The following is a 50,168-nucleotide window of genomic DNA, read 5'->3' as shown; positions in this document are numbered from 1 at the left end:
TTTCCTTTGCCACATAATACCCCCAAAATACCAATCAAAATCACGAGGCAAAATTCATACCTAAGTGAAGGGGCTATCATAGCCGAAAAGACACAAATCAAGATAAGAAGCAGCTTGGTCCGTGGGTCAAGCCAAAGTTCCTTCTGTTTTCCATTATACCTCATGCAGTGATTCCAGCCTTTTCAAATTGCTTTTTCAGCATTTTACCGCCTGCCCATGCGCTGAAGGCGGCAATCAGCAAAGTACCGAGAATAATTACAGCTAATAGCCAGGAAGGAGCGGCGGCATTCATGGCATCAATATAGGATTGTTCCGTGCCGTTTTTTAACATCGTACCGGTCCACCCCTTGGGGTCAATGAAATAAACCACATAGGTAAATACGGCTCCAAGGGAAATCAGCATATAAGAAATCATATTGATTGTCTTGTTCTTATATTGGCCTATACCGGCAACTAAATCAGCAACAAAACCCATTCCGATGTAGCCAAGGGATAATGCCCAGTGCATACCCGTTACAAACCAAATAATCCCCATAATAAGTCCGAGAATTGTAATGCTCCACCGCTTATGTACCTTTGTAACCAGAAGCAGATAAACAGGCCCGCACAAAAGTGCACTGCCCAGAGGCATATAAAATGTTAAAACTGGATTAACAGCGAAGAACACACCCCCGATCATAGAAAATACGAAGAAGATAGCAGTAAAAATACCAGTTGTCACTAAATCTTTGACAGATAACCCAGTTTGGGTTGTGCCATGTTGTTTACTCATCATAAATTTCTCCTTTTAATTGCGTAAAGATTGACCTTTTGTTCTCAATCTGTTATGTTATGAGTTAGATATAACTAACTACCTTTTATAAGATACACGTTTATTAGATGAATCACAATACCTGAAAGAGCTTTTTGTCTTTTCATGGCAATGATTCGTCTAATCGTGGTAAGGAGGTTCTATTTTGCATAACATAATCTCTGACTGTTACCAACCACTTTTAGAAAAGCAGGGGTTTAGCCAAATACAAGATAATGGAGGATGGAATTCCACGGGAGTATGCTGGAGACTTTCTTCTGAAATTGGAGAAGGGTTTTATTGGATTTATGCCCAAAAAGATCTTTTTGACATTAAAATACATGATTTCTATTTTCACGAAGATTCTTTCATGGAATTTGTATTGCCGGAGTGCTTAAGCATCACACAGTATGAATCTATATCCGGAGAAGAATTATCTCCATATAGAAAACTCTCCCCTGGCTGTATAAAGACTTTTATCGGTGGGCAAGAGCCATACCAAGTATTGATTCACAAAAAAATACCGATCCGGTCTATTGGAATTGAAATTATGCCCCCATATTATAATGATTATTTGAAAAAGCAATATCCGGGAGAATACACAAATCCCTTGTCCGCCTTTCGGCAGATAGATCAGATCATGAAATTCCCGGAAATGGCACGGGTGCTGTATCAGATTAAAAACTACCGTGGCAAAGGTATTGCAGCTCGTTTGTTTTATGAAGGCAAAGTAGCGGAAGCCGTATCTCTTGTTGTTGAACATCAGCAGTCAAAAGATACTGAAAAAAGGCAATTGTCTAATCAAGATATTACTCAATTAAAAATAGTGACAACTTATTTGAATGAGCACTATGCCTATGATGTACCGTTGGAACGTTTAGCTAAAATTGCTTGTATGGGAACTACGAAGTTAAAAATGACCTTTAAGCAAATGCATTATTGCACCATAACAGAATATATCCAACAACGGAGAATAAACCATGCAGAGCAATTACTCAGCAAGACAGATTTAACTATCGGTCAGGTAGCTCAGGCAGTAGGCTATTCCAGTGCAAGCAGATTTGCTGAATTATTCCGCAAAAGAACAGGCATATTGCCGTTGGAATATCGTAAAATAACACATGAATGAAGCTAAAAGCCCTACATAATCCCTATGAAATGGAACAAATACATCACAGCAATTTGAGCGAAAAATAAAAGAGGATATCTTCATATGATATGCTACCCCTTATATAGGACAATGAAATATAAAAGTCCTGTATAGGGTTAGCAACACCAATAGTCATGAAATAACTTGAAGATAGCCTCTTTATTTTTCATTACCTGCTAAACAAGGTAAATTCCTTAATAGAAAAATGAATATTATTACAACTAGCATTAATTTGTTTAAAAACAGATTGTCCTACCTGCTGCTATGTTTTTCTTTAAAAGCAATGATACAATCACGACATACGCATGCTTTCCCCTTTACTTCCTCTGGTACTTGCGCTAGTAGTTCTTTTGGAACCTTGATGGTAGTACACCAGCAGGTACCATGCTCTAAGCCTTTTTCATAACCACAGTTATTCTCTTTTCCACATAAAGGACATATTTTTTTATTAACGCTCATATATATACCTTTCCTCCGTTCTACTAATAACATGTTTATTACAAGGCATTAAATATTTATAACAAAATCATTCCTACCCTAGTAAAAGAAAGTACTATCGATAAATTCACATTCCGGATAGCTATATACTGTTATGCTGCCATCTGCCAAGAAATACAATTTGTCATTCCCATAGCAAAAACGGGCATCAAAAATTTCATAAGTATAACCTTTCACATCAGCAAGTGTGGTTAAACCGGAAGAAGGATCAATCTTTACAACTGTACCCGTTTTTCTGTTATCATACCGGTCATCCTCTATTATAATTGGAAATGCAAATATATTGTTTTTTGCATCTACCATAATGCTATGTGGATAATGGTCTGCCGGACTATAGGAGCCTTCAGAATAGTTTTTTACGAACACTTCTTTTGGGTTATATAAATCACTTACATCAAATAAGCTTAATTTAAACCCTAAATCAGTCACTTCACCAGTAGAAACTTTTTCTCCATCTTCGTCTATATCGAACTTCTCTTCTGTATTTCTGCCGAATCCAACTAGATACTGGGTACCAATCGGATGTAGATATTGGCTAAAACCGGGTATTTTTAGTTCTCCTGTCTTTAAAGGTTTCGCTGGATTCGAAAGGTCAAACACAAACAACGGGTCAACATTGCGGTATGTTACCATATATCCCACATCCCCTATAAATCGAACCGAATAAATTCTTTCACCCACTGCCAGACCTGATATAGAAGCAATTGGCTTCATGGTATTAACATCAATGGTTGTCACTCCATTACCATCTGTATAAGTTCCAGTAGCGACCCGTAAAATTCCGTTATATTCATCCATAGAATATTGATTTATCAAACTTCCATCTACCTTTGCATTACCAACAAATTTTATATCCCTGCCATCAATTGCAAATCGATAAATTTCAGTTGATAAAAAAAACTCTACTGCCTCACTGGTGGAAACATCTTGTTGACTTCTTGGCTGATCTATCTCTTTACTAATATACAGTGAGTTTGTATTCATATAAATATCCTCACCAGAACCCAGATATGCCTGAGGAACAACAACCTCATCTTTTGTAATATCCAAGGTGCCCATTAACAAATATTGGGCTTCTTGGCTGCCAGGAAAATACCATATATCAGCAGGCTGTATTATTTTGGCTGCCTTTGAACTTGCTGTATCTCTATACATTGGAAGTATTTCATAATCATTTACTTTTGAATCAAAAACAGGATAAAGACTCTTGTTTGTTACAAAATATAGATTGTCTCCAATGAGCCTGGACGAAATTTCATTTCCTTCGATTTCAACCAGACGTTTTAAATTAGGGCTTTTTCTATTACTTAAGTCATATACTGCGTACACAGTAAATGAATGCCTGGGATACTCAGAATCGAAATCATAATCCGCATAGGATTTGGAAGAATCTAATCTATTGTTAAAAACTTCATATTTACTGCCACACAAGACAAGAATATCACCTGAAATATACATATTATATAAGGCCCTATTATCATCACTTACCTTTGTTCTGCTAACTAAATCAGGCAGTTCTTGGGATATATCAAAGATATAGAGCTCCCCATCATATAAGTAATATATATAGTTACCATCAGTTTTTATAATATCTGCTTCGTCAACACCGGATACCTGAGTATTGGTTTCAGAATATCCCTTATCAAATCCAGCCTCATCACTGCTGCTGACTATATCATCTTGCCCCCCGGCTTTTCTCGAAGGGTTCCAGATATAGTTCATGGAATAAAGAATCGAAAGTAATTGATTATATGTGCCGACTTTTGCAATTTTTTCCTCCGCCTTTGTATCTGTAACCTCCATATCTTTATATGAAATACTTGATATTACTTCCCCATTGTTATAAACTTTAAAATTCCCCTGGGACATGCTCAACATGGAATTAACATCACATCCTGTCCCTACGAGTGAAGTTAATAAAATTAAAAATATAACTATAATTTTTTGCTTAACACCCTGATTTAGCTGAATCATACAAAATACATCTCCCGTCTTTTGATTTTCTATATACATAGTTTAGACGATAAATAATTTGAAATAGTTCCCAATTATGATGCATTATAGATACTATGGATATTTATTCTTATTTCTATTTGTTACTTTTTAAGAATGTCTCAATATTATTCAATACTTTTTCACTTAAACGATCAAAGGCTTGTTTTGTCCGGCCGGTAGATACCTGCATGCAATTAACATGAGGATTCGTCAGAAGCTCGCCGGTAGCATCCCCTAAGGCACCTGCAGTGTCACAGAAAAATTCATTTTCACCATGAGAAAGCCACTTGGTAAGTGCAGAAATATCATGTGATGGACCAATGGAGGTATTAAACATGATTTTATGATTACCAAACCATTCAAATTGTTCATCATGGAATAAGATAACGTTTTTGTTAAGACAGGTGCAGACTACATCTACGGTCTGAAGCAATTCTTTCAATGGCAGATATTTAACATCTCTTGCTTCTTCCTCCGGCTTTCGGGTACGGCTATAATAATATAAATCTGCACCAAGAGCCTGAAGTGCTGCCGCTATCATCTGTCCAGAAGTGCCAAGTCCTACGATTCCGACTTTTAAATCAGTAATCTCTATCGGAAGTTCCTTCCACTGCTTCTTTCCAAAACCATGCAAGTAACGGACAAGCTCACTGATTACATATTCAACAACTCCCTGATCGCCATAATCACGTATTCCATAAACTGTAATACCTTTAGCATTGGCGGCAAGAATGTCCACATTGGCGCTTTCCGGTGAATACAAGCTGCAACACATACCAATATATCGGATATTCGGACAGGTATCCAAAATTTCCTTATCAATGCTGCTTGTATAACTAAGCAGTACAGCATCGGCATCACCAATTCGGCGAATAATCTCTTTGTTATCCTCAGGTATATCTTCAAATAAGATTACTTCTTTTGCATAATCATGAAGTTTTTGTTCCGCAGACGGAATCAAGCTAACTGGTTCAATTGCGACTAATTTTTTAAACATCCTCTTATACCTCCTAAAATACAATTGGCGCTACTGCATTTTGCAGAACAGCTACCACACTCCAGGCTGCAACTTTGCTGGTTCGTGAATAGATATTAAGTTCTGTTCTTACTTCTTCGCCTTGTATTTCAATTTTGTATTCGTCTCCTTTAAAACCAGGTACTGCATCGATATTCATGATAGTATTTTCAGGTCCTGCGCTTGCAAGAGCCGTTGCTACTGCTACATTCACATGGGTAGGAAGAATAGAGATAGCTTCCTTAGTAGTGCCGGTAAATACTTGCTCCTGTTCTGTAATATCAAGCAGACCCTCTTTGTAAAGTGGGGTATAATAAAGTGATCCCGGTGCCTTTTGTGAACTGATTGAAGCAGTAATAGGGCTCATTAAAGCTGCGGTACGTAAAATATCAAAACCTCCTACCGCACCGCTGGCAATATATACACGACGGTTATTACGTGCTGCAGTAGTTTTTACCCGTTCATAAAATTCCTGATCTGCAAAAGCCCCAATCGATAAAACAACAAGATTTGAACCTCCCTTTAACACGATTTCACTATAATCCTTCACAGCCTTAACAGATGCTGCTTCCGCGATAAAATCCGGTTTTGTCTCCATAAGTTCATTTATATCGGAACACGCTTTGCATCCAAAATGCTCGGCAAATGCTTTCGTGCGGTCATAAGTCCTTCCTAATACAGCTACAAGCTCATATTCCGGCAGATATCCATCCTTTAATGCATTGGCAACTATTTCATTCAGATATCCACAGCCCATCAGCGCTAATTTTACTTTTTCCATTTTATGTACTCTCCTTCTAGTTAATAATCATTAAACGCTATTCTACCATAGAAATCCGCTTTGGTCTATCCTATATTATTTGCACTATTTACCGGTAAGATTCATTACATTTATCCTTTGAACTACTCCACTTTCTGTTCCTATCTCAATTTCAATTCTCTGGTAAACCTTGAATTCATACTGATATGTTGTGTAAGAGGAATATTCAAGCAGCATCTTAGGTTCACCATACGCTGCTTTTATATCATTCAAAGTGGACTTATTAAAAATAATACCTTTGGGCAAGGCAATAAAGGCACCTTTTCCATTCTCTCTATATCCTTTATCAATTTCAATACTTCCTATATAACATTCTGAAATCGGTTGTTCCTTATCATCCAAATTTACAATGCTTGTAGATATCTGAAGATCCCCCCGATTAAAATCCGAAAAAATATAGTGAGTTGCTTCTACTTTTTTACTTTCATCATCATCCTCCAATTCAAAACCATGTGCAATAAAGTCAGAATATTTCATTGGAAATGAATAGATTTCATCATCAATTTGTAGCTGAAAGCTGGATAAATCATCGGATAGATCATCAAGAACCTGAAAATCAGAATCTGAATTATCATTAGAAGGTTCTTCTTGTTCCTGTTTTTTTGAATCTTCGTCAATCAAATCTCCTTCTTCTTTATTGTCGGAATCATTTTCAGGCAGCTCCTCCTTTCCTTCAATATCTTCTCCCTTCGGAGTTTCTGCTACGGATGAATCAGTATTCTCTGGCTCTGCTGTAGCCGGTGTGTTATTCAATGGCTTTTTACTGCTTGAACATGCGGTACATGCCAATGCCATCGTTAATATAGTTATTAAAAATATTTTTTTCATGCTTATATCGTCCTTTCCTACACTTTAGTCTTCAAGGGATAAATAGATAACGCCAAGCCAATGCCCACCCATTAATCGATCTAATTTATCTTCTAATTTTGCACTTTCAATCACCGAAATTACAATGTCTTGGAATTCTTCATCGGATAAGTCATAATCTGTTCGAAGTGTAACAGTCCCAGACGCTAATATTTCTTTTGCTAGGCTGTCTGCAATTGTAGTTTTACTAAAATATTGGTTGCTTGCCCTGTAGTACTCAGCTTCTTCCATTACTGAAGTAAACTCTCCGTATTTTTGATTTAAAATATAACGATCATCTTCAACTAAAACCTTTGTTGCGGCTTTATCCGGAAGATTTAACAAAGCATTGAATAATTCCTCATTATCATTATTCGTGGAATCTACAGTCTTCCATTCATTATCTACTAATACCCGATTCCAGGCATGGGGCAGGTTACCATTTAAATTACCTGTAATAACAAGACAATTAAGTCCAGCTTGTTCTGCCAGTAGCTTAAATGCAGCTGCATAACTTGCACATACACCTGTTTTATTTATAAGAACGCCATATGGTGTAAAGGAATCGCGAAAAGATGAATCCACAATATAGTCGTTTTCCATGGCATTTTCCAATGCAGCATTGTCATATTCGGCAATGTCACATAAGTATTGATTGATTGCGTACTCTTTTTCAAGATCTGTCATCCCTGGAGTTATAATATCCTTCACAACACGCAATACTTCCTTTTTAATTTCTTCCTGCTTCTTTTCCTGCTCCGCCCGGTCTTGCTCATATTCAATATTCAATATTTTAGTGAAACGATTGTATTGAAAACTGCTTACACCAAGAATCAAAGGATTCTGATAGATTGCTTCATACAAAGAGTCCCATAACAAGTCAATATCCGCGGCTTCACTAAAGTCCCGCAGATCAATCCTTTCTTCATTTAAAAGCATATGTCTTGCAAGGTATTCCGATAAAGCACTGGAAGCAAATACAGGAAAGTTATCTCCTTTTATAACAATTTCAGCTTCCTTTGAAGAATTCTCAGGACTATCCTTTGGATCATTTTCTTCTACTACTGTAAATTCTGGTTTATTTGTTACACCTGCATTTCCTTTTGATGCTTCTGTTTGATCATATAATAATTTCAATTCTTTTGCCATAGTGGACTCATCAAAATTCTTTACTATGGAAATTAATTTTAAGTCCGTACCATCGATATAAGAATCCAGTGCTAGAAGGGTTCTGTCTTCTCCTTCCAACTTAAAAACAATATCAGATAATTGGGTAATTCTTGCATTTTCAATATCATAGGTAACTGTATATAGAACAGTGCTGCCATCACACATTTCTACAAGACGTCTATTTCCCAGTAAATTAATTTTATTTGCTATAGAGCTTACCCCTTCTTCTGAAAGGCTGAGCGCTCTGTATGGCAGCTGATTTCGAAAAGAATCAATGGAAATCATATTACTTGCATTGGATGCATTACCATCTTTATCTATGGCCATAACCGTTACATAATAGAGATCAATATCATCATCATTATTTAATCTATATTTAAAATTAATTAATTTGTGGACTCCCATTTCGATAATGTCCTTATCCACATATTCTAAATCTTTCACCTTTTTAAAGGATAGGAAATCAAACTGGGTATCCTCTTTTTTAACAAAACTAAGTATATATTCCACTGCTCCTGGAACCTCGTCCCAGTAATATCGTATGTTTCCATCTTTTATCTCATATTTAAGAAATGGAGATTTTAATTCTCTTTCAATTGTAAAAATAGTTATTTGCGGTTTATCCAGTTTCTCTCCTGTTTCTAAATCATAAAAATAAGCCAGATAATAGGTATTGGCGTAGCCCCAGCCTTCATTTTTAACAACGGTAAACATTTTAGTTACCGGTTGGTAAACAGGATTATTCGGAGGTGCTATATGAATTGTTTGTGTGTTATTATCATAGGATACTTCCGCTCCAACTGGTATTGTCAAATTAGAATCCAAATATACATTAGCATATTCAGTAAGTTCCGCATTCTCTGGTAAAGCAAATTGAACAGGCCAAGTAAGGACTTCGCTTTTTGACAGCCCATATAATGGTTCTGTATAAGTCTCAGAAGCAGTATAATTATTCTTTAATTCATTTACAGTAATTGTTTTATCTTCTTCCTTCTTGTCAGGTTCCGAATATTCCTCTAATTCTTTTGTAATTTCATTGTCCTTCGATTGACTGACACCCACATCCGGTGCTTTTTTACAACTTACAAATTGTAGTTGTATTATGAAAACAAAGCAAAATAACAAGGCTATTCTTTTTCTCATAAAACGTCTCCTCTTAAATATTAGTAAGATACTTATTTGATCTATGTTAAATACCTTCTATATAGGAATAGTATTAAAAAGATGAAAAGGTTGCATTTAGTTAAAAAAAGAATAAAGAACTTTTATAAACTCTTCCTGAGTAATATTTTCTGTTGATAAACAGTATCCCACATCTTCTAAAATAAACTGTGCCTGATAACGATTCAAATCCTCTCTATACACTATGGAAAGTTCGGTATTCTTTATTTCTGATTCTGCAGGCAAATCCTGGTATGATTTACCTGGCATTTTTCCTTTTCTAAGAAATAATTCAATTCTTTTATTTTTGTTAGCAGTATAGGCTGTATAGTATTCATCGGATTTAATAATGCCTTCTTTATTTTCATAAACACGAATTAATTCTTTCTCTAGTGCAAATCCCTCCGGAAGATAAGGTAGTTCTACTGTTTTTCCCAAATAGGACATGTACTCTTCTTTTGTCCATTCTTTTGTCAAAGAGTCAGGAATTCCGAGATTTTGATTGATTTTTATATTATCAAGTTCTTCCGGTAAATCGTTAAAATATAATATTCCATCGCTAACATTAACGATCTGTACCGTAGCATCTGGGGATAATTTTGTTAATATGAATCTATTGTTGGATTTGTTATGTATAGTATAAAAAATAGTAATAATAAGAATAAAAGAACAAGCGAAAGAAAGATATAAATAAGGCTTCTTTTTATTCTTTTTTGTCTGTTCTAATAACTTTTGTTGTTGTACCATCCTTTCTGAAGTTTTTTCAACTAATTCCTTGGGAACATCCATTTTCTTCATTGCGCATTTATATTTTTCTAACATGTATATCACTCTCCTCACTAAAACCATCTGATAGTTTCATTCTAAGAAGGTTTCTGCCTCTGGATAAGAGTGACTTAATCGTACCTTCTTTTTTCCCCAATACATCTGATATTTGTCTAATTGATAATTCCTCATAGTAAAATAAGTGAATAACAGTTCTATAATTTTTTTGCAATGACAGTACCGCCTGATAAACTTCCGATTCTTCAGGAGTAAGATATACCAGGTCCTCCGGTATTAACTCATAAGGCCTATTTTTTAAACTTAAGAAGTGCTTCTTACAGCAATTGATTGTAACTCTGATCAGCCACGCTTTTAAGTGTTCTTCTCCTGTAAATCTTTGTTGATATTTAACTAATTGCAAAAACACGTCTTGAAATATATCATCCGCGTCAAACTTATTCTTTGTGCGGCAATATGCTAATTTGTAAACCAAATCAGAGTATTTATTAATAGCCTCATCAATATTTAGTTGGATGCATTCTGCGTTATTCATGGTTCCCTTCCCTGCTTGTATAATTTCATAAATTACAGTATTCAGCTGCCTAATTAGGTTAATTTAGTGGAGATTTGAAGACTTATTTTAATGCATATTTCATAACTTTATTATATCAAACAAAAGATAATGCGTATACCTATTTTATCTAGAAATGGTAATAGGGGGAAAATCGGCTCAATCAAAGAGCGGGAATGTCAACAGTGCATATGCACCAACGTTGACATTCCCGCTCTTTTTGTTAAAATCAGAATAAATTATCGTAAGATAGCTTCATATTAAGCTCATTTTGTGTAGAAAATCTATAACTTTTCAGCGATCCTATAGGAAAACCTGGCTCGCTCATCTGTCAATTATAAATAATCCTTCATATAATCTCCATGAGCTTCAATTAACTCATCGCACATAGCAACGATATCGTCGATGGACAGCTCAGCACTGGTATGAGGGTCCAGCATCGCTGCCTGATAAATATTCTCACGATTCTTGGTATGTGCCGCTTCGATGGTCATCAGCTGGACATTGACATTTGTCATATTCATTGCCGCCAGCTGCACCGGCAATCTACCCACATGGCAGGGGTGGATTCCCCGAGCATCTACAAGACAGGGAACCTCCACGCAAGAATCCCCAGGAAGATTATCAATCAGCCCGGTATTTAATACATTACCACCGATTTTAATCGGCTGATTCGTTACAACCGCTTCCATGATATAGGAGGCATACTCATGAGACCGCTCATGGATGATCTTTCCATCCTGAAGAATGCTATTCTTTTCGTTCTCCCAGCCCTGAATCTGTTTAATGCATCTTCTTGGATACTCATCCAGCGGAATATTAAACCGGTCAATCAACTCCGGATATTTTGCCTTGATAAAGAAAGGATTGTATTCCGCGTTGTGCTCGCTGGATTCCGTGCAATAATAGCCAAGGTGCTTAATATATTCATAACGCACCATGTCATTATGCTTCCCGCCTGCATTCTTCCTCAGTGCACGTTCCTTGATCTCCGGATACAGATCCTTTCCATCCCTGTCCCTAATCTCCAGAAGCCATGACATATGATTAATCCCCGCAATCAACTCACTGCGGCCCTCCAGCTTATCTTCCATATCCAGTCCCTTCAGCAGAGTCTCGGAACATATCTGGACACTATGACATAAGCCGACGGTACGAATCTTTGTATATCTTTGCATATATCCGGTCAGTATTGCCATTGGATTCGTATAATTCAAGAACAGGGTGTCCGGACATACTTCCTCCATATCCCTTGCAAAATCCCTCATCACAGGGATTGTCCGAAGCCCACGCATAATTCCTCCGATTCCCAAAGTATCCGCAATGGTCTGCTTCAGGCCGTATTTCTTGGGAAGCTCAAAATCCACAATGGTACAGGGATCATAACCTCCCACCTGGATTGCATTAATGACGAAATCCGCATTCCGAAGCGCCTCTTTTCTCTGCTCTACTCCCAGATAGGTTTTAATCCGCGCTCTTGTTGAATTAACATTTTTGTTGATTGCCTTTAGTATGATTTCCGATTCCTCCAACCGCTTGGCATCAATATCATAAAGAGCAATTTCCGCCTTGCAAAGACTTGGCGTACACATGCAGTCTCCCAAAACATTCCTTGCAAATACTGTACTTCCAGCACCTAGAAAAGTTATCTTAACCATAATTTCTTCTCCTTATTATTTGTAATATGTTATTGTCTATTATATAATGTAACTATGCTGGAATCTATGTCATTTGTTTCGAAAAATTGTCGTTATGTTGATTTTGTATACAAAAATATGGTCAATTAAATCAACCGTTATCTGTAACCGCCATCGAGCAGAAGGAGGAAGCATCATGAAGTCACTACCAGTACAAGACAGTAATATTATCGCCGGAAGGCCTCTGGTACTATATCATTGCGGTCATGAACAATGCAAACCGTCCCATTCCTTTGGCCCTGCCATCCGCCCTCATTATTTGATTCATTTTGTTTTACATGGGCAAGGCACCTATCATGTGAATGGGTCAGTATATCATGTAGGAGAAGGGGAGGGCTTTTTAATTCATCCGGGAGTCACAACCCTGTACTGCGCGGATGACCAGAATCCCTGGGAATATTGCTGGATCGGCTTTGATGGGTATGATGTCCCCAACCTATTAAAATTAAGCGGCCTATCCCATACCAGTCTGATTCTAAAGGATTACAGCAGCGGCATGCTATGTAAGGATCTGTTTTCCTTAATCCAAGCTTTCACCGAGCGCCAGGGAAATGAGCTGCTCTATCTTGGCTTGCTTTACCGCTGCTTCTCCCATATTTGTCCTCCTGTCCAAGCACCTTCAGGGGTTGTCTATGAAAATTATATTACCAGGGCTATGGATTACATCCACAATAATTATACCTACGATATCCGCATTGCCGACATTGCAAAATTCCTTTGCATTGACCGCACCTATCTCTATAAATTATTTATCAATGCTACTTCCCTGTCACCGCAGAAATATCTAATCCAGTACCGCATCAAAATCGCCCGACAGCTGCTCCTGGAATCCGATCTTTCTGTATCCGAGATAGCATACTCCTGTGGTTTTAGAGATGCCTCTTCCTTCAACAAACATTTCAAGAATCACCTTCAGACTACGCCCTTGAAATACCGGAGCAGCATCCTGGCTAACTGGGAAACCATACAGTAATACATCCCAAAGGCATACCATTTTAATCAGGAAAGGATACCAACCCAGTCAACTCACGAACCGGTCGATTTATACCGGCTCAAACCAAATCTAAAAAACACATAACTAGGAATCAAAAATAGTAATGCCGTCACCGGCAAGAACATAAAGAACGGACTCTGTTCTTTACCTAGCAAATACAACAGAGGGTAATATTGAAACAAAGCCAGTGGAATCACAAATGTTAGAAATTTTAAAATGCCTTTTCCATACACAGAGAACGGGTATCTGCCAAACTGACGTGCACCATAGGTGAAAATATTCATAAACTCCAAACTCTCCACTGTAAAGAATGAACATGCCGCTTTAAACAGAAATAATCCAAAAAATAAAGCACTTCCACAAAGTATCATCATACAGAGTGTCAGAACCTTTTTCCAAGTCCACTCAATTCCACTGATCGGGATTGCATAGCATAGCACGATCACAGCCTGTATCAGTAAACCAATTCGCGTGAAATCCATATTAGGCATCAGTATTTGTAATATAATGTTTCTAGGCCTGACAAGAGCGCGATCAAACTCGCCATTACCAAGCATACGCGGGAAAACAGCCAGTCCGCCCCCAAACATCTCCCCAAGTGAAAACGCCGTCATTACAACCGCAAAGCATAAGAGCACTTGCTGGTAAGTGAATTCATCCACGGCGTTAACCCTTAAAAAAATAAAATTTAAGCCGAAGAACATCGTAAATGCCGTGATAAACTGTCCCAATACACTTAAAAAGAAGGATGCCTTATACTGCATCTGGCTTTTCAGGTTCAATGCTATAAAATTTAAGTACAACTTCATATTGATCTCCATTCTGCCAAAACATCACAATTTTTGGCCATCAGCACAATATTTTCAAATCAAATTGTTCCATTATTTACTTTATGAAGCAATCCTGATTTTTCACTATCCTCCCTGTACAACTACTTTTTTCAAGGCACGGCGCATGGTAAGCTGTCCTATAAGAAACAGCATCCCAAACCAAAATAATTGAAAAATGATTCCCTTAAAGGCATTCGCACCTGCAATATTTCCACTATATATAAGAAGCGGCATATTTTGCATCGCTGCAAACGGAAGTATTTGAACAATGGTAAGCACCGGTTCGGGAAAAAACGGTAAAGGTATGATGCCCCCGGACAAAAATATTGTCAAAGCAGATACTATAATTTTTATACCTCTTTGAGATAACAAATAGAATAACGAAATATACATAAGCATAGCAAACGCTACAACTACCATTAATGCAAGCACCGACGACAATAAAAAGAGGAAGAACCGTTCCACACCAAGGGACAGGGACATTCTGTACGGCTCTGGCACGATGAATGCCACAAGCAGCACCGGCAAACAATTGAGTACTGTAAACACAACCCGGTTAGCAGCTGACTGGCAAAACCAGCGGCCATATAAATCCATTGGACGGACGAGTTCATAGGCAATGGAACCACTTCCAATAGACGAGTAAATTTCGCCATCTAAAAATACAACAAGGAACAGTCCAAAAAATGCCTGCTGCATCCATATGTAGGAAACCGTCTGGGAGAACTCCATTGGAAAAATGGCACCACCGGTGCGATAAAGCATGGAATAGGCCAATATTTCCATAACCCCCCACGCAAGTCTTGTAATAATCGCTCCAAGTGTAACGGCACGATATTGCAGGCTATTAATAAAACGTATGCGGAACACTGACATGTACATTTTCATATGCGATACTCCTTATAAAGGGCGGCACCATCCCGTACCGGCTGTAATTTACCAGCAAGAATGCGCCACAGTAATTTTATTTATAATAAAAAAGCTGCTCATCATAAATGCTCAATCGTTCTTGTTTGTCTTGTTGGACTTTTATCAACTGTTTCTTTTTTACCTTCCTTTTTGATATCTGTATGATTATCCATATGCTACCACCCATTCCAATACTCTGCAACACAAAAAGACATCTTAAGTAATCGTTATTTTTATTTCATTGCACAGACCTTTCTAAAATGGCATCATTTACCTTATAGAAAAATAAGAAAAAAGGAAAGAGAGGAAGTATCAGTTGAATAGAAATAAAAAAGGTTAGAGCAGGGGAAGGAAAAATGGATACTTTGTAGATAATGACGGTTCCCAATAAAAACTATACTGAAATTTATAAGGTTTAAAGACAACACTAATTACAAAAGATTTAGGAACTTGAAGATAAAAAAATAAAAGTCAAAAAATAGTTAGAAGTTCTAAATCAATTTTGTAAAATAATATGTATTTGGAGAAGAAAATGAAAAAAATCGCAAAGGAAAATATAATAATTAGAACTTCCTTTAAACTACCATTTTCAGGTAGTGAAATATGGGGGCGAAGAATTAGATGGATTGAATATATACACAGATGTTATAATAGGGAAATTCCTGAAAGATATAGTGACTATAAGAAAGCCGTCCTCTCCAAGCTTAATAGCAATCCATCTCAATGAAACGTTAGTTGATATTTCTGAATGCCGTTCTTTCCCTTAAATCCTATAAGCCTTGATTTTACTAAGTTTAAATAATGGAGCATAGGGGACTTGAACCCCTGACATAGTTATTACATCATTTAGCTAAAACACGTACACTTCCGTTAAACACTGGTCTTGTACGTGTTTTTATTTTTCTTCGTGTATGGCTATTATACTTAAAAAAAGTGTAATTTTCATACTCATGCAACACGAAATGCAACACGAGTGTAACCATGTAAATATACCTACGCTCCATTGCATAATTTCTGAATCAATGGTATTATTTAGCTGATAAATATATTGCGATTATATATTATAGAAATAATTTTTAAGAGGAAGGAAGAATGTGAATTATGGATACTAAAATTGGTCAATCAACACTCAGGGAAATGTTGCCAGGATTTATTATATTGGCTGTTTTATTACTTTTCATAATATTCTGTATTAAAATGTTAATATCAACATCCAAAGCGCGAAAGGAAGGAAAGAGCAAATTACAAACTCTAAAGAACAAGGGAATGACATATTCTTTAACCGCTAGGCACACGAGCGGTCTTCCTATTGCAGAAAATACACAATGTACTATCTGCTCATATCCTGACAGGTATGAAATATCAGCAAATGGCGCTCAATTTAATTTGAGTAAAGCTAAAGTAAATGATGTCAGTCTAAATACAGATGTCGAGATTCAGAAGCGATATGTATCAAGTGCCGGTGGTGCAATTGGAGGAGCTGCATTGTTCGGACCATTAGGTGCAATGATAGGTGGAAGAGTAAAGGAAAAGAAAGATAAAATTGAGCACACTTACTTGATTTTCACTTATACAAAAGATAATACGATTGATTATATTGGTTTTGATACAACAGGAAACTATAATGCAGTTAAATTTGTTTCTGAATTTAGAAATATGAATTCTGGAAAAGAAAAAGTTGTTACAAATCTTTGATATGGTACTTCCTTTCTTGATAATGTTATTAGTTAAAATACCCCGGTCAGTTGACCGGGGTTTCATATTAAACCTTTGTCAAAGAACTAATAGTGCCCTGCCCTGCTGAATAACCGGTATTTTTACTCCAATCCCACCCTTTTGATTCTGCGTACATTAAGAGTGCTATCCTGGTCTTAGAATCATATTTTCCAGTCACAGGTATTGTATAATTGGGATTGGCCTTATTAAGATGCTCTTGTAGCCATTTTATAGCCTTAGCATCGGACGTCTGATTAATAGGTGCATCCGGAATATAATCTTCTGCTTCCGGCACGTACTCAACTCCTAAATACTTACAAATTCCACGGCAGGTTGCCTCTGCATCCGCTTTTTGAAAGCAGGGATCTAACATAGTTTTTGCTTCTTCCAGATTATCCATAAATCCGCTTTCGGTAAGGATTGCCGGCATGTTGGTATATCTCAAAACTGCTATGTTCATTTTTGATTGTGCTATATCTGTTTTAACTCCTCTGTTAGTACGCTTATGTTCCTTTACTAACTCTGCCTGCACTAATTCAGCCAATTTTTTAGAGTTAGCCGAAGCATATTGAGATATAATAGTTTCTATGCCGTTCTGCGTTCCCCATTTGCCATCTTTTGCATTGTAATGCTTAGATATAAATAAATCTGCCTTTGCGTTGTTTGCAGCTGTGTAGCGGTCATTTAGAGGGATGTCTTTAGTACCGGAACTAACATTAATAGTATCAAATCCGCACCTGGTTAAATCTTCAATTAAATATTCGGCAGTGGGTTTATTAAATTCCTTTTCGTGTATAACCTCCCCTTTTTTCTTATTAAACCACTGTTCTGGCATCGGAGGAGTTCTTTTTCCGGCGGTTTCCATTCCATGTCCGGAATCTACTGCTATAAGATATCTATCCATATTATTCACCTTCATTCTTTTTCTTCTCGCTCTGTGTGCCAAAATAAAATGCAATAATTGTAGTAAAAATCATCAGGAACTGTTCTCCAGTAATTTCTTTTGTTATAGCAAGATAAGAAAATACACCGGTTAGTATCAATGTTACTATAGATTTTACATTGATTAGTTTAGCTAGTTTATCTTTCATGTCATGCTCCTTTCTCTAAGTCAGCTATTCGGTGATTAGCTACTTTCATTTGTTCTTCTAACACAAACGTTCTTTCAATTACCGTATTATGCTTTTCCACTTTCTTTTCAAGCTGCTCTATGCGGTAATTAGTAAGCTTGCTAGATATTACAATGCCGCACAGGGAACCAATTCCGCTACCGAATAATGTAATTAGTGCTACAATAACGTTTTCACTCATGTAACTACCTCTCGTTGTAAATTTTCGTATTAAAAAAAGAGCCTAAGGCTCATAATCTTACTAATTATTTAATTCTGCATTTACTGCAGTAATGACTTCTTGCTGTTCTTCTGGTGTAAGTTTAGGATAGGTCGCAACGATATCTTCTGCTGTTCCTTCGCCTACTCCACACCGAATAATAACTGCACGTTTAAATATATTTAGTTTCCAAATAGGCATACATTACACCCCCATTATTTCCGCCATAGCGACTGTTAGGCTGTCAACTTGTTCTTTTAATATTTGTGTTTCTGATTTTGGTATATCTTCTAGTATAGCAATGTTAGGTGTAACGGTTACATCTACACCAGTAACTCGTTTTCCTTCCGGAACTTCTGCCCATAAGAAAGGAATTCCTACAGGTTCCCTTACATCACCGCTACCCTGAAATATAATATGTCCTGTTCCGTCATAAATAACTAATGTATCATCCATAATCATCGTTCCTTTCTATTCATAGGCATAAAATGTAACTTGGTTGCTAAAAATATCCGAAGCAATATAGGTATCTGGATATGTAATATGCCTTAACGCGGTAGATTCCACAAGACTTACTGTACAGTACCCTCCGTCATTCCCGAAATAACCTGATTTATTTGTAAATGTGAAACTACTACTATTATTAACAAATAAAATTATGCTAGGTGTAAAAGTTAGGTTTAATTGACTTAAAATAATATATGATTTATAGTAGGATACGTTGCCCGGGTTCTTGAATGTCGTACTTGTATTACTACTTGTTACTATACCGGTCGCATATCTTTTACCTGCAATAACAGAGCCTACAACTCCGAAGATGTTTTTCCCACTTAATATGTTAGAAGATATAAGATTTGGTTCATCTTTATACACGGACCCACCATTAAAGGCATTTCTACTGGGTGGTCTAAGATATAATGATGTTCCTTTTACAGCATACCCTTCTGCTAATACATCATTTCCAGAAAGTCTGTTGGTCATTGTTCCAGCATACTTGGAACCCTTTGAATAGCCTCTAAGTCCTTGTACCATCAGATTAGCATCTAATACACCGTCTGATGTATCAACAACATTTGAATTACCTGCCACTCCAAAAATGCTTACTCCGCCGCGTATATTTTCTGACCTCAGGTTTGGTTCATTCTGCCTTACACTACTACCATCAACACCATCATAATAACCGATTGGTGGTTTTAATATGACATATCCAGTATCAGCATAAAGATTATCAGCCATATGCGTGGCTCCTGATCTATTAATCATTGTACCTGCTACCTTAGCCCCTTTTACATAAGCGGTCATTCCTGCTAATATCTTCTCTGCTGTTGCTGTAGCATCATCCGTATTTACCCCGGTTTCTATTTGCCCTATTGCATCAGCTAATTGTTGAAAAGTAGCATCATTTGGTATGGTTACTTCCGGATCTACGCCAGTAATGGCTGCCTTGATAGCTTCTTTACCATTACTGGCTGACTGAAAAGCCTTGTCTGCTTTGTCCTGTGCTGTTTTGATTTCTGAGTCAATTATATCCATGTTGTCATTAATATCTTGTACATTATAGAAATCCTCAGAAGCTGGCTTTTTTAAGTTGAAGTTAATTGTTTCTTCCATTAACTCAACACCTCCTCTCTTAGTTGATTATGTGTATATTGACTCAAATGAGCGTGTGTGAACTGACTTAATGTGCTATGCTGGTTATACATAAGAATTAGTGATATTACAATATTGCACGGTACCACTCGATCAAGGAGATTTCCTACTTCCGCAAATTTTTTCTTGGCAGTTAAAGCCACTTTTACAATCAGCTCATATGTACTATTGTCTAAATGTAGTTTGTAACCGTTTTCCCCGCAAAGTAATGATAATTGTGATTCCAAGTTTTTATAGGTATATGGAAGCTGCTCATTTAACCGGGATAATATCCGAAATTTGCGGTCACTTAGAGTATCTGTGTCAAGCGCTTTTATGCCCAAGATACTTTCCCAACGTTTTACCCCATTTAAAGTCGATTCATTTACGAATTGATCATCCAGAACATTCTCAAGTTCTTCCCATAACTTTATAGCTTCCGGGTTCTCTGCTTTTGCAAAAGCTTTAAACTCTTTCACTTCCCTTAGTACTCCTGGAAGATACTCTATAAGATTTATTTCTCTATCCAACTACAGTCCCCCTTACCGGTATAGCATCAGTACTCAATACTAAGTTAGATGCTGCTTCATTAATTGTGGTGCCGGTTACGTCCAAAACACCTGTGATATTTAATAGCTTGGATTCCAGTTGCGAAATACGAACTATTAAACCATCACCATCCGCCCAAGCCTTGCACAATTCTAAGAAATAACTATCTATCATTGTTGTTATATAACTTTCGATATCTTCAAAGCTATATCCTTCCTGGTATGTTACGGAGAATGAAATATCTATGATTGTTTCTGTTACAGTTTCCACAGTAACCACATGTCCAATAGGTGCCAGGCCATCACCGGCTCCTTGATTTACTATCGGATCTATAATAGTCTGTACTGTATCAATTAATGTATCAGATGCCTTACCGAATTCCGAATTAATTATAACTAGCTTTACAGTTCCTCCACCATTCCAAATTGGATACACTTTAACACCACCTACACCAGATATTGCATTAACCTTTTCTATGTAATCAGCCTGGTTACCTCCGAAACTCTTAGTTGATAAGGTAGCATAATACCTGGCTCGAAAATCTTCCGTTTCTTCTTCATCTTCACCCGGTATCAAGATTTCCGTTAATTGTGCACTTTCTAAGCCGTCAATGTAATCGACCGGAATCAGCATGCCAAGATTCCCATTTGGTGTACCGCCGGCAGTTTCACATTTCAACTTCCATGCACCAGTAGAAATCTTTTCAGTTGCAGCATAATTGTAATCGCCGCAACTGAATCTATCTCCTGCAGACACATCAATATTAAACTCACCCTTAGCCACCGTATGGGTTGCCGGTGAAGGGATTAATCCTCTTTCAGCAGCACGCTTAATTAGATATTCTCTGGATGCTGTATCTGCAAAGGATTCATTCAAAATAACATCCATTTCAATATAGGCTTGCGTCAATTCCACGGCCACCGGTGCCAACGCATCGTAAATAATACTTCCTTCCCTTTTATCTAGAGTATCCGGTATTTTATCCAGCATTCGAGCAAGAATAGCTTCATATGTATTTGCCTCATACATTAGATGTTCACCTCCAATTCACTTTCAATATCTCCAAGATTGGTATGTACAGTAAAGGATGCCGTTATGCTGCCTTTTTCTTCTGTAAAGTAAAAATCATCTACGCCTAAAATCCTCTCATCCTGGTATAGGGCTTCTGCTATCCTTCCTTGCAGGGTTGGTAGCACGTAACTATTAGGCTCGCCATATAGATCCTCCAGTTGTATGCCATAATCAGGACCATAAATAAGATGTTCATCTTTTTCGGTATTAAGCCGGAGATAAATGGCCTGCTTAATAGCTTCCAATTCATCAATTTTACCCAATATTTTGTTATTAGATGTGTCCAATCGATAGGTCTTGCTTGGCTGTTCCGTAACTTCTACCTCTGTATATTCTAAGTCAGCCATCATCCACCACCTTGTCTATAATTATGTATTTTTGCCCGCCTTGCATCCTGACCATAACAACACCATCACCAACAGCCAAGTACTTTGCCTTATCTGTCACTACAAGAAAGCTTTTTGTAATGGTGCGCTTCTGCTCCAGATATATAGACAGTGGATTAATGCTACTTACTGTGCCGAACAGGACCACTGTAGGCTTACTGGCTTCTACTGCCTCAAGCGCTATACGCTTAAGCAACGGTATTAATCCCTCAGTTGCCAAAAATACCACCTCCAATCAGTTCAAGGTCCATAAAGTGGCTGTCTTTACTGTAATAATGAGTTGCTTTATTAACCAACATATAGTTTTTAAGGAGGATATCCCCTAAATTTATGTGCACATAAACACTTGATCCAGCTCTTACCCTGGTATCACCAAACAGATTTTTAAAGATGAGGCTTCTGGTTTTTGCATTATATAAAGTAAGTAGTGTATTTGCCATTGCTTTTGCTGCCGACCTGATGGCTTCTATTTTTGTCTTGGAATCAGCGCTAATTGTTTCGTAATACTGTAAGACACCCCACTTGTTTATATTCGCGCTGCTTTGGGCAATGAAAACCTCCCTCTTTTTGCTCTTTTCATTATCATAGGTCAGTTTAATTTTATTGTATGTATTTGTGTCAATACTTGAGTTATAATCAAAGTCCTCTCCGCTTTCGTCACATATCAGTAGATCTATTGTCATGTTCTGCATGCTTTTTAGGGTAAGCTTTCCATAATCATCATATAGAGTATAGATAGTGCCCCTAGCATCCGTGGTATGTCTAAGAGCGGTATTTATAATGTCAAACAGTGTTTGATTGTCTTCATCCCTGGACGGTATAACATAGCCAGTATCCTCAATTAACCCAGTCTGGAGACGAAAATCAGCAGCCAACATCTTTATAACATCGCTTGCCTTTTTATTCTCATACATATAGGTGTCTTTGTTTTTCAGGTAACGGAGCTGGTCATATGCAGTTACCTGTATGAGATTTTCTTTATTACGCTTCTTAGTAAACACAAAACCATAAAATACCTTCTCATCATCGTATTTAAATGAAACGGAATCACCTTCCGCAAATACAAGACCTTCGTCTTTTACAACCGTGAAGCTTAATATACCGGGAGAACCTTTTCTTTCAGTCGTCCACTTGACTTCATCGAGCACAGAAGGAAAATACCGCTTATTATCGTGATCTATAAACAGTTGCATATCATTTACCTCCTGAACCTTTTTACAGATGTTTTATTTCTATTATTTATAATCTTTTGCACTGCATCATCAAATGTTGAAGCACTCTTGTTGTTTTTTGCTTCTACCTTCCGTAATCTATCTAACGTCCCTTCGGTTAAGGGTATTTGCCTATCATATGAAGAAATTAGGAATGGGTTCTTCAGCAATGCATTGGCTTTAGCGGCTGACGGTGTAATCGTTTTAACTGTAGTTGTGCTCTTTGTGGGCGTGCTCTTTGCTGCTGTATTGTTTGTAGATGTACTCTTTGCTGCTGTAGAAGCCGGTGCGGTTGTAGCTTTTACGTCCTGAATTTTCAATACCTGTCCCGGACGTATACGATTTGGATTACTTATATTATTTAGTTTTGCAAGATTCCAACACTTGGCACCATCTCCTAATAATTTCTTGGCAATAGCCCATAGAGTGTCACCTTTCTTAACAGTGTAAGTATTGGGTATAGTTTTATTAGTTGCACCATTTACAACACTATTTTTTACAGTATTTGTTTTCGTATCAATCTCTTTAACTATGGTTCCGTATTTTATATATTCTTTCAGATCGATTGATACCTCTATATCCGGAGCGTTATCGACGGATTCTATTACCGTATAGTTTTCAAGGACGACACGCATATTTGTTTTCATAATGTTCTGTTTGGCTTTTGTACTTGGATCGTATTTGAAGCGGTTTACTATGAATTCAAAAGGTGTACCATTAACTTTAAGCTTTTCAAAATATGCCAAGTAGTATCCAGCAGGTTGGAATATACCGCTTTTGTACCTAGCAAACGGATAATTAGTATATAGAGGCAGGATAATATCGAATTTAAAAGTTGTTAATCCTGGTTCCTTAACTAAATTAACTTCTCCCTCATTCATAAGGTTTATAGTCTTGTTTTGATTGTTGATCACTGTCTGCATTTTAGAGGGTGATATCGGCAACAGCACCTTGCCCATATAAAAATCGTACATTAATTATACCCCCTCTGCCGAACGGCTCATAGCCTCTTCTACTTCATCTCTTAGATAGTCAACTATACCATCTATATCCCTTGTACCGTTAATACTGTTGTTGTTTGTCATTTCTACCTTAATTTCAGCTGTAGTAAACCTATTGATTGCTTCTCTTTCTGCCACATCGTGTAGATACTTGAGGTCTTCATCGCTAATCTTAACCCCTTTTGCAATTTTTCCTGTATTATCAGCCGTATCTGCTATATTATTAAACATGTCAACATTATTAAAAAGATTCTCGTCAGGGCCTTTATTTTTATTGCTCTCATCATCGAATAATTTAGCGCCCCATTCATATCCTTTTCCAAATGAATCCGTCATATCAAACCTGTGATCAATTCCAGGTGCGTTCCTATCAAGTGTTATTGCATTTTCATTTTTCCCCCACTCAAGAACACTGTCTTGCAATGAAGAAAGTCCTGCTGTCCAGTTTGTCCCAAAGATTGCATCAATAATCTTTGTTACCACTTTACCCAAGGATAAAAACCAAGAAATTATTTGACCAATTAAGTTAGCTACAGCACCACCAAAGCTGTTAAATCCGCCATTGGCTACGTTCAGAATCCACTCAACAATACCGATAAAAGGCTCAACAAACACAGTCCAAAGATTCTGTATGATGCTATTAATAACACCAATAAAAGTATTTCCAATAAGCGCTGCTAACCACAGAAACGAACCAGCTATAATACCTGTGGCGCTTATGGATGTGCCGGCAAATTTATTTATAACTGCTATAACTGAGTATAATATAGATATAAGGGTTATGATGATCAGGATTATCCATGTGAGTGGACAAGCTAATAAAGTCGTATTAAAACTTGCCTGTGCTACCGTAGCTTTTGCTATAGCTATCGTTTCAGTGTCATACGCCACTTTATTTGCTAATATTGCTTTTGCATGGTTGTATTCCGCTGCCACTGCAATTCCTTTTTGAAAATTGTGAATCGCCTGAACTATATTGTTAGCAACTAGTGCTATCTTGTAAGCTGTTAAAGCAGCAACAACTCCCCAAATAACCGGAGAAATAATAGACCAATTATCGACGATAAAGCCTCCTACCGTACTCATAACATTATAAACTTTCACGGCCATTTCTATAACAGATCCCATTGAATCTGCGATTGTGTTTAGTATCTCTTCCATCTTTTGACCGAACATGGTGACCATCTCCATAGAGCTCGGCAATCCTTGCTGTGCAAGTGCATTGTCCAGTTCGGTAATTACACTGGTCCAGCCTCTTGTAATCGCTGCCCGCATATTGGCAAATGTGGTTGCCCATGTATTACCAGCTTCCTTTGCCGCGCCGCTTGAAATACCTGAATCTAAAGCCTGGCTTACTGTATTAATAAAATTAGCAGCGGATATTGCACCGCTGCTTAAGTCTTTCTTAACACTACCCACCGATTTATTAACTGCTTTTGCGTATATTTCGGCAGCTCCTATCCCGGCATCAAATAACCTGTCTAACTGATCAGCCTCAACTTTACCCTTACTGTACATTTTACCGATTGCATCAACTACACTTTCGAGCTGTTGATTTGTACCTTCGCCGTAAAAGCTTACTGCATCTGCCCATATTCGTACTTGATTGGTTGAAGCACCGAGAGACATGCCTCTAGTGAGAAATCCTTGCGCGGATTTACTGGCTACATCAAGACCATAGGCAGTTCCTAATACATTGTCCTTGATGTTTGCTAATGCGGCACTTGCCATATTTGCATCACCTGTCATAACAGTAACTGTTTTTTGAAAGCGGTTCATTGTATCGATACGGTCAAACGCTCCATCCATGTTCATAACACCAAGCCTGCCTAACGTATTACGAATTAATCCAAGGACCTGATTTGCAACAATTATCGCTTTCTGCCAACCCTTAAAACCAGCCTCCGCTTTAGCAATATGCGAATGGCTATTTTGTATAGCTTTATTGAATTTTTCCTGCTGATTGTTAGCTTGCTGTATTCCGTTATCAATCTTGTCGAAGCCATTTTTCGCCGCATTAAATTGATTGTCACTGAAAGCACCTTGAAAATGCTTATTCATGTTATCAAATTGCTGTGTTGTCTTAGAAGCGTTATCTTGAATTTTCTGCAATGTAGCAGTTACTCCGTCATACATCTGTATAGATGTTCTTATGGACCCCATATCTCACCTACTTTCTTTTGGCTTTTCTTTCAGCTTCCCGGTCTGCTTTTATTTTCTTCTCGACCGCTGCGATGACAAAAGCTTTTTCTTCATCACTCATTCCCAAGTATTCGGCTGGTTTCCAATGTAATTTATGAATACAGTAATAAAGAATGCTTGCCTCTCCATCGGTCTCAATTAGTTTTTTGCTTCATCAACCAGTTCTTCCATATCAGTATTAAATCCGTTTATTTCCTGCACTTTCATGATAAGGTCAGCATATTCTCCGCTCAAGAGCATGACTTTTAACAGGTTGTCAGCTCCCATAACTCCATAGGAGTTCTGTAATACAGCATCATTCAGATTAGGGTATATAATGCATCTTGCAGTTATTTTACCAAGGTATTGGTTAGTATCTGTCTCAGATGTGAATCTCCCTTTCTGACCCGGCACCGGAATTCTTTTTGTACATGATTTGCGAATATCTTCATCTTCCTTTGAGGAGATGCAGCACAGTTCCCATTCCACCGGTTTTCCTTCCTTGTCCTGAAATCTCTTCGATGCTATATACTTTACATTTTCTTCTTTTATTGCATTTTCGGCAAAAAAGAAACTTAAATCACTCATGATATTTCCTCCATTTATTTAAAGTAAGGCTCACCATCAGTTTAGATAGTAAGCCTTTGATTTATTGTAACATTCCAGGTAATAAATTAAATCTAGTTGGCATTTCCCAATCTTCAAAGGTGAAATCCATTTCCTCGTCCAGATATTCGGCATCAGCATCAAACTTCGCTAAAATGCCACCATCAATATTACATCCTTTTAAGATAACTGTCTGACTTCCAATGGTTGACGTAGGATCTTCATTCGTAATCATGATATCAAAATAAACATCCTGGCCAGTCGACTTATAAAGATATAGTAATTCACGGAAAATACTTGTGTTGTAGTAGAAGGTTGCACTACCAGTGCCTTTCCAGCCGGTAGTCTTGTTGCCTTTTCCGGTTTTACCGAGAATAGGTATTTCAGCCTTTGTTTTTTCTACTTTGGCTTCTAAGTTGATCGCTTGCATAAAATTATACCGGTTTCCCTGAATAGTTACATAACACTCTCCAAGAGAACCACTAATAGCATCCTCTGCATTCATATATGCCATGTTCTATACGCCTCCTTTCCTTAGTTAACGGTAATTATCATGTAAAGTTTCTTCATAGCAGATACCGGTGTTATTGGACAATCAACAACAACGCTGTCCTTTGCATTTCCAGCAGCTACAATAATGTCAGCGGCATCATACTCTTCTATGGCTCCTAATGTAACTAATACATTGAGGTAGCTTATAATATCATTCCACAGTGACATTCTGCCGGCCTTGTTATTTTGGATGTTACCCAGGTATTTAACGCAGAACAAAGCTGCAATATCATTCCCGACTTGATCCAGTACTCTCATAACCTGATTACTGGAAAAATCGCTGCTTTTATCTTCAGTGAAGGTTGTTAAGGAGTTGATATCGTTCAATATACGAGCACTATCCCCAACCTTATGAAACATCAATTCGCCGGCTGTAATCCCGGCGGATAAAGCTAACTGGCTGTAATTTGTATCTATAGTAAATTCGCCGTCATACGCCTTGTTTGTAAGGTCTGCATTCACTGCACAGGAAGCTTCCCTGCCGGCCAGCCAATATACCAGGGAATGCGCCGGGAAGTCTTCCGTAACGTCGGTAACCGCATTCTTAAGATTTATTACACCCTCATGATTAGCTGCTGTTCGATAGACAAGCGTCTGGAACTTAACCCCGACATCTTCTCTCATGCGCTTTGTAAAAGCCACAAACAAGGAAATAACCGCTGCTGAATCAGACGGGCAAGCCAAGATATTAAAAGAATAGCTTTCTATCTTAGTTAAAAAACTCTGATAATCCATTCCGGTTACCGCATCCCCATTTGTTCCACCTATAAGAGGAGTTCCTGCCGTAACAGCAAGTGTGGCTGTTTTAATTGGCTCTACATAGTCATTAGAAACTAATTCGTCTGCCTTAGCTACTGTTTGTACATCTACTAAAACGGCATCCAGATATGTAGACACATCAAACTTATCCGCATCATCTGCATTTACGGCAATAACAGTTTTAAGGTCATTTCCGCGTACTCCTTTATGCTTTGCTTTCACAAAATCATTTTTCGCTTCTGTACCACCATTTAGCTTATAAAAATAGCAGGTCTGAGCATATTTAAATAAATCTCTTAACCCTTTAAGTTTTCCATTGGTATATGGATATCCAAAAAGTTTAAGTGAATTCTTTTGGAAGTCTTCCTGTGTCACCGTAAACACTTCGCCATCTGTTCCCCAGTCCAGTATTAGAGGAAATGCTACGAATCCTCTGTCGGATAAAGAAGCAGATGCACTAGCAGCACTTACAAAATTTATATAAGCACCAGGAAGGACCTTATTTTGTGATGTAAAAGTTCCACCACCTAACATTAAATCACCTTACCTTTCAGGAAATTATTAAGTATTTCCTCTACTTCTGCCATAGAATAAGACCTGTCATCCACCAGGAGGGCGTTGATCAGGTCTTTCTTTTCAGTGTATTTTTTACTTTTTAATAATTGTTGTTTTGTGAATGTAGCAGGTTTTTCGCTCTCACTCACAGCAGGTTTGACTTTTGCCATATTATCCTCCTATTCCATTATGAACAGATATGTTTTGCATTCTCTCAACCTCTTCTTTGGTTAAATATGCATAATAGTTATACTGAACAAAATAATGCAGCACTCCATCAACGATTTCATAACTCATTCTCGTGCCACGCTTTAAACTGTCTCCGGATGTTATATATTCCAGTCCGGCCAGCTTTGATGCTGCGTCATGCATTTCTGCATTCTTATCAGCAGTACCGGGGAAATAATGAACATCAAACGAGTGCTCCAGGTAGTAACGGTTATTAAGAACTTGCTTTTGGCTTGCCCTTAGGAGTTTTACATAAAAGCATGGCTCCTGAAAGTCTTGTTCTACTCCTTCGGTGTATGTAACAGCATTGTCATCAAACAGCGAATCAATCTTTATTGTAATGCCATTAATAATATCATTTACCATCTAGTGCCTCCTTAAGGAAAGCTTTTAGTCTCCTTTCAATAATTGCAGGACCTTGAGATTCCATTTCTTCTTCAGTAATCTTTACCATGAAGTTTCCGTCAACCCATCCTATCTTATCCTTTAAATAGATTCTGTGACCTGTATCAACCCAAGATGCATAGTTGACGGGGTTAGTAATTTCAATCTCATATATTTCTCCAACTTTTTTTACTTTTAATAAATCAATATGTTCTTTAATTTTATCTTTACCGTCCCCGGTTCCAGTGGCCGCCTCACTCTCTTTAGATGAAGTCCATCCTCGCCTTAAAGTCCCACCCTGTTTACCTGTATGGGGCGTAAATGACACCTCTTTTCCGTCCTTAGTGGTGAATTGAACAGGTTTGTCATAAGTTCCTACTGGGGTTTTACCAATTAGCTTGGACAAAGCTATTGCAGCCAATTCTTTTACCATCTGTTCATTAAATTGCTGCATGTCTTCTTCCTGAAGCTGTTTAAGCTGTTTTTCAAACTCCTTCAGGCCAGATACGTCAACCTTTAATCTAATAGCCATTAAGCCCACCCCCTAAACAATTCTAAAACTATCTCTTGATGAGTATTATATACAGCCGGCACTCCACTATTTTTATATTCCGTTGTTCTGCCTCGGCCAGATATTATCAGTTTTGAGCCAGGCTTAATATCAAGCTCCGGAGCAATGAAAACCTTTATAATCTGAGTAACAGCATTTGCCGCTTCCGTCTGATCTGCCTTCTTATTGCTGGAGTATGATAACCGGCACGGCTTATCCTTGTATGTAGTTGTTTCCTTGCTGACCATTTTCTTTGTATCAGGGTCTTTTTCCTGTTTGTATTCAATTACTGTACAAGTGGAATCATACATGCTTTCTATGGCTTTTCTGGCTTGCTTGATAGCTACACTAATCATCGAAATGTCACCTTTCTAAATCTTCTTAGCTGAGCTTTATAATCCTTTAACAAATGGTCTTTGAACTCAGACGTAGGACTTTTAAAACTGGTTGAAGTATCTCCTTCCGTTATAGAGGACACTATCCCCAGGGGCGTAGTTTCTTCCCCTGGAGCTTCATTCCTATATAGGTCTATAGCCATTCGGTATGCTGTAGTTTCAAGTGCTTTTGGTAGATCTGTTAGGTTGCAGTAATTTAATATGGTATCCTGTGTATCATCCATGGCAAATTGCAAAGGTATATCTTTTGATGTATCAGCGGCATCTAATCCCAACAGTTTTTTAAACTTGGAAAGTTCTAGCATTATATCAGCTCCTTAATAAAGGCGCCGATTACTCAGCGCCGTCAGTATTATTATCGTTACTAAAAACACTTGCGAGAAGGGCTAACAGATCCGCTTTGTTTGCCCTCTTATCATACTCGATGCCTTTTTCATCAAGCATGGCCATAATTTGCTTATTAGTAAGTTCTGTCGTCTCTGCTTTTTCTGCCGCTACTTTCTTTTCCTGTGCAACAACATGGTCATGCAGTCTTTTTACTCTATCCTCATATACACCCATGGTCAATCCTCCTTAATCTACTTTAAACATAAACTTAACAATTCTAATCTTCTTAGGATCGTATACACGATTCCAGTTAGCACCAGTAGCCAACTCTTTGAGATCAGGAAACTTCTTTTTAAGCCCGTCAGCTGGTTCAACCCATTTAACTCCACGTGGATGCAGGATAGAAATACGTCTATTTACAAGAATGTCTTCACCTGCAAGCGATAAACCATTTCTAACTAGTTCTGTTTCTTTAATGTCTTTATGTTTACCATTTCCCCATGCAATTGCTCCAGCTCCAAATAAATAAGCCTCTGACGCTCCTGTCTCTGTATCGAACGCCATGCTATCATCAACAATAACCCTTTTATTCATGAAATACGGAACCCTAGTACTTCCTTGTGATTCTTGTCTGTATTCAATAAGGTCATTCTTTGCAAGTCTGGTTTCTGTCATACTATGCATCATTACACCGGTTAATAAATCTTTTGCATCGCCCATTAATTGATTCGCATCCAAGAAAGACGTACCATTGATTAGCGCTGCATTTCCTGTTTTTCCAGTAATATCATACACTTTTTCTGTCATGTTAGATGCAGCAAATACACCATCTAGTGTAGTTAATAACACGCTTTGATACTGTCTATTCCAGTAAGCAGCAAACAAATTTGCTATTGCCCTCATAGGATCATCTCCTGACAATAAAGCTGCCAATGCGTTTGCACCATATGATTTTACAAAACCCAATTTACGGGCAATATCTTTGTCTGAACCAATGTTTCCCGGGCTAGACTCACCCTCGTCATCCATAACTTCTAAATCACCTTCAAGATCATTCCAGAATGGCATATTAGCTGTTAAATTTGGTCCGCTTGCAAGATCATCAAACTCTACACTATTTTCAGCAATTCCACTCTGAATTAATGCAGAAAGCTCCATAGTTCTATTAATAGTATAAGGTGTAAACACCCCAGGTTGAATAACATCTATTACTCTTGTAATATCAGGCATAATTTATATCTCTCCTTTTCTTATAGTTTGTATCCAGCCGCTGCAGCCAGTTCCTTGGCCTGGACCGGATTATCTCTTAATAGTTTCCCTTGCTCAGTTAGATTAAAAGTTTCCTTGGCAAAAGGATTCTTTCCGGTGTAGTTACCGCCACCGGCAGGATTGTACTCTGTTCCGTTTTTACCGGTTTGGAATAAGTGAGCCAGAGTCTTGTCTTCTTTCATTGGTTTAAGAACATCCTCAATTCCAATTGGCTTTCCTTCTTTGTCGAAGTTAAACTTCTCAAGCCCGCCCTGCTTATAAATCAAGTAATCCGGATCCACGACACCTGATTTGCTTAACTGTTCTTTCAAGGCATATGTCTTAGAAGTATTGGTAGCATCCTCCTGAAGCTTTTGAATTGTCTTCTCATGCTCCTTGATAGTGTTCTGCAGAGTCTCGTTCTCAGCATTATCCTCTTTCAGGTCTTTGATGGTATTATTGGCTGTCTTTAGCAGCTCATTTATATCATTGAATTCTGACTTGGGTACTGCGTGTTTGGGAAACTCTGCGTTGATTTCCTTTGTAAGAGATTCTGTATCAAGGACACCATCTTTTGTGTGTTTTGCGATTAAATCTAATAACCATTGCATAAATTATTCCTCCATAGATTTTTATTCCCGCTCTCCGGGTATTGGGATTCAGCCGTTATTCTCCGGCGGAGTAGTAGTTTTACGTCATTACGGACATAAAAATAAGACCGTAACCCTGGTCTTAAGGGAAATTACTGGATCACCTAACTTTTCTCGCTTTTTATAGGTTCTACGCATCAAGTTTAAATCACCTCCTCGTTTCATGAATAATAAAAGCACCTACCTAAGTAAGTGCCTGTATTTTAAAATAACTTTTTAATTAATGCCTTATATATCTTATCATCAACTTCTATAAGACTTCTTTTGCCGTCCTTAAACTGAATCGCCATCTGATAAGTTCCCTTACTTTTGGCCGATAAACCACCTGCTAATAACCCTACTGGGCCAAGCAAAGCACCTCCAACTAAACCTCTTGTCACCCCACTTGCAGCACTTTTTCGATGTTCATCAGTGATTAATTCATATGCTTCAATATTATTTTTATCTAATTGAACTGGATGCCATCCACTAGCAATATATAAACTTCCAAAGCTATTTGATACGAGAAATCCCTTGTAATCACCTGCTATTACCTTATTCGCCATGTTATGTACCTCCTTATGAGAGTATTATAATACATGCGGTATATATTGTAAACTATTTGTCTCATAAAAAAACACCTATCGTTATGATAGATGGTTAATTACATAGTTGCTATTAATTTGTTTGCTTCTTCTTCGGTTATTTCACTGTAAGAGTCATAAACCGGACTTTCTGGGAATTGATACTGAGACATAATTCCAGTTCTTACCCAGCCTCTTTCCTTATCATATTTAAAACTTTTTCTGCCTTCAGAACGAATAACAGTTCCCCTGCGTTCAAGGTCATTTAAAACATAGTATCTCACTTGTTTTTCACCCTTTCAATATTTTTAGGAAATGCTAATTTACTAGAAAGTTCAATCATCTGGTCTTCAATACCCAGATATTCTTCTGATTCATCATCTAATATTTTTCGTTGTTTCTCATAAAGTTTATGCAACTCTCCATTTTTTAATTTAAAGCTTTCTGGCGTATGGTATTGCATTTCAAAAACCTGGCCATTCGGAGCCTTGATAAAGGTATTTATACCATTATAAGAACTATCTGGCCCCCATGTATTCTTTATCCTAATTGTATTATAGCCTTCCTGCTCAAATTTATCAATTACTTTCAAGGTCTTATCTGACAAATTATCAGCACCGGCTCCTAAGGTGTATCGAATAATGTCTTTAATTTCATATTCGTTACCGTCTGGATTAAAATTCTTTCTGACTTTCTCAAGAAAAGATTCCTTTGTCTTAATTCTATACTCAATTCCCATTGTATCCATACCAGTAGTTTCTGCTACTTTCTTGACTTGAGCTGATATATCTGTCTCATTCAATACAGCTTTATCATAATATGTCATTCCTTTAACTTGTGCTTTTAAGATACCGTATTCTGTTTCATCAGTATATTTTATATCTTGGAACTTATCAAGAGATTTAGGAAGATTCTCTGCACCAAGTCTTTGTTTATACTTATCGAACTGCTTTTGATCAGCACCGGCATTCTTAAGTTTCTTTTCATTCAGTTCAGCTTGTTGATTTCCTTTTACATGCTTTTCATACCATTCTGGATAAGTCATTTTATCATCCACATACATAGTCTTGCCGGTAACAGGATCCCTCGCAGCTCTCTGCCCGGTTAAGATGTCATCTAAATCAGCAAAGTAAGGTGCTGTAGTTGACCTGCAATTTGGGTGAAATGGATTAGCTGTAACTCCTATCTTATAATCACTCATTTTAAATACTTTTCCGTCCATAGAGCGGCATACAGAGGAAGTTTTTAAATCAAGAGTAGCTACTACCTTATATTCTTCTACTCCTAAATCTTTAAAACAGTCTTGTCTTGATACTGAACTCATAGCTGCAGATTCCGTCATAACAAGCCGTCCTGCAACCTTTCGGCTAGTATCAAACTTATCCGATATGGTTTTAATTAATTTGTCTGGAGCGTCACCTCTGATAACACTTTGAGTAAGCTCCCTATGCAGTGTGTCAATCAGTTGCTCTTTGTTGGACCATATCCTGTCACTGAAAGTCTTATTATCCACCGTCCAGGGCTTTGACATTACCTTCTTGATCGTAGAAGTATCAAGCTTTTGAATATCCCATCCGGTATTAAATCCTTTTTGCGTCTCATAGGCCGTCTTATAATATCCTTCCGTATAAATCTCCTGAAGTAATTCCGGCACCTTGATTTCTTGCGTCTTGGCCAATACTTCAATCTGTTGTTGTATCTCCAACTGAATAGCCTGTAGTTTCGATATATGGGCCCTTGCAGAAGCATTCTCAAGTTCTTTCACCCATTGCTGATTTATAGCATTCTCTTTACCATACCGTATGTATTCTTCTAAAGTCCATTTTAATTCCTTCAATTCCTGATTCGACAGCATTTGCTTTGCTCGTGTCAGCGAAACCTCATTGTTATCTGCTAAACGCATATACCAGAGTGTTATCTTATCCTGTACGTTCCTTGAAGCCTTTGCGTATTGTTTAACTAGCTCGGCATAGTATTTATCACCTTTATTAAGCAAGGCCTCCTGAAGGATTTCAAAGCGTTTCTGCCAGTACTCATCATTTATCTTTGCCATCGTTATTCACATCCTGTTCCTGTCCAAATGTAGCCTTGTACTGATCTGCATCATTTAATGCCGCTTGTTGCTCTTTCTTGATCTGCTTCTCTTCCTGGTCAGCATCTTCTACCCATGGATGATTTTTTTGGATAGTCTTATCAGAAATAACCCCTTTACTTTGTCCAGCTATTGTGGCAAGCTCTAAATCGTTTGTAATAGCTGTTCTGGTCCACGTTTGAATGATTGACTTGCATTCCACATTCAAGTATTTGCAAATCGCTCTAATAAACTCACCAAAGGCAAGCTTAAACTCTGTTTCCATTAGGCCAGCCTTCAACTCCAAAAGAGAATACAAATATTTAAGAGCTACCCCTGAAGCATTGCCGAAAGCCTCCGGCTGTGGATCAACTCCCTGCCCTTGCTCAAAGATAGCTTTCCTAGTGATTTCAAGCAACTTTTCTCTAGCTTCTATCGGAATATCAATAGTGATGGTACTAAGCCCAGGCTTGCCTTCTTCATCATCCAGCTTTACTGTCTTATACTTTTTTAAATCCTGCAGGAATGGTGCAAGGTCAGTACCACTGTACCCCGATAGCACAAAGATAATCTCCTGGATATCTTCCAGGTCATTAACAAAGCCCGAAAATACTTTGTCGTATGTATCTATCAATTTCTTTATGTTAACAAGGTCACTGGTATTGATGTTGTTATTAAAGAATGGTATAAAAGGAACCTGCCCATAATCATGAGGGTAGGTATCTTCTACAGTTGATGTTCCATCGACATAGTTGTTAAACATTGCATAAGATTGCAAATCCTCTAAATTATCGGATGACTTTTTTCGATACGCCTGACATTCTACATCATTCCAATATTGATAAATGACATATGTTTCTCCGTCCGCATCATCCAATTGTTCATATACCCTAAGGATACCGCTAAGCTTTTTCTTAAGGTCCGAAGTCCATATCGGAATAATCTGCTTAGAATCTACCACTCCATACTCAAACTCTCCCTCTGAATTAACCCAGTAGTGCAGCCATGACACAGAACAGTTAGAAGAATTAATGCAAAGGTCTTTTGTAGTTTTGGCATATTCATCACCCAATACCTCTGTGATCCGTTTATTAACTTCCTCTTTACCGATATCAAACAAAGGCGGAGCAGTGAACATGTAAGCCGCTTTTTGATTCACTAACAGACCATGGAAGTTACGCGGTATTCGATTGTCAGCATTGCGAAGAGGGTTGTCCATGTCTTCCTTTTCTGCCTTGGGTTTATCTTTTAATATATCATTCTCATTCCGGTAATACCTTTCAGCTGTGGCTGCATTCACAATAAATTGTGCATGTCCATCCGCATATCTCTTAATAATCTTTTTTATTGTTTCTAAATCTATGTTTCTCACCTGCCTTTATTTTAAAATCGATACACCACTATGTTGTTTAAGATTAGATACCTCATAATCATCCAAGGCATACCAAATTGCCGATAGGGTATGAGGGTCAATATTGAATTCATCTTCGATTATTTCTCCATCCTTATCAACTTTGAATGTTAGATCCTGTAATTCATCAATAGTGTTAACACAGTTATCTAAGCAAATAATCTTTTTAAATCGTTTTACTTTCTTGGTATACATTGCTCTTGAACCCTGGAACTTCTTGCAGGCCTTCATTCTATAACCTTGCTGCTTGTAATACTTTATTGCTTTAGGTTCTGCACAATCAGCCTTTATGATTTCCTGTGTTTGTTTGAATTCAGCAATGTCCTTATCAATTTCTGTATCATCTTTTCCTTTAGAATAATATTCCCAATATATATAAAGAATTTTGTTATCGTGGTCAATTGCCAATCTTAACAGGGCATTATATGAGACAACAAAACCGAAATCCATACCATTCTTAAGTAATGGATTCTTTATCTTTTTAATTTCTTCCATCCCTTTTTCATATGGCATAGTCTCAAACTGTGGAAATACTAATAATCCATTTACACCAAATCTACCTTTTCTAGCTATCCGGTATAGATCAGGATCATGCTTTTCTAAATCATCCAACTGTTCAATATAATCTTTTGGCACAAAAAAATTATCATCAACAGTAGAGTGATGATAATATGTTTTATTTTTTATAATTATCCTTTTCCTATAGAGCTCTTCATCATCTAATATAAATACTTTTTCTTTCTTGTCTTGAAAGAAATATTTATAACACCAATTACCCTTGCTTACTGGATTGGTTGATAATATAATATGATTACTTAACGTTGGATGTCTTAATCGCCCTGTGATCTCTTTAAATCCTGCATACTTTACCTCTGAGCATTCCTCTATCCAAACTATTGATACACCATTTAGTGACTTTAACTTCGCTGGTTTATCCATACCTTTGAATATAATTTTGCTTCCATTCTGGAATCTTACTTGCATTGGCGATGTAGTAAAGGATATATAATCATCTACTTCCATTGCAGTAACAACCTCTTGAAGTAAGTCAAAGCACGAATCTCTTATTGTGTCATATACTTCTCTAACAACCAGTGCTTTACGTTTCTCTTCTAGCAGCTTTTTAATTAGTTTAACTGCCACGTGATAACTTTTAGATGATCCATAACCGCCAGTTAACAAATAAAACCTATGATTCCAGTCATCTACAAAATCAAAGAAATGGTCATTCAATGCAAAATTAACCTGTTTTGTATCATCCATTCTTTTCACTTGCCTTTGTAAATGTTATTTGAATTGGCTTATCTTTATCGTTACTAACCTTATCTTTAAGTATGGCAATTCGTGCTTTTTGCTCCTCTGTAGCAAGCTCCCAATTCCTATTAAGCAGTTCATCATACTGTTTAATCATGCCTTCTAAGGTCTTCATAGCCCTGGATTGGGCATTGAGGAATGTAGCATGTTTATCCCAGGCCTGCTGTACTTCCCATTTATTTTTCTCTGAAGTCTCGCCATATCCATGCTCTATCTTTTCTATTGTCTTATCTTCCTGATCCCTGACATACATAAGTTTCTGTGCACGAATTATTGCAGTGTACTGCAGCTGTATGTTATCCCATAACAGGTCCAGTGAATCCGCCGATTGAATAGCGCCCATGATTTCCCTGGTCTCTTCCGGAAGCCATTTAGCAAAAAAACCATGTTTCTCCGCCTTCTTGTTTCCAGGAGGCCCACCGTTCGCATTCTTATTACCTGGCTGACCGCCTTTGTTCCTTTTTGCAACGTTGCGCTTATCTGATTGCAACGTTGCGTTCCATTTATAGCGATTCTTCCACGAACGCACAGTTCCTTCTGGAATATCTAATTGACTTGCAATCTCAATTAGCTTCAATCCTTTTTGGTATAGCTCATGAGCCTTCTCGGCTCTTTTATCTGGTGCTCTAGCCAATCAGGCTCACCTCCATTCGTCGGTTTTGGGTATAGAAAAAGCCCATAACTTAAAGTCACAGGCTGTAATTATTTATAATATTATATTTATATATGTTTGTACAATTTTTTTTAAAATGGTATTCTAAATATTTAATTATTAAATAAACTAATAATCCAGCAATAATTTCCTGCAAAATACCAATAAAAGAATCATACATTTTTACTTAATCTCCTTTTACAATAGTATCTCTAATTATAACCAGATTATTTTTTTTCATACATTAATGAAAAGCACCCCAAGGGATGCTCTGTTTTATTTGCATGTGACGCTATAAAATTTCTTCTAGAATATCCGCTATTTCTTCACTGTAAATTTCTCTAATGAAATTATTAGCTTTATGATTTTTAATAATATCGTCCATTACCTCTTTTATTTCATTTAGTACATCATTTTTATTTGTAAAATTACTTGCCACAAAACTATCTGCCAAAAATTCATTAATGTTTTCAAACCACATGTTTTCATTTTCAGCGTACTTACTACTTGTATCTTTATTTAGGCTATTATATTTCATATACAGTTCATTTATTTTATTATATCGATCCATGCTATATTGAGATTCTATAGCATGTCCAAATTCATGCATAACAACAGCTTCTACAAACGATTCCAAGCCGGCTACTTTTATATATTTCATGGCGTTACCGCCTCCTGATATGTATATTAGCAACCGCCTTAGGTCATAGATCCCCGTCTGATGTTCTCTCATCTTTTTATGATTTAAGGTAATGCGTTTTTTTGACACGCTGTATTGCCCTATATAGGAGTATTCTTCACTTAAAAACGATATTCCACCTACTTCTTCAAAGGTTGGTACCGGACGAGTAAACCCATTAATTTCTGAATAATTTGGCAACTTCCCTCTAAGATTACGCCCTGCGATAATATCCTTATTATGCTCATACAATTTTATTGTATATAAATCCCCTATTTCATTTATAATAATTTCTGGGTACTTTTCCATGCAATTGGAGAACGTCTCTATTATAGCCTCTATTTGTTCGGTCGAAAAACCTTTCTCCGCATTTTCAGTAAACAGAATACTTGTCTTTCTGTTGTTTGAATAATTTTTTTCTATGCAATTAATTTCTTTTAATGTATCTTCCATTATTTTCTCCCCCTACTTATCACCTATATACTAATGCTACCACATGCATCAATATTTAACAATAATAAAAGGCACCCTGCCGAACCAACAGAATGCCTTTTGGGGAGTACAAATAATAATAAGGGGTTATTATGCTCTGGGGGAGCAAAGCGATTACTAAGCTTTGACACCTAATAACCGCCAGGAGGGTTCTCAATGACAACCTTCCATAATATGATTTTATCACATAATTTGATGTTTTTTATGCAAGTTGCTTTATTTGTAAATAAATTGGTAAATATTACTTTTTTCTTACGGTTGTAACATGCATGTTATTGGTAATTGCTGGATTCCATTTCATAATCCTTACAATTTCCTTAAATTGGATTTCAGGGCTTGTATTTCCTGATTTTGTATTGTATAATTATGGTATCAAAATAAGAAAGGGGTTTTCATTATGAAGAATCTAAAAACGATTATTGCAACACTGCTAATTTTCACAACTGTACTAAGCCCTATGGCTAGCGTAAATGCATCGGCTAAAGCGGCATCCGTTAAAACATCTACTACTCAAGTAGCACCACTGGGATTTGACTATTTAGATCTCGGGGAAAAAACTATTAGCAATGGCCAAATAGGTATGTGGAGCGGCACGAATGATGCGGGCTATTTAATACCTAAAGGTGCTAATATAATGTTCCAATGCAATGCCAATCAGTATTCTTATGTAGATATGATAATTTATAAAAAAGGCGCTGATGGACAGTTTTATGAATTTTTCAGTATGCCAGCTACAATTCCTAGTGGCGGTGGTGTTTCTACAGGTCCTGACATCTTGACTGAATCAGGTTACTTTGCATTTGGTATACGTAGTTACAATTTATCCCCTGCAACTTATACCGTTATAATTGGTATGGACTTCTAAGAATATAATAAATCATAATATGAAAGCACAAACTTTTTAAATTTAAATACATATTTAAAGGCTGTCTATTTATTAGGCAGCCTTTTATAATTAAATCTATTTATTAATTTGTATTATGTAATTTCTTATTTTTCTAGATATAACACTTTGATCAAGATGTACATTCTTTGAAATTTGTCTTTGTGTAAGTCCATCAACGAAACGGTATTCAAATATCTGTCGCAATTCACTATCTTGAATATCACTTATAAACTGCTCTATTCTCAATATCTCTTTCCTTGCATTTTCCATTCTATCAGAATAAACCTTTATAAGTTTATCTCTGTCGGCAATCTGTTTAGGATCATCCACCCATACTCCGAAATGAAACTCCGTGTAAGGGAATTCATTAGAAGAACCTCTTACTGTACTATGACCGGTATCAATTTCCTTATCATATTGTTTATCTATACGATTCTGTAAATCTTCCGCTTCTCTTTTTAATTTTCTATACTGGCTCAATTCTTTTTCCGTCACACTCTCACCTCCAACTGTTCATAAACTTTTCAATATTCCTTCATATCCAGGACACATATGAATTCTATACTAAGTTCATAACAACAAGGTTCCCCACCTTGCTAACATAAATTTTTCATAAGTGCCAGCAGAAACCTGCTGGCGCCTCCTCTTTATTAGGATTTTAATTTGTAATGTATAATTTTAATTTGGCTTATTAAAATATTTCGTATGTACGTTTGTCTATGTTGTCAGTTTCCCACTTTAAATCCCTTGGTACTCCAAATAAAATCTTTGTTTTCCCACACTTAGGGCAAGTCATTTCTACTTGTCTAGTAAGAGGTTCTTCACGGTAATGTACCAACCTCCATCTTGTAACCTTATATTCATGCCTACAAAACAGTCTCTTAAAAAACTTTTTCATGTATAGTCCTTTCCGCCTATTTGGCTAAATGATTTTAATTTAGCTTGCTTTTTGATTGTAATTATCTTTTGCTAATTTACACTTAACGCGAATCTTGATTCTTCTTAAAAGCTTTCTTGTCTTTTCTTTATCTTTAAACATATAAATCAACCTCTTTCTCTTTTAATTTTGTTCACTAATTTGTTCCTCTATATCGTCTATATCCATACAAGAATCATATAAAGACTCCAAACTTTTTTTACCCTTCCATGTGTGAGCCAGTTTTATTTCTGCATCTACAAATTTTTTCATTTGGCCTGGGTATCGCTTTATATTTTCGATTGCATGTGTATCCGACATAAACATACATCCCATGCAGCTACACCTCCCCAAGTATTCGTAACAAAAGTGTGGCTCAAGCTTTAACTCTTTTCCCTGTTCAAACATCTTTCCTTTTTCATAGTCTAAGCAAGGACGGTACCAATGGCACGTAAAATCTGCCACTCTTTTAGTTTTTAAAGTTGTGGAGTGATACTCTATTTCTGGTAACTTCGCTCTGCTCTTGCTTTCATCCCTTCGCTCTCCTGATACAAATAAGCATTTAGTACCGAGTATATTTCTATTGGCTCTAATCCACTTATCTGTTATTCCGGTCTTTAAGTATGCCGTGCACCATCGATTTTTCATGTCTGGCCACATAAGACGTTCTGTAAGTAAGAGTTCTAAAAAGCCTTTTGGGTGTTCTAATAATACTGGTTTAACACCTATGAATTTTGCTGTTTGGTAGAATATCTTTATATTTTCCGGATACTCAAATCCAGTATCACAGTAAAGAAGAAATATTTTATTTCTATCAAAGTTCTTTAATGCCCAATACAATGCTCCTGTACTGTCTATTCCATTGCTGTAACTTACAATTAAGCTCGTATAATCACTATGTAAGCCCTCTGGTACAATAATATTTGTTTTTGCCATTTTATTTTTAAGAAAGGGTACCCTTTTATCCGGCCGGAACTGTTCTCCTTTCTTAGCTAAATGATAATTCGTGTTAATCATTTTTAGTAGTTTCTTTCATGCACTCTTGCCAAATATCACATTCTGCAATACATTTTTTCGAATCGTTATAATATCCAAAGCAATAAGGCTTATCATCATCCTCCCAGTCTCCATCCATGATTATTTCATCCGGCGTCTCGAGTTTGCTCCTGATAATATTGCACTCCAGCTCTTCCCTGATAATATCGTTTAGCAACTTATGAAGAAAATCGAATCCTTCAAATTCCTCATCGATCTCAACGGTGTATGTTAATTTTTGCATATGTCTCCTCCATATAGCTTAATAATTCATCCATAGGGTTTCAATTCTTTTCAGTCCACCCTCTGCCTGTGTGTTTTTATGAACCTTTTTCCATCCATTCAGATATTCATCATAAAGAGGGTTGTCGTATCCTGAAAGAAGAATTTGTCCTGGATGATTTCTTAATAAGTCTAACAATTCTATGTGCTGCTTATCCGTCATTTCATGCTTATACAAGTAGTTTTTTCTGGTACTATGTAAGTAAGGTGGATCCGCATAGATGAATACGTCTTCCGTATCGTACCGGCGAATTAGTTCCAAGGCATCCAAGTTTTCAATCTGCACATGTTTTAATCTCTCCGCTGCAAACTTAAGCATTTGTGGAAAGCTATCCCATGCCTTAGTAGTATTAGGACTTGTACTTTGTTGTGAACTTCTGAAACCATTCTTATACCGGTTCGAGCAACCAAATCCCATCCAACAACGTACCGCAAATTTTCTGGCCTTTTCAATCTCATCATCGGAAGAATACCCAGTAAAAGCATTTTCATACTCACTTCGGCTATAAGGCGTTAATTCCAATCTCCTTATTAATTCTTCGGAATGATTCCTTATTACTTGAAAGTAATTTACAACATTATCATCAAGGTCATTTATGGTTTCTATCTTTGCCGGAATTTTATTAAAAAGCACTGCTCCACTTCCAAAGTAAGGCTCAAGATAAACTTTGTGCTCAGGTATGTATTTGCATATCCACGGAGCCAGCCTGTTCTTGGCTCCTGGATATTTTAAAACCGCATTCATGCATCATACTCCTTTCTTCTGAATCTCTTTTAAATGTTCAACCATTGCCGATTTATTTGTGCTTGATTCCACAAATGTAGGCATCCCTGGTATCCATTTATCTTTCACACCCAGCAAAAAGTATTCTTCATGGGCATGTTTAATATCTTCTGTGCGTTCATAGCCTTTGTATGCATGCTGTAAACTAACCCTAATTACAAAGCTTGTATCGTTACTAAAATCATAACGATAATACCGTTCCCCTGTCTGTGGTATATCAATCCATACTGGCCAAGTCTCATAATTATCTATCCATTCCTTACGCTGGTCATTGTTCTTAAGGACTGGAAGCTCCGGTTGTACCGGTTCCGGTTCTTCATTCACCGGAGGCTTACGCATTTCCTTATCAAGCAGAATAATTGCATCAAGTCGCATCTTAGCTTTTCTTCTTCCTGGTGCTATATCATTATTTTTGCGATACATTTCAACATATTCCATTAGCTTATCAAGTTCATCATCCACATCACGGTACGTATACTGTTCCGGATTAGTAAATTCTTTTTCATCTTCTTCATTTTCTGGAATAGTTTGCACCACATCGGCTTCCACGATTTCCAGTTCATCCTGATTGATTTCCGTATTGGTTTTAGGTTTCCATTTGTCACCTCTGACACAGTAATCTAGTTCAGAAGAATCATGATTACAACATCCATTTATATCCCATCCGCAAGTATCACATGGAAATGTATCAGTGCCTGGTTCAAGAACAATTTCTTCTGATTCATTTACGATTTCAGCTGTATCGTTTACAGATTTCGGTTCTTCGTCATCTTCCGGCTCCTCCGGGGAAAGAGTTGCTAATCGGGCTTTATGCCATTCATACTCTCCCTCGAAGCGTTCAATACTGGTTCGGAATGTTGGTTTCTCATCCTCATTTTCAATGGTTATGTATCCGGTTCCCATGTTGTAAGCATAATAATTAAATCCAAAAACATGACAACAGATACCATCTATATCTGCAATGACCATATCCATTTCAACCATTTCAGTTACTAGGGATTCTATAATTGTACTCCAGGTAGCTCCATAAGCTTTACCATTCAGCTCAAAAGTGGGGATGTCTGGTTTCTTTTCTTCAGGTCTTTGCGCCGAACTGTTACATTCAATTTTACATTCTCCATGCTTTATACAATTCCAACAACAGGAAGCACTACAGTTTTCTCCGTTCAAGGTTGTAATTTTAGCTGATTCCGGAAGAGTACAATCGTATTCCGCTCGATGTATACACTTACCGGATGATTTTGTTATATCCCGTTCTGATACATTCTTCTGTTGCGCGTCGCAACGACTTTGTTTTATTTTTCTGATTTCCTTTACAGTAGTATCAGGATTTATTTTTTCTATTTCTCCATCTGTCATAGTAAGCATTTCTTGAAGCTTACCACTACCATAATCTAAATATTTATCCATTAGTACTGGAGAATTTCCATCAACGCTGAAACGATCATTTATAGCCATGAATCTTGAAACAGTACTCTTTGACATCTGCAACCTGTCTAAAGCAAAAGCCCAAATACTATCGTAACCGCCTTTTAAGTACGTTTCATTATCTCTAATGTCTTTCAGATAAAATCCTATGGCTACAAAGTTTCTTGAGCAGCCATTCAAATTACTTTTTATAATATTTTCAGCATCAGTTAAGCCGATATTTCTATAACCGTCCCAAAATTTGTTTTTATTTACTTCTTCATCCACGTTTATCCCTCCCTTAACAAACACCTTTTATGTACGAAAACCTCCGATTTATGACTTGTCTTGCTGTAGTGGAAATCTTTATTATTAGCTTCCGATTCGCTAAAATACTTATCGCATATGATGCATTTATGGGCTTTCGCTTTATTAATAATCGATTCAGTATATAAACTATCTTTTTGGCCTATCTTCGCCTTAGGCAATGTTATTCACTCCTTCCCTATAATCTTTATTAATTACCTTGCAAATTTCCAGGAGGATTCTATCGCACAGTTCGAATGGAAATCTCTCCTGTAATTCATGACATTCTTTAACTAAATTCTGATAATCCTGCTCTGTTTTACTGTCTTTAAATTTTGTATACAGTAGATAAGTATGCTTGAATATTAATCTTACTTGTTCAGAAGTTGGATTATTTTCAATATTTCGTCCCATTGTTACACTAATCTCCTTATTTGTTACACTATTTTTATCTCTGTTACACCATGGGTGTAACCTCTGTATCCATTGATTTTACTAGCTTTTTTTAAGGTGTTACACCTGTTACACCATTTTTGAACCAAAAACAAATTATAAAAACTAATATTAAATATTTGTATTTTATATAGATTAAAATATTTTCTATTGTTTCAGGGTGTAACATGTGTAACGGTGTAACAACTATCTTATTCCTTGTCCATATATAAACGATTTTTTTAAGTTTTCCGGATTACGACAAACTCGCCTTATTGGCTTAATTTCATATTCCAACAAAGCTTTATAGATGCGGTCAGGAAGTAAAAATTCATAAGCTTCAGCAGCGATTTTTATATGTTTTTCTTTTACAATTTTATAATATTCAAAAGCTTCATACTCAGCTTCAAATACCTTTTCACTATATTTTCCTATATGACCTATGGATGCTTTGTACGTATTCGCTTTAGTTAATTGAACTCCTGGCAAAAGCCCGTTTCTACTTGTGCATGATGCAATTAAGCTATTTAAGCTTTTAGGTAAGAAACAACATGTTTCTGGTGAATAGATTTTTTCACCGATTGAAAATAAATCTTTATCAAGTTGTAATTTAAATTGTTTGGTTCCATACACGTTGTCAAAATACCATTGCTTAAACTTAATATAACTTTTCCATTCATCGCATACTTTTGCATATCCATTAGCACATCTATTGATCATTGAATTCCATGTTGCCTTTGCATCTTTTTCTGTATACATAACACCCTCCCTTAGTTAAAAGGTAATTCTTCTTGTTCATCTTCAGATATTTTCATAAACCCTTCTTTATCCACGTTATCATCTAATATCTTGAGATAAACACACCTGCTAAGTGAACCGTTTAATCTTTTAGGCTTTGTATTTTTACCGCCTTGTCCTTCAATAAGCCCCTGTTTTTTAGCCCAACTAAGGAAAGCTTTACTTGAAAAGTTTCCACGTTCACAAATTCTATTAAAAATATTATTTAAAATAATCACGAACTCATCTTCTATACAACCCCAAATTTCACCTTTATATTCTCCATAGTTATCCGGCTTAAATTTGTTCATATTAACCGCAACTTCTCCCATGATAAAGTCATAAGCCCGTTCATTTTCAGAGACTTCTCCTTTATTTTTGAGAAGATCCACACAAGTATTAAAATCCAAGTATTCTCCATCTTCAAATATGTAATCCGTTGCAATTTTATCGGCGGTGAGCAAAATACTCATAGGTAGAGTTTGCTTTTCTTCCTTTTCCACTGCTAATTCCTTGGCTCGATCATTGATTCGATTCAAAAAATCTTGCTGCATATCTTTGATTCTGGTCAAGCCGATTTAGTTAATAGCATCAATAAATTTAGTGCCACAAAAACCATAATTCTGTTTAATAGTTTCCACAATGTAGTTACCATTCTCAAATATGTATCCGTCACCCATTTCAACGTCAATGATACGGTTTACTGCCCCGCCCTGCATGGTTTCCGTAACCAAGGAATGCTCTCCATTTGTCAGGATTACATTTCTCCATGAAGTGGATTTATTAAGTCCTAATGTCGCATTAGCCCTATCCTTACCCTTTCCGGAACAAAGCATATACACCAGCTCCGAAAAGTCTCCGGAATATTTATCTTTCAGCTGTGCCATATCGTCTATAAGCATAGGAAAGTTGTTTAAAAAATCCAATCTAAGCTCTAATGCCGTCACCGTACTCTTTGGATCCGTAACATAGTCATTACCTCCTGGGTAAGCCCAAACACTTGCAGCTAACATAATAGCTACAGTTTTACCTTTACCGGTATCTCCCCAAAGATTGATTATGAAAGGAAGTGCATTTAAAGGCTCAATTAATGCACTGGCCAGACTTCCGATAATATATATCTTAGGTTCGAACCGGCCGGACTTTCTTATTTTCCGTACTAAATTCATCCATGTATCTTCATTGCCAAATTCGAGAATACTCTCATATGTTTCTTTAAACCTGACTTCATTATCAAAGATGATACCCTTTCCATACGGCATAAACTCACCTTCAATCCATCCAAGCTTACTTGTAGACATTTGCGTTCCGATTAGGTCAATATTCATATTTTCAATGTCTGAAAGATACTTAACTAAGTTCCTAGCATTCTCAGAAGTGACACTGATTCCATAGTCGGCCAACCCAACTATTTTGTTGGCTGAGGCAATAACACCTTTGTCAATGATGATTTCTTTCCACTTAGGCCCTTTTTTATAGGCCAGTTTTATCTTTTCTTTTCCTGTCTCTGCGTTAATTAATCTCTGAATTGGCAATATTGGATGATAACAAGCTAATATTTCTCCTCCAAACGGTCCAAAAGTTCGAACACCATTACCATTGGCTATCCAGTTTCCGCAACGCATTTGAGTGTGTTTTCCATCGAAATCAGTTAATCTATCAAGAGTATTAGACTCAATAACTTCTGGTCTATTTTCCTTATCATATTTAACCTTTTCCTTTTTATAAGCTGCTAATAATTTTTCAAATTTGGTTTTTACTCCAAGTTCAGCCGCTCTATCTGTCAATGTAAGCAATAACCTTGCTTTATAAATTTCATCATCCTGTTCCATGATTTCACAAAAGATATCATCTTCAAGGATTGATTCTGCTGTTAAACTATTAATCTCTTGCAAATGGTTAGCACCTCTTTTCCGTGTAATATTCTAGTAAGTATATCTGATACTGCAGCTTGTTTTGACAGTAACACCATACGTATGAAAACGGTTCTGAACTAGCTATAATACCTCTATAAGCTGTAATAATGCTTTGTATTTGCCTTAATTTAGCCTTTTCTTCACGTTCTTTGGTTATTCTTTGACTGCGTTCTCTCTTTGCTTTATTAGCCTTAACCCTGGCTGTAAAACTTGGCTTTTCAGTACCTCCTAAAAGCTCAAAGGCGGTCCAAAAATCACAGTTGTTAAAATACATCGTAATATCAAAAATATCCATACCTAAGTCACATTTAAAGCAATAATACAGTTCGTCCGATACCTTGGCGGTGTAATTCTTCCCATCATGACAAATAGCCTTGCATCGACCGCGTTTTACTTGTACGCCATACCGAATCAGAATGTCTGGAACTGATATTGTAGCTTTTAATATTTCTTTTCTTTCTTCAATCTGTTCTTTGGTCAATATGCTCACCGCCTAGGATTTCTATAATTCGTTTGCCGGTATGTAACTTATCGCAAAATAAAAATTCACATCCATATTTTCGTTCCATTGTTCTCATCACCTTTGCCAGAGTTTCTCCTGTCATGGCCTTAGTTTCAATTTGCTCCCATATCCAGCGGCCAGGCTCCCAATATTCAGAACCATCTTCATCAACTACAAGTTCATCCTCTATCCAGGTTTTAAGTCTTTTCTTTCGCCTTGGGTTTTCCCATGTTTCCACATCATCAATGGATTTAATCTGATTACTATGCTCGATAAGAATGATTAGCTTAATACCATTCTCCTGGGCACGTATTAACTCATTGCGAAACCTATCATGACTTTGACATACATTTGCGCATATCTCAGACAAATTTTGCTTCCGATCTATAATAAGTCTAGGGTTGTCCAGGGACATGTAGTCCCCGGTCCATAATTTTGATACGTAGTACTTAACCCCCTGCAGCTCGAATTCTGCAACGATTTTTTTTATTGCCCTCGCCTTTTCTCTACTGTCAATTTGTATAGTTAAACTCATAAGCACCTCCTAATTGAAAGGAAGCTCCTCGTCGTCAATTCCGCCAGGTATATTCATAAATCCATCTTCATCAGTCAATGGTTCCGGTTGGTTTGTATTATCTTGACCGCCACTTCCTTTACTCTCCACGAATTCGGCACTTTCAACAACAACATCAGTTGTATATATTTTTACTCCGTCATTATTGGTGTACGAACCTGTCTGAATTCTTCCCGTAAGTCCTATTCTCTGCCCTTGCCTGAAGTACTTTTCAATAAATTCTGCAGTTTTGCCGAATGCTACACAGCTAGGAAAATCTGTATCAGGTTGCCCTTCTTTTTTAAACCGCCTATCAACTGCTATACTAAACCTTGCGACGCTTGAACCACCATCGGTATACCGGACCTCAGGATCCCTTGTAAACCTTCCTACTAAACTTACGTTATTCATTTTTGTCCTCCTAGAATATTCTGTTAATAACTTCGAATAGATAAGAATTATCTATTTTAAAATCAGGTTCCTCGCTTTGCTTTTTCTCCATAAACTCTATCGCCCGGTTAAAATAAGCGCTATCAACACCGACAAGCTGATCCTTTAATATCTCTATATCATGCAGGTTAAATTCGTTCAGCTGCAGACACATTTTTAAATATTGCCCTGCATTAATGGTGTATCCACGCTCCAAAAACTT

The 50,168-nt window shown here is 37.0% G+C and carries 61 protein-coding genes (1 of these 61 only partly in view); 5 read left to right on the top strand and 56 right to left on the bottom strand.

The window, feature by feature from the left end:
• Positions 1-160: 160 nt before the first annotated feature.
• Positions 161-775: an MptD family putative ECF transporter S component gene (locus RT261_RS11625; RefSeq protein ID WP_331665464.1), complete on the bottom strand. Its 615-nt coding sequence runs from the start codon at positions 773-775 to the stop codon at positions 161-163.
• A gap of 181 nt (positions 776-956) precedes the next feature.
• Here RT261_RS11625 and RT261_RS11620 point away from each other — a divergent pair, with 181 nt between their 5' ends.
• Positions 957-1,919, top strand: a complete 963-nt coding sequence (locus tag RT261_RS11620) for an AraC family transcriptional regulator (RefSeq protein WP_331665463.1) — start codon at positions 957-959, stop codon at positions 1,917-1,919.
• A gap of 273 nt (positions 1,920-2,192) precedes the next feature.
• On the opposite strand, the gene RT261_RS11615 is transcribed toward RT261_RS11620, so the two are convergent.
• The 9 genes from RT261_RS11615 to RT261_RS11575 form a co-directional block, all read right to left on the bottom strand.
• A complete protein-coding gene (locus tag RT261_RS11615; protein WP_313132675.1) occupies positions 2,193-2,399 on the bottom strand; it encodes a cysteine-rich CWC family protein in 207 nt (68 codons plus the stop codon).
• Positions 2,400-2,477: 78 nt separating this feature from the next.
• Positions 2,478-4,412 (bottom strand): beta-propeller domain-containing protein, encoded by a 1,935-nt coding sequence (locus tag RT261_RS11610; protein WP_313132674.1) that lies wholly within the window; start codon positions 4,410-4,412, stop codon positions 2,478-2,480.
• A 115-nt stretch (positions 4,413-4,527) separates the two neighbouring features.
• Complete coding sequence (locus RT261_RS11605; protein ID WP_313132673.1) at positions 4,528-5,430, bottom strand: D-isomer specific 2-hydroxyacid dehydrogenase family protein; 903 nt, start codon at positions 5,428-5,430, stop codon at positions 4,528-4,530.
• Between the two features lie 13 nt (positions 5,431-5,443).
• A complete protein-coding gene (locus RT261_RS11600) occupies positions 5,444-6,229 on the bottom strand; it encodes an aspartate dehydrogenase domain-containing protein (protein ID WP_313132672.1) in 786 nt (261 codons plus the stop codon).
• A gap of 84 nt (positions 6,230-6,313) precedes the next feature.
• Positions 6,314-7,096, bottom strand: a complete 783-nt coding sequence (locus tag RT261_RS11595; protein WP_313132671.1) for a hypothetical protein — start codon at positions 7,094-7,096, stop codon at positions 6,314-6,316.
• 24 nt (positions 7,097-7,120) lie between these two features.
• Complete coding sequence (locus RT261_RS11590; protein ID WP_313132670.1) at positions 7,121-9,427, bottom strand: transglutaminase domain-containing protein; 2,307 nt, start codon at positions 9,425-9,427, stop codon at positions 7,121-7,123.
• A 96-nt stretch (positions 9,428-9,523) separates the two neighbouring features.
• A complete protein-coding gene (locus tag RT261_RS11585) occupies positions 9,524-10,267 on the bottom strand; it encodes a hypothetical protein (RefSeq protein ID WP_313132669.1) in 744 nt (247 codons plus the stop codon).
• Positions 10,251-10,763: an RNA polymerase sigma factor gene (locus RT261_RS11580; RefSeq protein ID WP_313132668.1), complete on the bottom strand. Its 513-nt coding sequence runs from the start codon at positions 10,761-10,763 to the stop codon at positions 10,251-10,253. The genes RT261_RS11585 and RT261_RS11580 overlap by 17 nt, the downstream gene beginning before the upstream one ends.
• Before the next feature lie 353 nt (positions 10,764-11,116).
• The gene (locus RT261_RS11575; RefSeq protein ID WP_313132667.1) at positions 11,117-12,439 is read right to left on the bottom strand and encodes an alpha-glucosidase/alpha-galactosidase; all 1,323 of its coding nucleotides are present in this window, start codon (positions 12,437-12,439) and stop codon (positions 11,117-11,119) included.
• Positions 12,440-12,614: 175 nt separating this feature from the next.
• On the opposite strand from RT261_RS11575, the gene RT261_RS11570 reads away from it, so the two are divergent.
• On the top strand, positions 12,615-13,451 hold the full coding sequence (locus tag RT261_RS11570) for an AraC family transcriptional regulator (RefSeq protein WP_313132666.1): 837 nt from the start codon (positions 12,615-12,617) through the stop codon (positions 13,449-13,451).
• Between the two features lie 53 nt (positions 13,452-13,504).
• On the opposite strand, the gene RT261_RS11565 is transcribed toward RT261_RS11570, so the two are convergent.
• Together RT261_RS11565 and RT261_RS11560 are read right to left on the bottom strand one after the other, a co-directional pair.
• Positions 13,505-14,281 (bottom strand): ABC transporter permease, encoded by a 777-nt coding sequence (locus RT261_RS11565; protein WP_313132665.1) that lies wholly within the window; start codon positions 14,279-14,281, stop codon positions 13,505-13,507.
• Positions 14,282-14,386: 105 nt separating this feature from the next.
• Positions 14,387-15,184 carry an ABC transporter permease gene (locus RT261_RS11560; RefSeq protein WP_313132664.1) on the bottom strand — a complete coding sequence of 266 codons (798 nt, stop codon included), beginning with the start codon at positions 15,182-15,184 and terminating at the stop codon, positions 14,387-14,389.
• A 559-nt stretch (positions 15,185-15,743) separates the two neighbouring features.
• On the opposite strand from RT261_RS11560, the gene RT261_RS11555 reads away from it, so the two are divergent.
• On the top strand, positions 15,744-15,938 hold the full coding sequence (locus tag RT261_RS11555) for a hypothetical protein (RefSeq protein ID WP_313132663.1): 195 nt from the start codon (positions 15,744-15,746) through the stop codon (positions 15,936-15,938).
• A 374-nt stretch (positions 15,939-16,312) separates the two neighbouring features.
• Entirely contained in the window at positions 16,313-16,906 is a 594-nt protein-coding gene (locus RT261_RS11550) for a hypothetical protein (protein WP_313132662.1), read from the top strand.
• Positions 16,907-16,973: 67 nt separating this feature from the next.
• Here RT261_RS11550 and RT261_RS11545 read toward each other — a convergent pair whose 3' ends face one another.
• The 31 genes from RT261_RS11545 to RT261_RS11395 all read right to left on the bottom strand — a co-directional run bounded on the left by RT261_RS11545 (position 16,974) and on the right by RT261_RS11395 (position 39,681).
• Positions 16,974-17,831, bottom strand: coding sequence for an N-acetylmuramoyl-L-alanine amidase family protein (locus tag RT261_RS11545; RefSeq protein ID WP_313132661.1), 858 nt, complete (start codon positions 17,829-17,831; stop codon positions 16,974-16,976).
• Position 17,832: 1 nt separating this feature from the next.
• A complete protein-coding gene (locus RT261_RS11540; RefSeq protein WP_313132660.1) occupies positions 17,833-18,018 on the bottom strand; it encodes a hypothetical protein in 186 nt (61 codons plus the stop codon).
• A gap of 1 nt (position 18,019) precedes the next feature.
• Positions 18,020-18,238 carry a hypothetical protein gene (locus RT261_RS11535; protein WP_313132659.1) on the bottom strand — a complete coding sequence of 73 codons (219 nt, stop codon included), beginning with the start codon at positions 18,236-18,238 and terminating at the stop codon, positions 18,020-18,022.
• A 60-nt stretch (positions 18,239-18,298) separates the two neighbouring features.
• Positions 18,299-18,457: a hypothetical protein gene (locus RT261_RS11530; RefSeq protein WP_313132658.1), complete on the bottom strand. Its 159-nt coding sequence runs from the start codon at positions 18,455-18,457 to the stop codon at positions 18,299-18,301.
• A gap of 3 nt (positions 18,458-18,460) precedes the next feature.
• Positions 18,461-18,712 (bottom strand): hypothetical protein, encoded by a 252-nt coding sequence (locus tag RT261_RS11525; RefSeq protein WP_313132657.1) that lies wholly within the window; start codon positions 18,710-18,712, stop codon positions 18,461-18,463.
• A gap of 15 nt (positions 18,713-18,727) precedes the next feature.
• The gene (locus RT261_RS11520) at positions 18,728-19,867 is read right to left on the bottom strand and encodes a hypothetical protein (protein WP_313132655.1); all 1,140 of its coding nucleotides are present in this window, start codon (positions 19,865-19,867) and stop codon (positions 18,728-18,730) included.
• Positions 19,867-20,415 (bottom strand): putative phage tail protein, encoded by a 549-nt coding sequence (locus RT261_RS11515; RefSeq protein ID WP_313132654.1) that lies wholly within the window; start codon positions 20,413-20,415, stop codon positions 19,867-19,869. The genes RT261_RS11520 and RT261_RS11515 overlap by 1 nt, the downstream gene beginning before the upstream one ends.
• On the bottom strand, positions 20,408-21,463 hold the full coding sequence (locus RT261_RS11510) for a baseplate J/gp47 family protein (protein WP_313132652.1): 1,056 nt from the start codon (positions 21,461-21,463) through the stop codon (positions 20,408-20,410). The genes RT261_RS11515 and RT261_RS11510 overlap by 8 nt, the downstream gene beginning before the upstream one ends.
• Entirely contained in the window at positions 21,463-21,852 is a 390-nt protein-coding gene (locus RT261_RS11505; RefSeq protein ID WP_313132651.1) for a DUF2634 domain-containing protein, read from the bottom strand. The genes RT261_RS11510 and RT261_RS11505 overlap by 1 nt, the downstream gene beginning before the upstream one ends.
• Positions 21,845-22,111, bottom strand: coding sequence for a DUF2577 domain-containing protein (locus tag RT261_RS11500; RefSeq protein ID WP_313132650.1), 267 nt, complete (start codon positions 22,109-22,111; stop codon positions 21,845-21,847). The genes RT261_RS11505 and RT261_RS11500 overlap by 8 nt, the downstream gene beginning before the upstream one ends.
• A complete protein-coding gene (locus RT261_RS11495) occupies positions 22,101-23,084 on the bottom strand; it encodes an XkdQ/YqbQ family protein (protein WP_313132649.1) in 984 nt (327 codons plus the stop codon). Before RT261_RS11495 ends, RT261_RS11500 begins: the two co-directional genes overlap by 11 nt.
• 5 nt (positions 23,085-23,089) lie before the next feature.
• Complete coding sequence (locus tag RT261_RS11490) at positions 23,090-24,076, bottom strand: LysM peptidoglycan-binding domain-containing protein (protein WP_313132647.1); 987 nt, start codon at positions 24,074-24,076, stop codon at positions 23,090-23,092.
• A gap of 3 nt (positions 24,077-24,079) precedes the next feature.
• A complete protein-coding gene (locus RT261_RS11485; protein ID WP_313132646.1) occupies positions 24,080-26,266 on the bottom strand; it encodes a tape measure protein in 2,187 nt (728 codons plus the stop codon).
• Between the two features lie 177 nt (positions 26,267-26,443).
• Positions 26,444-26,872, bottom strand: coding sequence for a phage tail assembly chaperone (locus tag RT261_RS11480; protein ID WP_313132645.1), 429 nt, complete (start codon positions 26,870-26,872; stop codon positions 26,444-26,446).
• Positions 26,873-26,933: 61 nt separating this feature from the next.
• Positions 26,934-27,404, bottom strand: coding sequence for a phage tail tube protein (locus tag RT261_RS11475; protein ID WP_313132643.1), 471 nt, complete (start codon positions 27,402-27,404; stop codon positions 26,934-26,936).
• A gap of 20 nt (positions 27,405-27,424) precedes the next feature.
• A complete protein-coding gene (locus RT261_RS11470) occupies positions 27,425-28,735 on the bottom strand; it encodes a phage tail sheath family protein (RefSeq protein WP_313132642.1) in 1,311 nt (436 codons plus the stop codon).
• Entirely contained in the window at positions 28,735-28,926 is a 192-nt protein-coding gene (locus RT261_RS11465) for a hypothetical protein (protein WP_313132640.1), read from the bottom strand. Before RT261_RS11465 ends, RT261_RS11470 begins: the two co-directional genes overlap by 1 nt.
• A gap of 1 nt (position 28,927) precedes the next feature.
• Positions 28,928-29,350 carry a phage tail terminator family protein gene (locus RT261_RS11460; RefSeq protein WP_313132639.1) on the bottom strand — a complete coding sequence of 141 codons (423 nt, stop codon included), beginning with the start codon at positions 29,348-29,350 and terminating at the stop codon, positions 28,928-28,930.
• Positions 29,340-29,900, bottom strand: coding sequence for an HK97 gp10 family phage protein (locus RT261_RS11455; protein WP_313132638.1), 561 nt, complete (start codon positions 29,898-29,900; stop codon positions 29,340-29,342). Before RT261_RS11455 ends, RT261_RS11460 begins: the two co-directional genes overlap by 11 nt.
• Positions 29,900-30,274: a hypothetical protein gene (locus tag RT261_RS11450; protein WP_313132637.1), complete on the bottom strand. Its 375-nt coding sequence runs from the start codon at positions 30,272-30,274 to the stop codon at positions 29,900-29,902. The genes RT261_RS11455 and RT261_RS11450 overlap by 1 nt, the downstream gene beginning before the upstream one ends.
• Positions 30,271-30,618, bottom strand: coding sequence for a hypothetical protein (locus RT261_RS11445; RefSeq protein WP_313132636.1), 348 nt, complete (start codon positions 30,616-30,618; stop codon positions 30,271-30,273). The genes RT261_RS11450 and RT261_RS11445 overlap by 4 nt, the downstream gene beginning before the upstream one ends.
• A gap of 28 nt (positions 30,619-30,646) precedes the next feature.
• Positions 30,647-30,874: a hypothetical protein gene (locus tag RT261_RS11440; RefSeq protein WP_313132635.1), complete on the bottom strand. Its 228-nt coding sequence runs from the start codon at positions 30,872-30,874 to the stop codon at positions 30,647-30,649.
• Positions 30,875-30,886: 12 nt separating this feature from the next.
• Positions 30,887-31,870, bottom strand: a complete 984-nt coding sequence (locus RT261_RS11435; protein ID WP_313132634.1) for a major capsid protein — start codon at positions 31,868-31,870, stop codon at positions 30,887-30,889.
• A gap of 20 nt (positions 31,871-31,890) precedes the next feature.
• Entirely contained in the window at positions 31,891-32,499 is a 609-nt protein-coding gene (locus tag RT261_RS11430; protein WP_313132633.1) for a phage scaffolding protein, read from the bottom strand.
• A gap of 242 nt (positions 32,500-32,741) precedes the next feature.
• A complete protein-coding gene (locus RT261_RS11425) occupies positions 32,742-33,083 on the bottom strand; it encodes a hypothetical protein (protein WP_313132632.1) in 342 nt (113 codons plus the stop codon).
• A 98-nt stretch (positions 33,084-33,181) separates the two neighbouring features.
• On the bottom strand, positions 33,182-33,385 hold the full coding sequence (locus RT261_RS11420) for a hypothetical protein (RefSeq protein WP_313132631.1): 204 nt from the start codon (positions 33,383-33,385) through the stop codon (positions 33,182-33,184).
• Positions 33,382-35,154 (bottom strand): minor capsid protein, encoded by a 1,773-nt coding sequence (locus RT261_RS11415; protein WP_313132629.1) that lies wholly within the window; start codon positions 35,152-35,154, stop codon positions 33,382-33,384. The genes RT261_RS11420 and RT261_RS11415 overlap by 4 nt, the downstream gene beginning before the upstream one ends.
• Positions 35,138-36,544, bottom strand: a complete 1,407-nt coding sequence (locus RT261_RS11410; protein WP_313132628.1) for a phage portal protein — start codon at positions 36,542-36,544, stop codon at positions 35,138-35,140. Before RT261_RS11410 ends, RT261_RS11415 begins: the two co-directional genes overlap by 17 nt.
• A gap of 6 nt (positions 36,545-36,550) precedes the next feature.
• Positions 36,551-37,846 carry a PBSX family phage terminase large subunit gene (locus RT261_RS11405; protein ID WP_313132627.1) on the bottom strand — a complete coding sequence of 432 codons (1,296 nt, stop codon included), beginning with the start codon at positions 37,844-37,846 and terminating at the stop codon, positions 36,551-36,553.
• On the bottom strand, positions 37,839-38,531 hold the full coding sequence (gene terS, locus RT261_RS11400) for a phage terminase small subunit (protein WP_313132625.1): 693 nt from the start codon (positions 38,529-38,531) through the stop codon (positions 37,839-37,841). Before terS ends, RT261_RS11405 begins: the two co-directional genes overlap by 8 nt.
• Positions 38,532-38,841: 310 nt before the next feature.
• Complete coding sequence (locus RT261_RS11395) at positions 38,842-39,681, bottom strand: hypothetical protein (protein WP_313132624.1); 840 nt, start codon at positions 39,679-39,681, stop codon at positions 38,842-38,844.
• 436 nt (positions 39,682-40,117) lie between these two features.
• Between RT261_RS11395 and RT261_RS11390 the strand changes: the two genes are divergently transcribed.
• On the top strand, positions 40,118-40,585 hold the full coding sequence (locus RT261_RS11390; RefSeq protein WP_313132623.1) for a hypothetical protein: 468 nt from the start codon (positions 40,118-40,120) through the stop codon (positions 40,583-40,585).
• A 96-nt stretch (positions 40,586-40,681) separates the two neighbouring features.
• On the opposite strand, the gene RT261_RS11385 is transcribed toward RT261_RS11390, so the two are convergent.
• The 13 genes from RT261_RS11385 to RT261_RS11325 form a co-directional block, all read right to left on the bottom strand.
• Entirely contained in the window at positions 40,682-41,101 is a 420-nt protein-coding gene (locus tag RT261_RS11385) for a hypothetical protein (RefSeq protein WP_313132621.1), read from the bottom strand.
• 565 nt (positions 41,102-41,666) lie between these two features.
• Positions 41,667-42,458, bottom strand: coding sequence for a phosphoadenosine phosphosulfate reductase domain-containing protein (locus RT261_RS11380; protein ID WP_313132619.1), 792 nt, complete (start codon positions 42,456-42,458; stop codon positions 41,667-41,669).
• 73 nt (positions 42,459-42,531) lie between these two features.
• The gene (locus RT261_RS11375; protein WP_313132618.1) at positions 42,532-42,801 is read right to left on the bottom strand and encodes a hypothetical protein; all 270 of its coding nucleotides are present in this window, start codon (positions 42,799-42,801) and stop codon (positions 42,532-42,534) included.
• An 18-nt stretch (positions 42,802-42,819) separates the two neighbouring features.
• The gene (locus RT261_RS11370) at positions 42,820-43,584 is read right to left on the bottom strand and encodes a DNA adenine methylase (protein ID WP_313132617.1); all 765 of its coding nucleotides are present in this window, start codon (positions 43,582-43,584) and stop codon (positions 42,820-42,822) included.
• Positions 43,585-43,587: 3 nt separating this feature from the next.
• Complete coding sequence (locus tag RT261_RS11365) at positions 43,588-45,318, bottom strand: hypothetical protein (RefSeq protein ID WP_313132616.1); 1,731 nt, start codon at positions 45,316-45,318, stop codon at positions 43,588-43,590.
• A 192-nt stretch (positions 45,319-45,510) separates the two neighbouring features.
• Positions 45,511-45,750 (bottom strand): hypothetical protein, encoded by a 240-nt coding sequence (locus RT261_RS11360; RefSeq protein WP_313132614.1) that lies wholly within the window; start codon positions 45,748-45,750, stop codon positions 45,511-45,513.
• 225 nt (positions 45,751-45,975) lie between these two features.
• Positions 45,976-46,527: a hypothetical protein gene (locus RT261_RS11355; RefSeq protein WP_313132612.1), complete on the bottom strand. Its 552-nt coding sequence runs from the start codon at positions 46,525-46,527 to the stop codon at positions 45,976-45,978.
• Positions 46,528-46,538: 11 nt separating this feature from the next.
• Positions 46,539-47,099: a hypothetical protein gene (locus tag RT261_RS11350; protein WP_313132611.1), complete on the bottom strand. Its 561-nt coding sequence runs from the start codon at positions 47,097-47,099 to the stop codon at positions 46,539-46,541.
• Between the two features lie 24 nt (positions 47,100-47,123).
• The gene (locus RT261_RS11345) at positions 47,124-48,440 is read right to left on the bottom strand and encodes a DUF927 domain-containing protein (protein ID WP_313132610.1); all 1,317 of its coding nucleotides are present in this window, start codon (positions 48,438-48,440) and stop codon (positions 47,124-47,126) included.
• Between the two features lie 4 nt (positions 48,441-48,444).
• The gene (locus RT261_RS11340) at positions 48,445-48,942 is read right to left on the bottom strand and encodes a hypothetical protein (protein ID WP_313132609.1); all 498 of its coding nucleotides are present in this window, start codon (positions 48,940-48,942) and stop codon (positions 48,445-48,447) included.
• On the bottom strand, positions 48,923-49,498 hold the full coding sequence (locus tag RT261_RS11335; RefSeq protein ID WP_313132608.1) for an ERCC4 domain-containing protein: 576 nt from the start codon (positions 49,496-49,498) through the stop codon (positions 48,923-48,925). The genes RT261_RS11340 and RT261_RS11335 overlap by 20 nt, the downstream gene beginning before the upstream one ends.
• 9 nt (positions 49,499-49,507) lie before the next feature.
• The gene (locus tag RT261_RS11330) at positions 49,508-49,927 is read right to left on the bottom strand and encodes a single-stranded DNA-binding protein (RefSeq protein WP_313132606.1); all 420 of its coding nucleotides are present in this window, start codon (positions 49,925-49,927) and stop codon (positions 49,508-49,510) included.
• 10 nt (positions 49,928-49,937) lie between these two features.
• A protein-coding gene (locus RT261_RS11325) for a hypothetical protein (protein ID WP_313132604.1) crosses the window boundary here: on the bottom strand, positions 49,938-50,168 show its end. The gene runs 624 nt beyond the window's last position; 231 of the gene's 855 nt are visible here — the last part of the coding sequence; its start codon lies beyond the right edge, outside the window; its stop codon occupies positions 49,938-49,940.

Origin of the sequence: Anaerocolumna sp. (assembly GCF_032079385.1) — a bacterium.
Lineage (GTDB): Bacteria > Bacillota > Clostridia > Lachnospirales > Lachnospiraceae > Anaerocolumna.
Note: the sequence above shows the minus strand (reverse complement) of the source record. Positions and strands in the feature narration are given on the sequence as shown.

Bases quoted from the DNA above. Each gene is read 5' to 3' on its own strand.
- RT261_RS11525 (WP_313132657.1), bottom strand. From the start codon at position 18,712: ATGGATGATACATTAGTTATTTATGACGGAACAGGACATATTATATTT.
- RT261_RS11480 (WP_313132645.1), bottom strand. From the start codon at position 26,872: ATGAGTGATTTAAGTTTCTTTTTTGCCGAAAATGCAATAAAAGAAGAA.
- RT261_RS11560 (WP_313132664.1), bottom strand. From the start codon at position 15,184: ATGTACATGTCAGTGTTCCGCATACGTTTTATTAATAGCCTGCAATAT.
- RT261_RS11430 (WP_313132633.1), bottom strand. From the start codon at position 32,499: ATGCAATGGTTATTAGATTTAATCGCAAAACACACAAAAGATGGTGTC.
- RT261_RS11435 (WP_313132634.1), bottom strand. From the start codon at position 31,870: ATGCCTGATATTACAAGAGTAATAGATGTTATTCAACCTGGGGTGTTT.
- RT261_RS11375 (WP_313132618.1), bottom strand. From the start codon at position 42,801: ATGCAAAAATTAACATACACCGTTGAGATCGATGAGGAATTTGAAGGA.
- RT261_RS11470 (WP_313132642.1), bottom strand. From the start codon at position 28,735: ATGTTAGGTGGTGGAACTTTTACATCACAAAATAAGGTCCTTCCTGGT.
- RT261_RS11380 (WP_313132619.1), bottom strand. From the start codon at position 42,458: ATGGCAAAAACAAATATTATTGTACCAGAGGGCTTACATAGTGATTAT.
- RT261_RS11540 (WP_313132660.1), bottom strand. From the start codon at position 18,018: ATGAAAGATAAACTAGCTAAACTAATCAATGTAAAATCTATAGTAACA.
- RT261_RS11590 (WP_313132670.1), bottom strand. From the start codon at position 9,427: ATGAGAAAAAGAATAGCCTTGTTATTTTGCTTTGTTTTCATAATACAA.
- RT261_RS11485 (WP_313132646.1), bottom strand. From the start codon at position 26,266: ATGGGGTCCATAAGAACATCTATACAGATGTATGACGGAGTAACTGCT.
- RT261_RS11580 (WP_313132668.1), bottom strand. From the start codon at position 10,763: ATGAATAACGCAGAATGCATCCAACTAAATATTGATGAGGCTATTAAT.
- RT261_RS11425 (WP_313132632.1), bottom strand. From the start codon at position 33,083: ATGGCGAATAAGGTAATAGCAGGTGATTACAAGGGATTTCTCGTATCA.
- RT261_RS11610 (WP_313132674.1), bottom strand. From the start codon at position 4,412: ATGATTCAGCTAAATCAGGGTGTTAAGCAAAAAATTATAGTTATATTT.
- RT261_RS11585 (WP_313132669.1), bottom strand. From the start codon at position 10,267: ATGTTAGAAAAATATAAATGCGCAATGAAGAAAATGGATGTTCCCAAG.
- RT261_RS11495 (WP_313132649.1), bottom strand. From the start codon at position 23,084: ATGCAACTGTTTATAGATCACGATAATAAGCGGTATTTTCCTTCTGTG.
- RT261_RS11605 (WP_313132673.1), bottom strand. From the start codon at position 5,430: ATGTTTAAAAAATTAGTCGCAATTGAACCAGTTAGCTTGATTCCGTCT.
- RT261_RS11505 (WP_313132651.1), bottom strand. From the start codon at position 21,852: ATGGCTGACTTAGAATATACAGAGGTAGAAGTTACGGAACAGCCAAGC.
- RT261_RS11570 (WP_313132666.1), top strand. From the start codon at position 12,615: ATGAAGTCACTACCAGTACAAGACAGTAATATTATCGCCGGAAGGCCT.
- RT261_RS11350 (WP_313132611.1), bottom strand. From the start codon at position 47,099: ATGCAGCAAGATTTTTTGAATCGAATCAATGATCGAGCCAAGGAATTA.
- RT261_RS11330 (WP_313132606.1), bottom strand. From the start codon at position 49,927: ATGAATAACGTAAGTTTAGTAGGAAGGTTTACAAGGGATCCTGAGGTC.
- RT261_RS11550 (WP_313132662.1), top strand. From the start codon at position 16,313: ATGGATACTAAAATTGGTCAATCAACACTCAGGGAAATGTTGCCAGGA.
- RT261_RS11490 (WP_313132647.1), bottom strand. From the start codon at position 24,076: ATGTACGATTTTTATATGGGCAAGGTGCTGTTGCCGATATCACCCTCT.
- RT261_RS11595 (WP_313132671.1), bottom strand. From the start codon at position 7,096: ATGAAAAAAATATTTTTAATAACTATATTAACGATGGCATTGGCATGT.
- RT261_RS11575 (WP_313132667.1), bottom strand. From the start codon at position 12,439: ATGGTTAAGATAACTTTTCTAGGTGCTGGAAGTACAGTATTTGCAAGG.
- RT261_RS11555 (WP_313132663.1), top strand. From the start codon at position 15,744: ATGAAAAAAATCGCAAAGGAAAATATAATAATTAGAACTTCCTTTAAA.
- RT261_RS11445 (WP_313132636.1), bottom strand. From the start codon at position 30,618: ATGCTAGAACTTTCCAAGTTTAAAAAACTGTTGGGATTAGATGCCGCT.
- RT261_RS11440 (WP_313132635.1), bottom strand. From the start codon at position 30,874: ATGGGTGTATATGAGGATAGAGTAAAAAGACTGCATGACCATGTTGTT.
- RT261_RS11450 (WP_313132637.1), bottom strand. From the start codon at position 30,274: ATGATTAGTGTAGCTATCAAGCAAGCCAGAAAAGCCATAGAAAGCATG.
- RT261_RS11415 (WP_313132629.1), bottom strand. From the start codon at position 35,154: ATGGCAAAGATAAATGATGAGTACTGGCAGAAACGCTTTGAAATCCTT.
- RT261_RS11335 (WP_313132608.1), bottom strand. From the start codon at position 49,498: ATGAGTTTAACTATACAAATTGACAGTAGAGAAAAGGCGAGGGCAATA.
- RT261_RS11545 (WP_313132661.1), bottom strand. From the start codon at position 17,831: ATGGATAGATATCTTATAGCAGTAGATTCCGGACATGGAATGGAAACC.
- RT261_RS11360 (WP_313132614.1), bottom strand. From the start codon at position 45,750: ATGGGACGAAATATTGAAAATAATCCAACTTCTGAACAAGTAAGATTA.
- RT261_RS11565 (WP_313132665.1), bottom strand. From the start codon at position 14,281: ATGAAGTTGTACTTAAATTTTATAGCATTGAACCTGAAAAGCCAGATG.
- RT261_RS11600 (WP_313132672.1), bottom strand. From the start codon at position 6,229: ATGGAAAAAGTAAAATTAGCGCTGATGGGCTGTGGATATCTGAATGAA.
- RT261_RS11370 (WP_313132617.1), bottom strand. From the start codon at position 43,584: ATGAATGCGGTTTTAAAATATCCAGGAGCCAAGAACAGGCTGGCTCCG.
- RT261_RS11625 (WP_331665464.1), bottom strand. From the start codon at position 775: ATGATGAGTAAACAACATGGCACAACCCAAACTGGGTTATCTGTCAAA.
- RT261_RS11510 (WP_313132652.1), bottom strand. From the start codon at position 21,463: ATGTATGAGGCAAATACATATGAAGCTATTCTTGCTCGAATGCTGGAT.
- RT261_RS11535 (WP_313132659.1), bottom strand. From the start codon at position 18,238: ATGAGTGAAAACGTTATTGTAGCACTAATTACATTATTCGGTAGCGGA.
- RT261_RS11355 (WP_313132612.1), bottom strand. From the start codon at position 46,527: ATGTATACAGAAAAAGATGCAAAGGCAACATGGAATTCAATGATCAAT.
- RT261_RS11395 (WP_313132624.1), bottom strand. From the start codon at position 39,681: ATGGAAGATACATTAAAAGAAATTAATTGCATAGAAAAAAATTATTCA.
- RT261_RS11465 (WP_313132640.1), bottom strand. From the start codon at position 28,926: ATGGCAAAAGTCAAACCTGCTGTGAGTGAGAGCGAAAAACCTGCTACA.
- RT261_RS11530 (WP_313132658.1), bottom strand. From the start codon at position 18,457: ATGCCTATTTGGAAACTAAATATATTTAAACGTGCAGTTATTATTCGG.
- RT261_RS11520 (WP_313132655.1), bottom strand. From the start codon at position 19,867: ATGGAAGAAACAATTAACTTCAACTTAAAAAAGCCAGCTTCTGAGGAT.
- RT261_RS11405 (WP_313132627.1), bottom strand. From the start codon at position 37,846: ATGGATGATACAAAACAGGTTAATTTTGCATTGAATGACCATTTCTTT.
- RT261_RS11460 (WP_313132639.1), bottom strand. From the start codon at position 29,350: ATGGTAAATGATATTATTAATGGCATTACAATAAAGATTGATTCGCTG.
- RT261_RS11615 (WP_313132675.1), bottom strand. From the start codon at position 2,399: ATGAGCGTTAATAAAAAAATATGTCCTTTATGTGGAAAAGAGAATAAC.
- RT261_RS11390 (WP_313132623.1), top strand. From the start codon at position 40,118: ATGAAGAATCTAAAAACGATTATTGCAACACTGCTAATTTTCACAACT.
- RT261_RS11475 (WP_313132643.1), bottom strand. From the start codon at position 27,404: ATGGCATATATGAATGCAGAGGATGCTATTAGTGGTTCTCTTGGAGAG.
- RT261_RS11455 (WP_313132638.1), bottom strand. From the start codon at position 29,900: ATGGCTATTAGATTAAAGGTTGACGTATCTGGCCTGAAGGAGTTTGAA.